Annotated in this window: 56 protein-coding genes and 1 riboswitch (2 of these 57 cut by a window edge); of the genes, 30 read left to right on the top strand and 26 right to left on the bottom strand. The window is 67.5% G+C overall.

Annotation, left to right across the window (positions count from 1 at the left end):
• The 8 genes from AC3B6A_RS22745 to AC3B6A_RS22710 all read left to right on the top strand — a co-directional run.
• On the top strand, positions 1-433 hold the 3' portion of the coding sequence (locus AC3B6A_RS22745) for a YceI family protein (RefSeq protein ID WP_488399373.1). It extends 143 nt beyond the left edge of the window; the window shows 433 of its 576 coding nt (coding positions 144-576); the start codon falls outside the window, past its left edge; the stop codon is at positions 431-433.
• Positions 430-1,587 carry a phospholipase D-like domain-containing protein gene (locus AC3B6A_RS22740; RefSeq protein ID WP_488399372.1) on the top strand — a complete coding sequence of 386 codons (1,158 nt, stop codon included), beginning with the start codon at positions 430-432 and terminating at the stop codon, positions 1,585-1,587. The genes AC3B6A_RS22745 and AC3B6A_RS22740 overlap by 4 nt, the downstream gene beginning before the upstream one ends.
• Before the next feature lie 43 nt (positions 1,588-1,630).
• On the top strand, positions 1,631-2,920 hold the full coding sequence (locus tag AC3B6A_RS22735) for an acyltransferase family protein (RefSeq protein WP_488399371.1): 1,290 nt from the start codon (positions 1,631-1,633) through the stop codon (positions 2,918-2,920).
• Positions 2,921-3,225: 305 nt separating this feature from the next.
• Positions 3,226-3,819 (top strand): GNAT family N-acetyltransferase, encoded by a 594-nt coding sequence (locus tag AC3B6A_RS22730; RefSeq protein WP_488399370.1) that lies wholly within the window; start codon positions 3,226-3,228, stop codon positions 3,817-3,819.
• Positions 3,819-4,709 carry a carbon-nitrogen hydrolase family protein gene (locus AC3B6A_RS22725; protein WP_488399369.1) on the top strand — a complete coding sequence of 297 codons (891 nt, stop codon included), beginning with the start codon at positions 3,819-3,821 and terminating at the stop codon, positions 4,707-4,709. Before AC3B6A_RS22730 ends, AC3B6A_RS22725 begins: the two co-directional genes overlap by 1 nt.
• 118 nt (positions 4,710-4,827) lie before the next feature.
• Positions 4,828-5,406 carry a DUF2846 domain-containing protein gene (locus AC3B6A_RS22720; RefSeq protein WP_488399368.1) on the top strand — a complete coding sequence of 193 codons (579 nt, stop codon included), beginning with the start codon at positions 4,828-4,830 and terminating at the stop codon, positions 5,404-5,406.
• A 114-nt stretch (positions 5,407-5,520) separates the two neighbouring features.
• Entirely contained in the window at positions 5,521-6,102 is a 582-nt protein-coding gene (locus AC3B6A_RS22715) for a DJ-1/PfpI family protein (RefSeq protein ID WP_488399367.1), read from the top strand.
• A 33-nt stretch (positions 6,103-6,135) separates the two neighbouring features.
• Entirely contained in the window at positions 6,136-6,438 is a 303-nt protein-coding gene (locus AC3B6A_RS22710; protein ID WP_488399366.1) for a ribbon-helix-helix domain-containing protein, read from the top strand.
• 616 nt (positions 6,439-7,054) lie between these two features.
• Here the strand turns inward: AC3B6A_RS22710 and AC3B6A_RS22705 are convergent.
• Together AC3B6A_RS22705 and AC3B6A_RS22700 are read right to left on the bottom strand one after the other, a co-directional pair.
• Positions 7,055-8,944 carry an acyltransferase family protein gene (locus AC3B6A_RS22705; RefSeq protein ID WP_488399365.1) on the bottom strand — a complete coding sequence of 630 codons (1,890 nt, stop codon included), beginning with the start codon at positions 8,942-8,944 and terminating at the stop codon, positions 7,055-7,057.
• A 125-nt stretch (positions 8,945-9,069) separates the two neighbouring features.
• Positions 9,070-10,593, bottom strand: a complete 1,524-nt coding sequence (locus tag AC3B6A_RS22700) for a fumarate hydratase (RefSeq protein WP_488399364.1) — start codon at positions 10,591-10,593, stop codon at positions 9,070-9,072.
• A 255-nt stretch (positions 10,594-10,848) separates the two neighbouring features.
• Between AC3B6A_RS22700 and AC3B6A_RS22695 the strand changes: the two genes are divergently transcribed.
• The 3 genes from AC3B6A_RS22695 to AC3B6A_RS22685 are packed head-to-tail and all read left to right on the top strand — an operon-like array spanning position 10,849 to position 13,714.
• The gene (locus tag AC3B6A_RS22695) at positions 10,849-11,967 is read left to right on the top strand and encodes a GGDEF domain-containing protein (RefSeq protein ID WP_488399363.1); all 1,119 of its coding nucleotides are present in this window, start codon (positions 10,849-10,851) and stop codon (positions 11,965-11,967) included.
• Positions 11,960-12,898 (top strand): iron-sulfur-binding ferredoxin reductase, encoded by a 939-nt coding sequence (locus tag AC3B6A_RS22690; RefSeq protein WP_488399362.1) that lies wholly within the window; start codon positions 11,960-11,962, stop codon positions 12,896-12,898. Before AC3B6A_RS22695 ends, AC3B6A_RS22690 begins: the two co-directional genes overlap by 8 nt.
• A 42-nt stretch (positions 12,899-12,940) precedes the next feature.
• Positions 12,941-13,714 (top strand): enoyl-CoA hydratase-related protein, encoded by a 774-nt coding sequence (locus tag AC3B6A_RS22685; RefSeq protein ID WP_488399361.1) that lies wholly within the window; start codon positions 12,941-12,943, stop codon positions 13,712-13,714.
• 527 nt (positions 13,715-14,241) lie between these two features.
• Here the strand turns inward: AC3B6A_RS22685 and pyk are convergent.
• From pyk to AC3B6A_RS22670, 3 genes are all read right to left on the bottom strand, one after another.
• Positions 14,242-15,693 (bottom strand): pyruvate kinase, encoded by a 1,452-nt coding sequence (gene pyk / locus AC3B6A_RS22680; RefSeq protein ID WP_488399360.1) that lies wholly within the window; start codon positions 15,691-15,693, stop codon positions 14,242-14,244.
• An 83-nt stretch (positions 15,694-15,776) separates the two neighbouring features.
• Complete coding sequence (locus AC3B6A_RS22675; protein WP_488399359.1) at positions 15,777-16,685, bottom strand: universal stress protein; 909 nt, start codon at positions 16,683-16,685, stop codon at positions 15,777-15,779.
• 91 nt (positions 16,686-16,776) lie between these two features.
• Complete coding sequence (locus AC3B6A_RS22670; RefSeq protein ID WP_488399358.1) at positions 16,777-17,589, bottom strand: outer membrane protein assembly factor BamD; 813 nt, start codon at positions 17,587-17,589, stop codon at positions 16,777-16,779.
• Between the two features lie 100 nt (positions 17,590-17,689).
• Here AC3B6A_RS22670 and AC3B6A_RS22665 point away from each other — a divergent pair, with 100 nt between their 5' ends.
• From AC3B6A_RS22665 to AC3B6A_RS22655, 3 genes are all read left to right on the top strand, one after another.
• The gene (locus AC3B6A_RS22665; RefSeq protein ID WP_488399357.1) at positions 17,690-18,061 is read left to right on the top strand and encodes a tetratricopeptide repeat protein; all 372 of its coding nucleotides are present in this window, start codon (positions 17,690-17,692) and stop codon (positions 18,059-18,061) included.
• 76 nt (positions 18,062-18,137) lie between these two features.
• Entirely contained in the window at positions 18,138-18,560 is a 423-nt protein-coding gene (locus AC3B6A_RS22660) for a DUF4124 domain-containing protein (protein ID WP_488399356.1), read from the top strand.
• A gap of 60 nt (positions 18,561-18,620) precedes the next feature.
• The gene (locus AC3B6A_RS22655) at positions 18,621-18,980 is read left to right on the top strand and encodes a PilZ domain-containing protein (protein WP_488399355.1); all 360 of its coding nucleotides are present in this window, start codon (positions 18,621-18,623) and stop codon (positions 18,978-18,980) included.
• A 71-nt stretch (positions 18,981-19,051) separates the two neighbouring features.
• Here AC3B6A_RS22655 and AC3B6A_RS22650 read toward each other — a convergent pair whose 3' ends face one another.
• The 7 genes from AC3B6A_RS22650 to AC3B6A_RS22620 form a co-directional block, all read right to left on the bottom strand.
• Positions 19,052-20,383: a DUF58 domain-containing protein gene (locus tag AC3B6A_RS22650; RefSeq protein ID WP_488399354.1), complete on the bottom strand. Its 1,332-nt coding sequence runs from the start codon at positions 20,381-20,383 to the stop codon at positions 19,052-19,054.
• Complete coding sequence (locus AC3B6A_RS22645) at positions 20,380-21,387, bottom strand: AAA family ATPase (protein WP_488399353.1); 1,008 nt, start codon at positions 21,385-21,387, stop codon at positions 20,380-20,382. The genes AC3B6A_RS22650 and AC3B6A_RS22645 overlap by 4 nt, the downstream gene beginning before the upstream one ends.
• Positions 21,384-22,640: a DUF4350 domain-containing protein gene (locus AC3B6A_RS22640; RefSeq protein WP_488399352.1), complete on the bottom strand. Its 1,257-nt coding sequence runs from the start codon at positions 22,638-22,640 to the stop codon at positions 21,384-21,386. The genes AC3B6A_RS22645 and AC3B6A_RS22640 overlap by 4 nt, the downstream gene beginning before the upstream one ends.
• Positions 22,637-24,214: a DUF4129 domain-containing protein gene (locus AC3B6A_RS22635; protein ID WP_488399351.1), complete on the bottom strand. Its 1,578-nt coding sequence runs from the start codon at positions 24,212-24,214 to the stop codon at positions 22,637-22,639. Before AC3B6A_RS22635 ends, AC3B6A_RS22640 begins: the two co-directional genes overlap by 4 nt.
• On the bottom strand, positions 24,201-25,187 hold the full coding sequence (locus AC3B6A_RS22630; RefSeq protein WP_488399350.1) for a stage II sporulation protein M: 987 nt from the start codon (positions 25,185-25,187) through the stop codon (positions 24,201-24,203). The genes AC3B6A_RS22635 and AC3B6A_RS22630 overlap by 14 nt, the downstream gene beginning before the upstream one ends.
• A complete protein-coding gene (locus AC3B6A_RS22625) occupies positions 25,184-25,924 on the bottom strand; it encodes an RDD family protein (protein ID WP_488399349.1) in 741 nt (246 codons plus the stop codon). The genes AC3B6A_RS22630 and AC3B6A_RS22625 overlap by 4 nt, the downstream gene beginning before the upstream one ends.
• 87 nt (positions 25,925-26,011) lie before the next feature.
• Entirely contained in the window at positions 26,012-26,782 is a 771-nt protein-coding gene (locus AC3B6A_RS22620; RefSeq protein ID WP_488399348.1) for a hypothetical protein, read from the bottom strand.
• A gap of 329 nt (positions 26,783-27,111) precedes the next feature.
• On the opposite strand from AC3B6A_RS22620, the gene sbcB reads away from it, so the two are divergent.
• The gene (gene sbcB / locus AC3B6A_RS22615; RefSeq protein WP_488399347.1) at positions 27,112-28,542 is read left to right on the top strand and encodes an exodeoxyribonuclease I; all 1,431 of its coding nucleotides are present in this window, start codon (positions 27,112-27,114) and stop codon (positions 28,540-28,542) included.
• Between the two features lie 59 nt (positions 28,543-28,601).
• Here the strand turns inward: sbcB and mvaT are convergent, their stop codons facing one another.
• The gene (gene mvaT / locus AC3B6A_RS22610; protein ID WP_488399346.1) at positions 28,602-28,976 is read right to left on the bottom strand and encodes a histone-like nucleoid-structuring protein MvaT; all 375 of its coding nucleotides are present in this window, start codon (positions 28,974-28,976) and stop codon (positions 28,602-28,604) included.
• Positions 28,977-29,236: 260 nt separating this feature from the next.
• Between mvaT and purU the strand changes: the two genes are divergently transcribed.
• Both purU and AC3B6A_RS22600 read left to right on the top strand, forming a co-directional pair.
• Positions 29,237-30,088: a formyltetrahydrofolate deformylase gene (gene purU / locus AC3B6A_RS22605; protein ID WP_488399345.1), complete on the top strand. Its 852-nt coding sequence runs from the start codon at positions 29,237-29,239 to the stop codon at positions 30,086-30,088.
• Between the two features lie 90 nt (positions 30,089-30,178).
• Entirely contained in the window at positions 30,179-30,364 is a 186-nt protein-coding gene (locus AC3B6A_RS22600; RefSeq protein ID WP_488399344.1) for a hypothetical protein, read from the top strand.
• 3 nt (positions 30,365-30,367) lie between these two features.
• Here the strand turns inward: AC3B6A_RS22600 and gpgF are convergent, their stop codons facing one another.
• From gpgF to upp, 3 genes are all read right to left on the bottom strand, one after another.
• Entirely contained in the window at positions 30,368-31,366 is a 999-nt protein-coding gene (gpgF, locus tag AC3B6A_RS22595) for a glucosaminyl phosphatidylglycerol flippase (protein WP_488399343.1), read from the bottom strand.
• A 160-nt stretch (positions 31,367-31,526) separates the two neighbouring features.
• The gene (locus tag AC3B6A_RS22590; RefSeq protein WP_488399342.1) at positions 31,527-32,816 is read right to left on the bottom strand and encodes a uracil-xanthine permease family protein; all 1,290 of its coding nucleotides are present in this window, start codon (positions 32,814-32,816) and stop codon (positions 31,527-31,529) included.
• 3 nt (positions 32,817-32,819) lie between these two features.
• Positions 32,820-33,458: a uracil phosphoribosyltransferase gene (upp, locus tag AC3B6A_RS22585; protein WP_488399341.1), complete on the bottom strand. Its 639-nt coding sequence runs from the start codon at positions 33,456-33,458 to the stop codon at positions 32,820-32,822.
• Between the two features lie 153 nt (positions 33,459-33,611).
• On the opposite strand from upp, the gene AC3B6A_RS22580 reads away from it, so the two are divergent.
• From AC3B6A_RS22580 to AC3B6A_RS22570, 3 genes are all read left to right on the top strand, one after another.
• Positions 33,612-34,169: a hypoxanthine-guanine phosphoribosyltransferase gene (locus AC3B6A_RS22580; RefSeq protein ID WP_488399340.1), complete on the top strand. Its 558-nt coding sequence runs from the start codon at positions 33,612-33,614 to the stop codon at positions 34,167-34,169.
• A gap of 2 nt (positions 34,170-34,171) precedes the next feature.
• A complete protein-coding gene (locus AC3B6A_RS22575) occupies positions 34,172-34,648 on the top strand; it encodes a WbuC family cupin fold metalloprotein (protein WP_488399339.1) in 477 nt (158 codons plus the stop codon).
• Between the two features lie 240 nt (positions 34,649-34,888).
• Positions 34,889-36,313, top strand: a complete 1,425-nt coding sequence (locus tag AC3B6A_RS22570) for an aldehyde dehydrogenase family protein (RefSeq protein WP_488399338.1) — start codon at positions 34,889-34,891, stop codon at positions 36,311-36,313.
• Here AC3B6A_RS22570 and AC3B6A_RS22565 read toward each other — a convergent pair.
• Positions 36,297-37,214, bottom strand: a complete 918-nt coding sequence (locus tag AC3B6A_RS22565) for a LysR family transcriptional regulator (RefSeq protein ID WP_488399337.1) — start codon at positions 37,212-37,214, stop codon at positions 36,297-36,299. The genes AC3B6A_RS22570 and AC3B6A_RS22565 overlap by 17 nt on opposite strands.
• Before the next feature lie 127 nt (positions 37,215-37,341).
• Here AC3B6A_RS22565 and AC3B6A_RS22560 point away from each other — a divergent pair, with 127 nt between their 5' ends.
• The 3 genes from AC3B6A_RS22560 (at position 37,342) to AC3B6A_RS22550 (ending at position 39,114) form a co-directional block, all read left to right on the top strand.
• On the top strand, positions 37,342-37,824 hold the full coding sequence (locus tag AC3B6A_RS22560; protein ID WP_488399336.1) for a hypothetical protein: 483 nt from the start codon (positions 37,342-37,344) through the stop codon (positions 37,822-37,824).
• A gap of 99 nt (positions 37,825-37,923) precedes the next feature.
• Positions 37,924-38,211 (top strand): PA4642 family protein, encoded by a 288-nt coding sequence (locus AC3B6A_RS22555; RefSeq protein WP_488399335.1) that lies wholly within the window; start codon positions 37,924-37,926, stop codon positions 38,209-38,211.
• A gap of 501 nt (positions 38,212-38,712) precedes the next feature.
• Entirely contained in the window at positions 38,713-39,114 is a 402-nt protein-coding gene (locus AC3B6A_RS22550) for a VOC family protein (protein WP_488399334.1), read from the top strand.
• A gap of 56 nt (positions 39,115-39,170) precedes the next feature.
• On the opposite strand, the gene mqo is transcribed toward AC3B6A_RS22550, so the two are convergent.
• Complete coding sequence (gene mqo, locus AC3B6A_RS22545) at positions 39,171-40,664, bottom strand: malate dehydrogenase (quinone) (RefSeq protein WP_488399333.1); 1,494 nt, start codon at positions 40,662-40,664, stop codon at positions 39,171-39,173.
• An 807-nt stretch (positions 40,665-41,471) separates the two neighbouring features.
• Here mqo and AC3B6A_RS22540 point away from each other — a divergent pair.
• Positions 41,472-42,059, top strand: a complete 588-nt coding sequence (locus AC3B6A_RS22540) for a YajG family lipoprotein (protein ID WP_488399332.1) — start codon at positions 41,472-41,474, stop codon at positions 42,057-42,059.
• A 64-nt stretch (positions 42,060-42,123) separates the two neighbouring features.
• Here AC3B6A_RS22540 and AC3B6A_RS22535 read toward each other — a convergent pair whose 3' ends face one another.
• On the bottom strand, positions 42,124-42,330 hold the full coding sequence (locus AC3B6A_RS22535; protein WP_488399331.1) for a hypothetical protein: 207 nt from the start codon (positions 42,328-42,330) through the stop codon (positions 42,124-42,126).
• A 264-nt stretch (positions 42,331-42,594) separates the two neighbouring features.
• Here AC3B6A_RS22535 and AC3B6A_RS22530 point away from each other — a divergent pair, with 264 nt between their 5' ends.
• A complete protein-coding gene (locus tag AC3B6A_RS22530; protein WP_488399330.1) occupies positions 42,595-42,873 on the top strand; it encodes a hypothetical protein in 279 nt (92 codons plus the stop codon).
• A 39-nt stretch (positions 42,874-42,912) separates the two neighbouring features.
• Here the strand turns inward: AC3B6A_RS22530 and AC3B6A_RS22525 are convergent, their stop codons facing one another.
• Positions 42,913-44,070, bottom strand: a complete 1,158-nt coding sequence (locus AC3B6A_RS22525; RefSeq protein ID WP_488399329.1) for a 1-acyl-sn-glycerol-3-phosphate acyltransferase — start codon at positions 44,068-44,070, stop codon at positions 42,913-42,915.
• Positions 44,071-44,210: 140 nt separating this feature from the next.
• Here AC3B6A_RS22525 and AC3B6A_RS22520 point away from each other — a divergent pair, with 140 nt between their 5' ends.
• The 3 genes from AC3B6A_RS22520 to AC3B6A_RS22510 are packed head-to-tail and all read left to right on the top strand — an operon-like array spanning position 44,211 to position 45,307.
• Positions 44,211-44,393, top strand: coding sequence for a CPXCG motif-containing cysteine-rich protein (locus AC3B6A_RS22520; protein WP_488399328.1), 183 nt, complete (start codon positions 44,211-44,213; stop codon positions 44,391-44,393).
• Complete coding sequence (locus AC3B6A_RS22515) at positions 44,393-44,659, top strand: putative signal transducing protein (RefSeq protein ID WP_488399327.1); 267 nt, start codon at positions 44,393-44,395, stop codon at positions 44,657-44,659. Before AC3B6A_RS22520 ends, AC3B6A_RS22515 begins: the two co-directional genes overlap by 1 nt.
• 36 nt (positions 44,660-44,695) lie before the next feature.
• Positions 44,696-45,307, top strand: a complete 612-nt coding sequence (locus AC3B6A_RS22510; RefSeq protein ID WP_488399325.1) for an SOS response-associated peptidase — start codon at positions 44,696-44,698, stop codon at positions 45,305-45,307.
• Between the two features lie 261 nt (positions 45,308-45,568).
• Here AC3B6A_RS22510 and AC3B6A_RS22505 read toward each other — a convergent pair whose 3' ends face one another.
• Entirely contained in the window at positions 45,569-47,704 is a 2,136-nt protein-coding gene (locus tag AC3B6A_RS22505) for a methyl-accepting chemotaxis protein (RefSeq protein WP_488399324.1), read from the bottom strand.
• A 192-nt stretch (positions 47,705-47,896) separates the two neighbouring features.
• On the opposite strand from AC3B6A_RS22505, the gene AC3B6A_RS22500 reads away from it, so the two are divergent.
• Positions 47,897-48,715, top strand: a complete 819-nt coding sequence (locus AC3B6A_RS22500) for a M48 family metallopeptidase (RefSeq protein ID WP_488399323.1) — start codon at positions 47,897-47,899, stop codon at positions 48,713-48,715.
• A gap of 35 nt (positions 48,716-48,750) precedes the next feature.
• Complete coding sequence (locus AC3B6A_RS22495; RefSeq protein ID WP_488399322.1) at positions 48,751-49,758, top strand: NAD-dependent epimerase/dehydratase family protein; 1,008 nt, start codon at positions 48,751-48,753, stop codon at positions 49,756-49,758.
• Between the two features lie 160 nt (positions 49,759-49,918).
• Here the strand turns inward: AC3B6A_RS22495 and AC3B6A_RS22490 are convergent, their stop codons facing one another.
• The 5 genes from AC3B6A_RS22490 to AC3B6A_RS22470 all read right to left on the bottom strand — a co-directional run.
• The gene (locus AC3B6A_RS22490) at positions 49,919-50,362 is read right to left on the bottom strand and encodes a ketosteroid isomerase-related protein (protein WP_488399321.1); all 444 of its coding nucleotides are present in this window, start codon (positions 50,360-50,362) and stop codon (positions 49,919-49,921) included.
• Between the two features lie 95 nt (positions 50,363-50,457).
• Positions 50,458-51,039 carry a TMEM165/GDT1 family protein gene (locus tag AC3B6A_RS22485; RefSeq protein WP_488399320.1) on the bottom strand — a complete coding sequence of 194 codons (582 nt, stop codon included), beginning with the start codon at positions 51,037-51,039 and terminating at the stop codon, positions 50,458-50,460.
• Positions 51,040-51,128: 89 nt separating this feature from the next.
• A riboswitch (yybP-ykoY riboswitch) is annotated at positions 51,129-51,248 on the bottom strand.
• Between the two features lie 44 nt (positions 51,249-51,292).
• A complete protein-coding gene (locus AC3B6A_RS22480; protein ID WP_488403674.1) occupies positions 51,293-52,750 on the bottom strand; it encodes an amino acid permease in 1,458 nt (485 codons plus the stop codon).
• A gap of 105 nt (positions 52,751-52,855) precedes the next feature.
• On the bottom strand, positions 52,856-53,860 hold the full coding sequence (locus tag AC3B6A_RS22475) for a methyltransferase (protein ID WP_488399319.1): 1,005 nt from the start codon (positions 53,858-53,860) through the stop codon (positions 52,856-52,858).
• Positions 53,861-53,912: 52 nt separating this feature from the next.
• Positions 53,913-53,932 carry the 3' portion of a DUF1835 domain-containing protein gene (locus tag AC3B6A_RS22470; RefSeq protein WP_488399318.1) on the bottom strand. 745 nt of this gene lie beyond the right edge of the window, so the window shows 20 of its 765 coding nt (coding positions 746-765); the start codon falls outside the window, past its right edge — the gene reads right to left on this strand; its stop codon occupies positions 53,913-53,915.

Below are 53,932 nucleotides of genomic sequence, written 5' to 3'. Positions count from 1 at the left end.
GATGCACGGCACGGTCGACGCGCAGGGGCAGGCGGAGCTGCGCGTCGAGCTGGATTCGGTGAACACCGGCATTCCGCTGCGCGACGAGCGGCTGCGCGAGACGCTGTTCGATACCGAGAAGTACCCGGAGGCGCGGATCACCGCGCGGCTGGACCTGCGGCCGATCAGCGACCTCGCCAGCGGCGTGCAGCTGGAGATGCGCCTGCCGCTGCGCCTGGAGCTGCACGGCCAGGCGAAGGACTACCGCAGCGATGTGCTGGTCACGCGCCTGGACGATCACCGTTTCCAGGTGGTGACCCTGGCGCCGCTGGTGATCGATGCCGCTGATTTCGGCCTGGCGCCGGGCGTGGCGCAGCTGCGCAAGCTGGCCGGGCTGAAGAGCATCGGCCTGTCGGTGCCGGTAGGCGCCGTGCTGATCTTCGTGTCGCGATGAGCGGACCGGTCTTTCCCTGGCGCAGCGGCAACCGCTTTGCCCTGTTCTGCGACGGCGAGCAGTTCTTTCCGCGCATGCTCGAAGCCATCGACGGCGCCCAGCACCAGGTCGAGCTGGAGCTCTACCTGGTGGAAAGCGGCAGCTGCGCCGAGGCCCTGCTGGACTGCCTGCTGGCCGCCCGCGCGCGCGGCGTGCGGGTGCGTTGCCTGTTCGATGCCTTCGGCAGCCTGAAGCTCTCCACCGCCTGGCGGCGCCAGCTGCTGGAGGCGGGCGGCGAGCTGCGCCATTACAACCCGCTGAGCTGGAAGGCCGGGCTGCGCAACCTGTACCGCGACCACCGCAAGCTGCTGCTGGTGGACGGACGCATCGCCTATGTCGGCGGCACGGGCGCCACCGACGAGTTCTGGTCGGCGCGGGACAACCGCAGCGACTGGCACGAGGTGATGGTGGAAATGACCGGCGGCATCGTCGCCGACTGGCTGCGACTGTTCGAGCGCCAGTGGCAGGCGACCTTCGGCGGCCGCGCCTGGAAGCCCCGCGAGGAGGTGCTGCTCAGCCGCCTGCCGCCGCGCCCCAGCGCCGGCCAGGGCATGGCGCGGGTGGCCTACGCCGACGCCAGCCAGCACCGCGACATCCTGCAGTCGCTGGTCCGCTCGCTGCTCGGCGCGCGCCAGCGCATCTGGCTGGCCACGCCGTATTTCCTGCCGAGCTGGAAGGTTCGCCGGGCGCTGCGCAAGGCCGCCCTGCGCGGCGTCGACGTGCGCCTGCTGCTCACCGGCCGGCTCACCGACCACGCGCCGGTGCGCTACGCCGGCCAGCGCTACTACCCGCGCCTGTTGCGCGCCGGCGTGCGGGTCTTCGAGTACCAGCCACGCTTCCTTCACCTGAAGATGGTACTGGTCGACGATTGGACCAGTGTCGGCTCCTGCAACTTCGATCATTGGAACCTTCGCTTCAATCTGGAGGCCAATGTAGAAGCGTTCGATCCGCAGTTCACTGCGGCGGTCGCCGAGTGTTTCGCCGCGGACTTCCAGCAGAGCCGCGAGATAGACCTCGGCAGCTGGCATGCCCGGCCCTGGTGGAAGCGCCTGCGCGAACGGCTGTGGGGCTCCCTGGACCGGCTGGTGGTGAACTTCCTCGACCGCCGGCGCTGACCGGTGGAACGCCCGAACCGATTTTTCGAATAGGAGAGCGGCGTTGAGTACGATTCAGAAGGAACGCTTCATCGGCCTGGAGTGGCTGCGCTTCCTGCTGGGCCTTTACGTGGTGGTCTACCACACCCTGCACAGCTACCCGGCGCAGCAGAAGTTCGCCGGCCTGGACGAGCTGACCAGCCTGGGCTTCTTCGCCACCAGCAGCTTCTTCGTGCTGTCGGGTTTCCTGCTCTGCCACGTCTACGTCAGCGACGGGCAACTGCGCGAAAGCCCGCGCAGCTTCTTCACCAAGCGGCTGTCCAACCTCTACCCGTTGCACATCTTCTCGATCCTGCTGACCATCGGCGTGCTGCTGGTGGTCAGCGGCCTGGGGATAGGCCCGGACATCGAGCAGGCCACGCCGCGCTTCGTCATCTACGACACCAACGAGGCGATCGGACGGCTCCAGCCGCAGCTGTTCCACCACTGGATGAGCGACCGCGAGCTGCTGTTCAACAGCATCCTGCAGCTCACCATGATGCAGGCGTGGAACCCGTACTACCTGACCTTCAACGCGCCGCTCTGGTCGCTGTCGACGCTGTTCTTCTTCTACCTCTGCTTCCCCTACGTCGCGCCACGGCTGGCGCGGGTGCAGCACAAGTGGCGCTGGCTGCTCATCCTCTGGCTGCTGTACCTGGTGCCGCCGCTGCTGGTGGTGGCCAGCCAGCAGTACGGCATGCCCTGGACCGGCCTGCTGCACCGCAACCCGCTGCTGCGCCTGCCGGAGTTCCTCGGCGGCATCCTCGCCTACGGCCTGTTCCGCCGGTACAAGGACGCCGGCCAGACGCCGGGCCGCTGGCTGGCGCTGGCCATGGGGGCGTTCGTGCTGGTGAATTTCCTGGTGGCGGACTACCTCTACACCCACGGCGCCAAGTTCTGGTACTTCCTGCTGCACAACGGCCTGCTGCTGCCGGCGCAGTTGCTGCTGGTGTACCTGAGCGCGCTGCCGCGCGACCCGCGCAGCAGCCTGGTCCGCCGCTGGTCGCCGCGCCTGGGGGCGGCGTCGCTGTCGCTGTTCGCCCTGCACGTGCCGCTGTTCACCCTGTTCTCGCGGACCGAGAAGCTGATCCGCGCGCCGGGCGATTGCCTGGCCGACTGGGACTTCTGCGTCGACGCCGCGACCCGCCAGCCGCTGTCGCTGTGGCTGTACCCGCTGTTCCTGTTGTTCATGGTGACGAGCTGCGTGCTGGTACAGGAGCGCTGCGTGGTGCCGGTGCGCAGATGGCTGGTGCGCCATTTGCTGCCGGCGCCGCCCTCGCCGCCGACGCGGCGGCGGGTGGCGACGCAGTCCTGAGCCATTGCAGCGCCGGCCTTGCCGGCGGATCGCGGACAAGGTCCGCTCCTACGGTACGGGCTGCGCTTGTGTAGGAGCGGATCTTGTCCGCGAATGGCGCCGTGCCGGGATACCGCGGACGAAGTCCGCGCCTACGGTGCGGGCTGCTCTCGTAGGAGCGGATTCATCCGCGATCGATGCCGCCGCGGAATATCGCGCAGAGCCCCGGCTCGGCCCAACTACGCTTGTCAGTCGTTGAGGTTGTAGTAAGTTGCCCCGTCGGCCATCACTTTGCCGTTAGCGGCATCCAGCGGACGAAAACGACCATGCCCACGGACATCCGCCTGCTCAGCGGCGAAGCCATCCGCCCCTTCATCGATGACCTGGCGCGCCTGCGGATCACCGTGTTGCGCGAATTTCCCTACCTCTACGATGGCAGCCCGGAGTACGAGGAGAGCTACCTCGACACCTATCTGCGCTCGGCCTGGAGCCTGTGTGTGCTGGTGCTCGACGGGGGCCGGGTGGTCGGCGCCGCCACCGGCCTGCCGTTGCAGGACGAGAGCGAGGCGTTCCAGCGGCCCTTCCTCGAACAGGGCTGGAACCCCGAGCGCATCTTCTACTTCGGCGAGTCGGTGCTGCTGCCGGCCTACCGCAACGCCGGCCTCGGCCTGCGCTTCTTCGAGGAACGCGAGCGCTTTGCGCGCGGGCTGCAGCGTTTCGACTGGTGCGCCTTCTGCGCGGTGCAGCGCCCGCCGGACCACCCGGCGCGTCCCGCCGGCTACCGGACGCTGGACGCATTCTGGCTGCACCGGGGCTTCAGTCCCTGCCCGCAACTGCATGCCCAATACCACTGGCGCGACGTCGGCGAACCGTTCGACAGCGCCAAGCCCATGTCCTTCTGGCTCAAGGAGCTGACCTGATGATCCGCATTGCCGCCTGCCAGTACGCCATCGAACTGCACGAAAGCTGGGACGCCTACGCGCGGCATCTCGAAGACCTCTGCGCCGGGGCGGCGGAGCAGGGCGCGCGCCTGCTGGTGCTGCCCGAATACGCCGGGCTGGTGCTCAGCGGCCTGTTGCCGGCGCAGCAGCGGGGCGACCTGCACGGCTCCATCGCCGGCCTGCAACCCTGGCTGCCGAAGTGGCTGGCGCTGTGCGGCTCCATCGCGCGGCGGATGAACCTCTACTTCGTTCCCGGCTCGGTGCCGATGCGCGACGCGGACGGCCTCTACCGCAACCGCGCCTGGCTGTTCGGCCCCAACGGCCTGCTCGGCACCCAGGACAAGCTGCTGATGACGCGCTTCGAGCGCGAGCAGTGGAACCTCGCCGGCGGCGAGGGCCTGCGCGTGTTCGACACCGAGTTCGGCCGGCTGGGCATCCTGATCTGCTACGACAACGAACTCCCGCTGCTGGCGCGCACCCTCGCCGAGCAGGAGGTGGACCTGATCCTCGCACCCAGCTGCACCGACACCGAGGCGGGCTATCACCGCGTGCGCATCGGCGCCCAGGCCCGCGCGCTGGAGAACCAGATCGCCGTGCTGCACGCGCCCACCGCGGGCCGCGCGCCCTGGTCGCCGGCGCTGGACCAGAACGTCGGCCGCGCCGGCCTCTACGTCCCGCCGGACTACGGCATGCCCGCCAACGGCGTGCTGGCGCTGAGCGAGGAACTGACGCCTGCGGAAAGCCGCTGGCTGGTGCATGACCTGGACCTGGAGAAAGTTCGCCGGGTCCGCCGCGAGGGGCAGGTGTTCACCCGCCGCGACTGGCCGGAGCAGTTCACCCCGGGACGGCTCAGGGTGCTGAGTCAGTAGCCGGCCCGGGCGGGGGCGATCTGCGCCCGACGGCGAACGCATCGACCCGGACTTTCGACGGGTGGCAAGGCGGGGCGCCGTGGTTATGCTCCGGGCATGACCACAAGAGGGACATTCCATGCTCCGACTGGCCCTGTGCGCCTTTCTCCTGCTGCTGGCCGGCTGCAGTTCGCCCGGCGCCTTCTTCGGTGCGCTGGACGGGCCGATGTTCAGCGCGCAGCCGGGCGATCCGCAGCATGCGACGGTGTACATCTACCGGCCGCAGAACCAGTGGTCCGACGAGGAGCTGGAAGCGCCGGGGCTGTTCCTCGATGGCGAGCTGATCGGCAGCCTGCCGAGCAACGGCTATTTCGCCATGGTCTTCGAGCCGGGCAGCTACCCGTTGCAGATGCGCCGGCCGCTGCTGGGCAGCTTCTGGACCTTCTTCGCCGGCGGCACCCTGGACTTCACCCTGATCTCCGGTTTCGCCCTGGAGGCGAAGGCCGGCGAGGTCTACTACCTGCGCTACGACGAAACCCACACGCCGCCCAGGTTCCAGCACAACGCCGGGGAGGGCGCCGGGCCGCTGAACCTGGTGGGCAACGAGCTCGGCTCGCGGGAGATTCCCGCCACCCGCCGGGTGCAGGAGCCGGTGAGGATCGCCGCCGGTGGCCGCAAAGCGCCCGAGCCCGGCCTCTTCGAGCGCATCGGCCTGTAGCCGGAGCTCGACGGCAGGACGTAGTAGCGGCCTATTACCCGCCGGTCGAGCGACTGGCTAAGCTCTCCCGCATGCCCGGCCACAATGGCCGGGACCTGCCGGGAGGGTTTGCAGATGGCCGCGAAGAAGATCCTGATGCTGGTCGGCGACTACGCCGAAGATTACGAAACCATGGTGCCGTTCCAGGCGCTGTCGATGGTCGGGCACAGCGTCCACGCCGTCTGCCCGGACAAGAAGGCCGGCCAGAGCGTGCGCACCGCCATCCACGATTTCGAGGGCGACCAGACCTACAGCGAGAAGCCTGGGCACAACTTCGCCCTCAACGCCGACTTCGCCAGCGTGCGCGCCGAGGATTACGACGCGCTGCTGATCCCCGGCGGCCGCGCCCCGGAATACCTGCGCCTGAACGCCAGGGTGATCGAGCTGGTGAAAGCCTTCGACGCGGCGCAGAAGCCCATCGCCGCCGTCTGCCACGGCGCCCAGCTGCTGGCCGCCGCCGGCGTGCTCAAGGGCCGCGCCTGCAGCGCCTACCCGGCCTGCGGCCCGGAGGTGACGCTGGCCGGCGGCGAGTACGTGGACATCCCGGTGGACGCCGCCCATGTCGACGGCAACCTGGTCACCGCCCCGGCGTGGCCGGCGCATCCGGCCTGGCTGGCGAAGTTCCTCGAAGTGCTGGGCACGAAGATCAGCCTGTAGACTGGCCGGTCATCGAAGCTGGAGAAACCGTCCATGTGCGAACTCTATGTGAAGGCCGACCCGATCCTCTACGAGTCGCGCTCCCGCTCGCTGCGCATCCGCGGCGTGGTCACCACGCTGCGCCTGGAGAACCAGTTCTGGGACATCCTGCGGGAGATCGCCGAGGTGGACGGCATGACCACCAACCAGCTGATCGCCAAGCTCTACGACGAGGTGATGGACTACCGCGGCGAGGTGGTGAACTTCGCCTCCTTCCTGCGGGTGAGCTGCACGCGCTTCCTCGCCCAGCGGCGGGACAGGGTGGCGGAGCTGAGCCTGGTGTCGCGCAGCGCCTGATCGGCTGGGCGGGCGATGCCCGCCTTCGCGGACAAGGTCCGCTCCTGCGGTCGGGGCCGGGGAGCTCGTCGTAGGATAGGTGGAGCCTGCGATACCCATCAGCGATGTTGCCGGCGGCATCGATGGGTATCGCTTCGCTCCACACCATCCTACGAACAGACTCTCCAGAAGGGTTCGGGTTGCCCGCTCCTGCCGCGCGTGGAGTGGAAACTGCTTTTCGTTTCCATGGCTGGTGTTATACCGGGCTCCGCTGGTGGAGCGGTGAAGCGTGATCCACCCTACACAGTGCTCCGTCCGTAGCCCGGATGAAATCCGGAAAGCCTTTACGGGGCGTGGAGATACCCAAGGCGAGGAGTGCTTCTTGACCAGAAGGCCTGTTCGACCCAGTCGTTCAGGTTGTAGCAGTTGGTCGCTCGGGCGATTTTTCTACAGTAGAAGTGGAAGAACACCGGCCACCAACCAGTGACTGGTTTTTAGACTCGATCTGGCCGAAGTGCGCCAGGTACGCGCCGAGGGGTAGGTGTTCACCTGGCGCGACTGGTGGAAGCAGGTTGGGCAGGTACCGTTGCTGGCGAACTGAGGCTCCTGCGTTCCGGGCATTCCTGGCCCAGCAGAGTCAAAAGTCCTTGAAGTAACCGGCCGCGATCTCACCGTAGCGACGTGCCCCGATTTCGTTCAGGTGATGGTTGTCGTGGTAGATCAGGGTGTTGTCGACGAAGGGGGCGGAGGCGAACAGCGGCTCTCCGGAAAGGTCGAGGAACCGTGCGGACGGATGGCGGGCGACGATGTCTGCGATGGTGCGGTTGGCTGCCTGCCATTGACTGTTGAGCTTACGGCTGACAGGCAGGTGTAGTTGCTCGAAGCGGTTCATGCGCAGCATGTCCGAGTCGAACATCGGCAGTTGAGCCATCACCAGCACCTTCTGCCCCTTGGCATCGGTGTCTTCGAGGAACCGCTCGAAGGCTTTCAGGAAGGCCGGGCTCTGGACCTGGTACTGCCACATGGCTGCGATCACGATCTTGTGCGCATCGCGGATAAAGGGCTTTGCGGCGGCGATCTGCGCCGTGCACTGGGGGCGGGCCCATTCGGGCAGGCGTTCGACGTCGAACCCTGGGATGGTCACGCAGCTGCTGCCAGTGATGATTCGGGCGGAAGAGTGGTTGGCCATGCCTACCTGATCGAAGAACAGATTCAATTGCGCGGCATGGCTGTCACCGAGGACCAGCAGCGTTTCGGTGCCGGTCCGGTCACCGTGGATGCAGTCGCCGACTATCTTGCCGTGGCAGATATCCGCATTCACGGCATAGCGGGTCTGTTCGATGGGAAGCGGCGCAACGATGGAGCGATTGAGCTTGCTGGAGGTGGCGATCAACGGAACTGCCACGATACCTAGTGCAAGGAACCGCACCAGAGTTGCGCGAAGGTTGCGAGTCGAACGGAACGGTCGCTCGATCCAGCGATAGGACAGGTAGGACAGGCCGAAGGTGAGCAGGGCGAACGCCAGGAGCTCGGCAGGCTCCAGCTCGTACCTGCCGGTGTAGTAGCGAATGCCCGCGAGGACCGGCCAGTGCCAGAGATAGAGCGAGTAGGAGAGGCCACCGATCCAGACCATAGGGCTGGTGGACAGGAAGCGGCTGACCGGACCGTGCCGCGAGGTGATCATCAGCGACGCGCCCAGGCAGGGCAGCAGCGCGATCCAGCCCGGGAAGGAGTGGGATTCGTCTATCCAGATCAGACTGCTGACCACGACTGCCAACCCGATCCAGGCCAGGAAGCTGGCCTGGCGTGACGAGACGATGGCGCTGGGCCTGAGCACCGCCAGACTTGAACCGACGAGAAACTCGGGGATGCGGGCCAGCAGGGAAAAGTAGGTCGCCTGGCGGTTGCCGGACTCGGCAAGGCGGTAACTTACATAGGCGGTCACCAACACCACCAGAGCAGGCATTAGCCACTTGTACAGGCGCGTCGGTAACAGGGCCAGGAACAGTGGCAGTATCAGATAGAACTGCATCTCCACGGCCAGGGACCAGGTGTGCAGCAGGGGAAGCTCATGGGCGCTGGGGGCGAAATAGTCGCCGAACCCGGCGAAATAATGATTGCTGTTGAAGTACAGCGCCGCGTTGAGGCTTTCCTTGAAGAAATTGAAATCGGTTGGGGTCAGTAGTGCCGACATCACGGCCGCCACCACCAGGAGCAGCACCAGATAGGCTGGGGCGATGCGCCTAAATCGGCCCAGGTAGAAGTCCTTGAAGCTGAAGCGCCCCTGTTCCCGTTGGCGCAGGATGATGGAAGTAATCAGGAAGCCGGAAATCACCAGGAAGATATCGACACCGATGAATCCGCCCGGGAGCCAGGCCTTGTTCGCATGGAAGATCATTACCGCCAGCACGGCTATGGCACGTAACCCCTGGATGTCACTGCGCATCGAGAGATCGGAAAGTGCCGATCGCGGGGCGCTCGCAAAGGCGGCGTCCTGGCGCACGGAAGGACCGACATGGGTGTTCATGCTGGGCAGATCATCCTCGGGCAGCGGGTACCTCAATGTATCTGGCGGTTTCAATGGGAATGTGGAACCGCCCGGCAAACGAAATGCCCGGCATTGTGCCGGGCATTTCTTCTTGCGTCAGCGGCTTACTGCACTTCCACCGCCAGGCTTTCGGCGATCTTCTTCTGCCAGATGGCCGGGCCGGTGATGTGCACCGACTCGCCCTGGGTGTCGACCGCAACGGTCACCGGCATGTCCTTCACGTCGAACTCGTAGATCGCTTCCATGCCCAGTTCGGCGAAGGCCAGGACCTTGGACTTCTTGATCGCCTGGGCGACCAGGTAGGCGGCGCCGCCCACGGCCATCAGGTACACGGCCTTGTTGTCCTTGATCGCGTCGATGGCGATCGGGCCGCGCTCGGACTTGCCGATCATGCCGAGCAGGCCAGTCTGCTCGAGGATCTGGCTGGTGAACTTGTCCATCCGGGTCGCGGTGGTCGGGCCGGCCGGGCCAACCACTTCGTCACGTACCGGATCGACCGGGCCGACGTAGTAGATGAAGCGGCCCTTGAGGTCCACCGGCAGTGCTTCGCCCTTGTTCAGCATGTCGACCATGCGCTTGTGCGCGGCGTCGCGGCCGGTGAGCATCTTGCCGTTGAGCAGGATGGTCTCGCCCGGCTTCCAGCTCTGCACTTCTTCCGGGGTGATCGTGTCCAGGTCGACGCGGCGCGCGCTCGGGCCGGCTTCCCAGACGATTTCCGGGTAGGCGTCCAGCGACGGCGCTTCCAGTTCGGCCGGGCCCGAGCCGTCGAGCACGAAGTGGGCGTGACGGGTGGCTGCGCAGTTGGGGATCATGCACACCGGCAGCGAGGCGGCGTGGGTCGGGTAGTCCATGATCTTGACGTCGAGCACGGTGGTCAGGCCGCCCAGGCCCTGGGCGCCGATGCCCAGCTGGTTGACCTTCTCGAACAGCTCCAGGCGCAGTTCCTCGATGCGGTTCTGCGGGCCGCGGGCCTTCAGCTCGTGGATGTCGATCTCGTCCATCAGGACTTCCTTCGCCATCACCGCGGCCTTCTCGGCGGTGCCGCCGATGCCGATGCCGAGCATGCCCGGCGGGCACCAGCCGGCGCCCATTTCCGGAACGGTCTTGAGCACCCAGTCGACGATGGAGTCGGACGGGTTGAGCATGGCCATCTTCGACTTGTTCTCGGAGCCGCCGCCCTTGGCCGCGACGTCGACCTCGACCTTGTCGCCGGGGACGATGGAGTAGTGGATCACCGCCGGGGTGTTGTCCTTGGTGTTCTTACGCGCGCCGGCCGGGTCGGCCAGGATGGAGGCGCGCAGGACGTTCTCCGGCAGGTTGTAGGCGCGACGCACGCCTTCGTTGATCATGTCGTCGACGCTCATGGTGGCGCCGTCCCAGCGCACGTCCATGCCGACGCGGACGAACACGGTGACGATGCCGGTGTCCTGGCAGATCGGGCGATGGCCGGTGGCGCACATGCGCGAGTTGATCAGGATCTGCGCCATCGAGTCCCGGGCGGCCGGCGACTCTTCACGCAGGTAGGCCTCATGCATGGCCTGGATGAAATCAACCGGGTGGTAGTAGGAGATGAACTGCAGGGCATCGGCGACGCTCTGGATCAGGTCGTCTTGCTTGATCACGGCCATGGAGCACGGTCCTCTTCAGGCAGGTAAGACAGGTCACGCGGGAATACAGGCGCCAGGCCTGCTGCATCGGGATTTCGCCGTCACGGCGGCGGCGAAAAAAGGCGCCGTAGTATAGCGCTGCGGCCGGTTGCCGCGCACGCGCCAGTGATCCGACCTTGGTCACAGAGGCCCTGACCGCCAGCATTCCGGTCGGCTAGGCACCCGGACGCTTTGGGAGTACAGTGGAGGCGAAGTGCCATTACGGGATGGAGCCCCATGAGCACACTGCTGAAGCAGCGCGCCTTACAAAAACTATTCATCAGGCGATTCGGCATGGCCGTCGGGACTTATGCACTGGCGCTGCTGTTGCTGTGGATGGCGGTATTTGGTGATTTCTTCCGTGGCACGCTCACCTTCGCCCTCGGCGCCACGCTCCTGGTCGCGGCGAGCCAGCTGGTGTTCTTCTGGCTGTTCCTCACCGGGCGCAACCAGCGCTTCGCCGACCCCAGCCTGACCGAGCCGCAGGTGCTGGTCGGGATCGCCTGGCACACCCTGTTCCTCGCCAACGTCGATACCGCACGGGGCACCCTGCTGGTGTTCTACGTGCTGATCCTGCTGTTTGCCGTGTTCGAGTTGCAGCCCAGGGTCTTCGCGCGTTGCGCGGCGCTGGCGTTCATCGCCTTCGCCGGGCTGAACCTGTGGGAAGCCTTCCAGCACCGCCTCGAGCTGCCCGCCCAGGCGGTCCTGCAACTGCTGGTGCTGTTCATCGTGCTGGGCTGGCTCAGCCTGTTCGCCGGCTACGTCCAGGCGCTGCGCCAGCGCATGCGCCAGCGCCGCTACGCGCTGCAGGCCCACCAGGACACGCTGCGCGGGATGATGCGCCAGCTGGAGGACCTGGTGGCCACCGACGAGCTGACCGGCCTGTTCAACCGCCGTCACTTCCTGCGCCTGGCCGGCCGCGCGCTGGAGAGCATGCATGAGCGCCAGCGCCACGGCCTGGCGCTGATCGATCTGGACCACTTCAAGCGCATCAACGATATCCACGGCCACGCCGCCGGCGACCGCGTGCTGCAGACCTTCGCCGCGGTGGCGCGGGCCTGCCTGCGCGAGGGCGACATCCTGGCGCGCTACGGCGGCGAGGAATTCGTCCTGCTGCTGCCCAATGCCGACGCCGACCGCCTGACCAGCTGCTGCGAACGCCTGCGCATGGCCTACGGCGATGCCGAACCGGTGGGCGTGAACATCGAAGCGCTGAGCCTGTCGGCGGGGATGACCCTGCTGGAGCCCGGCGACAACCTCGACGAAGCCTTGCAACGGGCCGACCAGGCGCTCTACCGTGCGAAACGCAGCGGACGTAACCGCTGCGATGCCGCATGGGAGTGGACGCGTGCCTGAGATACGGGCCGGAGCGCAACGCTGGACGGTGCCACCCGGAACCAACCTGCTCGATGCCCTGCGCGGGGCCGGCATCGCCGTGCCCTACAGTTGCCGCGCCGGCAGCTGCCACGCCTGCCTGGTGCGTTGCACCCGCGGCGAGGTGCTCGACGCGCAACCCGAGGCGCTGGACGCCGCGCGCCGTGACGAAGGCTGGCGGCTGTCGTGCCAGTGCCGGGTGATCGAAGACCTGGCGGTGGAAACCTTCGACCCGCAGCGCGACGGCCTGCCCGCCAGCGTCGCCGAACTGGACTGGCCGGCGGCGGACGTCCTGCGCCTGCGCCTGACCCCGCAACGCCCGCTGCGCTACCGCGCCGGGCAACACCTGATCCTCTGGAGCGCCGAAGGCGTGGCGCGGCCGTACTCCCTGGCCAGCGTGCCGGGCGTCGATCCCTGGCTGGAGTTCCACATCGACTGCCGCCTGCCCGGCGCCTTCAGCGACTTCGCCCGCCAACTGAAAGTGGGCGATAGCGTCCGCCTGGGTGAGCTGCGCGGCGGCGCCCTGCACTATGACCCCGAATGGCACGAGCGGCCGCTGCTGCTGATGGCCTCCGGCACCGGCCTGGCGCCGCTCTGGGGCGTGCTGCGCGAAGCGCTGCGGCAGCGGCATGCCGGGCCGATCCGCGTCATCCACCAGGCCCATGACCGCGCCGGCCACTACCTGGCCGAACCGCTGCGCGCGCTGGCCGCGGCGCATCCGGAGCTGGAGGTGACGCTGGTGAGCGCGGCCGAGTCGGCCGAGGTTTTGGCGCAACTCCGGCTTGTTTCGCGGCGGACCATCGCCTTACTCTGCGGCCATCCCGGCAGCGTCGACGTCTTCGCCCGCCGCCTCTACCTCTGCGGCGTGCCGCGCGGCCAGACCCTGGCCGACCCGTTCCTGCCCCACGCCTGACGCTGGCGCGCGGCGCCAACGTCCAATAAGAAAGGATTTGCCATGAGCGAACAGCTTCTCGTCGAGCGCGAACAGGGCCTGCTGACCCTGCGCCTGAACCGTCCGGACAAGATGAACGCGCTGACCCGCGCCATGTATTCCGCCCTGGCCGAGGGCCTGGAGGCGGCGGAGGCGGACCGTTCCGTGCGCGCGGTGCTGATCACCGGCGGCGCCGAATGCTTCACCAGTGGCAACGACATCGGCGACTTCCTGCAGGAACCGCCGAGCGGGCCGGACAGCCCGGTGTTCCGCTTCATGCGCGCGCTGATGGAGTGCAGCAAGCCGGTGGTCGCGGCGGTGGCCGGCCCGGCGGTGGGCATCGGCACCACCCTGCTGCTGCATTGCGACCAGGTCTTCGTCGCCCGGGGCAGCAAGCTGAAGATGCCCTTCGTCAACCTCGGCCTGTCCCCGGAGTTCGGCTCCAGCTTCCTGGTGCCGCGCCTGGTCGGCCCGGTGAAGGCCGCCAGCCTGCTGATGCGCGGCGAAGGTTTCAGCGGCGAGCAGGCGGTGGCCTTCGGCATCGCCAACGAAGCGCTGGCCGACGGCGCCGCCGCCATCGAGCGCGCCCGCGAGGTCTGCCGGTCCTTCCTGCAACTGCCGCCGGCGGCGGTGGCGCTGAGCAAGCGCCTGCTCAAGGCGCCCTACATCGAGGAACTGCGCCGGGTGGTGGCGGAGGAGGGACAACTCTTCGTCGAGCGCCTGCACTCGCCGGAGGCCCACGAGGCGCTGAGCGCCTTCACCCAGCGGCGCCAGCCGGATTTCTCGAAGTTCCTGTAAACGCCTGGCCCCGGTGAGGCTTTTGTAGGAGCGAGCATGCTCGCGAACCGCCTGGCACCTGCGCTGCCGGGGAATCTGTTCGCGAGCAAGCTCGCTCCTACAGGTTCCGGTTAGCGTCGGGCGGCTTTTTGCAGGGGGGTATCCGCGATTTCCAGCTTGCGGATCGCGGATGAATCCGCTCCTGACAAGAGCCCACTCCGGCGAACGATGGTGGGCTGGGTGAAGAGAGAAGACAGTCGCTTGGAGGTTGCCCACACAATCTGTGGAGTGCGCTGTGGATAAGCTCTGGGGCAACCCGGTGAACCCACGGCAGCCGTGGCCTGCAGGGGATTGGACGGTATTTGAGCGACACCCGGCAGGTTGCCCACAGTAGATGTGGAAGGCGTTGTGGATAAGCTTGGGGCCAAGGTGCCGAACCCGCACGGCGCCTGGCGTTCAACGCATTGGTTGCCCTTTGAGCAACCCGAAATGAAAAGGCCGCCCCGAGGGGCGGCCTTTCTCGCTCATAAAGAGCGTCTATTGCAGGATCAGACCAGCAGGTCGCCCACGTGCAGCACCTTCATGGTGTTGGTACCGCCCTGGGTGGTGTAGCTGTCGCCCTTGGTCAGGATCACCCAGTCGCCCTTGGTCACCACGCCACGCTGCAGCAGCGCGTCGACGGCTTCCTGGCTGACCCGCTCCGGCGGCAGCGCGGCCGGGTCGAAGGGGATGGTCTCCACGCCACGGAACAGCGCCACGCGGGCCTGGGTCTCGCGGTGCGGGGAGTAGGCGAAGATCGGCACCGAGGAGCGGATGCGCGACATGATCAGCGGGGTGAAGCCACTCTCGGTCAGGCAGATGATCGCCTTGATGCCCGGGAAGTGGTTGGCGGTGTACATGGCCGCCAGGGCGATGCTCTCGTCGCAGCGCTCGAAGGTCTGGCCCAGGCGGTGGCTGGACTTCTTGGTGGTCGGGTGCTTCTCGGCGCCGGTGCAGATGCGCGCCATGGCCTTGACCGCTTCCACCGGGTATTCGCCGGCGGCGGACTCGGCCGAGAGCATCACGGCGTCGGTGTAGTCGAGCACGGCGTTGGCCACGTCGGAGACTTCCGCGCGGGTCGGCATCGGGTTGTGGATCATCGACTCCATCATCTGGGTCGCGGTGATCACCGCTTTGTTGTAGCGGCGCGCGTGCTGGATGATCTTCTTCTGGATGCCCACCAGCTCGGCGTCGCCGATTTCCACGCCGAGGTCGCCACGGGCCACCATCACCGCGTCGCTGGCGCGGATCAGGCCGTCGAGGGCTTCGTCATCGGCCACGGCTTCGGCGCGTTCGATCTTGGCCACCAGCCAGGCGCTGCCGCCGGCTTCGGTGAGCAGGCTGCGGGCGTATTCCATGTCCTTGGCGTCACGCGGGAAGGACACGGCGACGTAGTCCAGGTCCATGCTCGCGGCGAGCTTGATGTCGGCCTTGTCCTTGTCGGTCAGGGCCGGCGCGGTGAGGCCGCCGCCACGGCGGTTGATGCCCTTGTGGTCGGACAGCGGGCCGCCGATCAGCACTTCGCAGACCAGTTCGTCGGCCTTCACTTCCTTCACCGCCATGACCACGCGGCCGTCGTCCAGCAGCAGTTCGTCGCCTACGCCGCAGTCCTTGACCAGGTCCGGGTAGTCGATGCCCACGACGTCCTGGGTGCCGACGTCACGCGGGTGGCTGGTGGAGAAGCGGAAGGTGTCGCCGACCGCCAGTTCGATGCGCTTGTTGGCGAATTTGGCGATGCGGATCTTCGGCCCTTGCAGGTCGCCGAGCAGCGCGACGAAGCGGCCGTGCTTGGCGGCCAGCTCGCGGACCAGCTTGGCGCGGGCGCGGTGTTCGTCGGGAGTACCGTGGGAGAAGTTCAGGCGGGCGACGTCGATCCCGGCGAGGATCAGCTGTTCCAGGACTTCGGGGGAATTGCTGGCTGGGCCGAGGGTGGCGACGATCTTGGTGCGGCGAAGGGACATGCGGGACTCCTAGGGGAAAGCAAGCAGCGGTCAGGCCGCCCGAAGTGGGTTGCGGGGCAGCCAGGACGCCATCTTACGCTGTTTCAGGTGACAGGTCTGATCACCAGCAGATCGCATTCCACTTCTTCGAGCACGCGCTCGGCGGTCTGGCCGATCAGCGCGTTGTCGAACTGCCCGCGGGCGACCGCGCCCATCAGCAGCAGATCGATGCCGTTGTCGCGCACATAGGCGGGGATCACCTCCTCGGCGAAGCCCTGGTCGAGCCGGGTGCGCGTGCGGTCGATGTCCGGGTACTGCGCCAGCAGGGCATCGAAGGCTTCGCGGTGGTGGGTTTCGGTGCGCTTCACATAGTTGTCGTAGTCGGCCAGCAGTTCGGCGTTGAACGCCAGGGTGTGCGGCACCGCGACGTAGGCGTGCAGGTAGTGCGCCTGCAGCTTCAGGCGTTGTTCGAATTCGCGCGCCACGCCGATCAGGCGGTGGTCCAGCGCCGCCGGCTTGTCGCTGGCGTGCAGCGGGTCGAGCGCCGCGCACAGGCGCTCGCCGCGCCACTGGCCGTGCTGCACCAGCCACAGCGGCTGCGGGCAATGGCGGATCAGCTGCCAGTCGTTGTTGGTCAGCACCAGGCGCTTGAGCAGGCTGTGGTGGTGGGCGGACTTGAGCACCAGGTCGGGCTGGCCCTGCTCGCAGTGCAGGACGATCTGCCGGTGCTGCGATTTGCCCCAGCAGACCTCGCACTTCACCTCGATGCCGGCCTGGCGCAGGGGCGCGGCGAGTTTCTCCAGCCACACCAGGCGCTCGTCGAGCAGGTTCTGCCGGCCCCGCTCGAGGTCGGCCGGGTCCAGCAGCAGGGCGTTGTCCAGCGCCGGGTTGAATTCGCAGACCAGCAGTTCCAGGCGGGCGCCGCTGCGTTCGGCGATCCACTGGGCGCGGGTGAGCGCGGGCTGGTCTTCGCGGGTGGGGTCGATGACGACGAGCAGGTGTTGGAGTTTCATGTCGGCTTCCTCGCGCGGGCTGCGGCCATTGCAGACCAAGCCTGAAGCGTAGCGCTTGACCTGGGTCAGCGCCGCACGCGGACAGCCGATCTCAGTTGCGCGGGGTGTTCTGGTTCAGCGCCTGGTCGAGGTGCCGCGCCGCCTTGTCGGCGAGGTCGCCGTCGGGGAACTCGGCCAGTTGCCGGCGCAGGTAGGCGATGGCCTGGTCGCGGTCGGGGTGCGGGTTGTCCGGCGCCATGTACATCAGGCCGAGCTGGTAGAGCGCCTTTTCGCGGATGTCCGGCGGGATGGCCGGGTCGTTGGCGCCCAGCAGGTAGAGCTGCGCGGCCTCGCCGACGCGGTCCTTGAGCACCGCGCGGCGCGACAGCAGGGTCATGTCCGGGTCGAGGCCGGGCTTGTCCAGGTCGAGGTTGTACTGCGGTTTCCAGTCCGCCAGCAGTTCGCGGGCGCTCTTCTGCACCGGCTCCCTGGCGCGCTGGCGGATCACCAGGATGCGCGCGTCGGCGTGGGCGGCGGCCTGGGTGCCGGGGAACTCGCGGTCGATGCGCTCGAAGTACTGCAGCGCCTTCGCATCGTCGCGCTGGTCGTTGAAGCGGCTCATGTAGATCAGGCCGATCTGGTACAGCGCGATGGCGCGCACTTCCGGGCTGTAGCGGGTGTTGCCGTAGCCGCTCAGGTAGAGCTGCTCGGCCTGCGCGCTCTGGTTGTCGCGGATCGCCTGGGCGCTGTAGGTCAGCAGGTCGCCTTCCTCTTCCACCGCAGCGGTCATGCGCTTGTTCTTCAGCTGCTTGTATTCGGCGACCTCGCCGGTGGTGACCTGGGCGACGAACAGCGGCGTGGTGGGGGCGCAGGCGGCGAGCAGCGGCAGGAGCAGCGCGAAGGGCAGGGCGAACGATGAGCGCATGGCATCTCCTTGGCGCCGGGGGCGTGATCCGCGCCAGTCTAGTGGCGGGCTACAGTCCGGCCAAGACGGGCCGATACACTTCCCAACGGAGGATATGCCCATGCGAACCCTGACCACCGCGCTGCTGCTTCTGAGCCTTGCCGGATGCACCAGCTGGTCGATGAACCGCCACCTGAACAACGCCTATCGCGCGTACGACAACGGCGATTGCGGGCAGGTCATGCTCGAACTGTCGAAAACCGAGCGCAAGAGCCGCGCGCGGCCCTGGCTGCAGCCGGAGATCTCGATGCTGCGCGGGCTGTGCCTGGAGCGGCAGGCGTATTTCGTCGACGCCGCCCAGACCTACCAGTTCATCATCGCCCGCTACCCGGCCAGCGAGTATGCTTTCCGCGCCAGGGCCCGCCTGGAGACGCTGCGCGTCAATGGCCGGGTGCCCGGCGAGGGCGCGCGCAGCCCTGCGCTCACGCCCTGACCGCCGGTCGGTGGCGAACTTGAGCGCTTGCGTTGGCTGGCTAATCTCATGGAGTGACTTCACGGAGGAGGTTGGAATGCGTGCCTTGTGGCTCTGCGTCTGGTGTTTCCCCCTGTTGGCGAGTGCCGACATCTATCGCTGGACCGACGCGCAGGGCAAGGTGCATTTCAGCGAAACCCCTCCACCGGGGGCGCAGCGCATCGAAGTGAAGCCCCAGGTCGTCGAGCGTGACGCGGCGACCCGCGAGCGGGAGGAGCGCGCCCGCCGGTTCTACGACGCCCGCCGTGACGAACAGGCCGCCGCGCAGACCCAGGCGGCCCGGCAACAGGCCGAGCTGAGTGCCCAGTGCGCGCAGTGGCAGCACGACCTGAGCGCGCTCAGCCTGGGCGGTCGCTACTTCACGCAGGGCAGCGACGGTGAACGAACCTACTACAGCGATGCACAGATTGACGCCGCCCGTCGCGAGCTGGAAGCGCGACTGGCGGAAGGTTGTCGTTAGGACTGGCCCCCAGTGGGCGGCATCGTCATACTGGACGACATCTCATAGCGAAACGCCATTATGCGCCATCAACGACATATCGAGCGCCATCAGCTGCCCTACTACCTGAAGGTGTTCAACAGCATCACCGACAAACCCATGGGCTATCTGGGCAACGTCTCGCTGGACGGGATGCTGCTGATCAGCCAGCTGCCGATGCTGGTGGGCGGCCGTTTCGACATGCGCCTGAAGATTCCCGGGCACGACGGCAAGCTGCAGCTGATCGAGTTCTCCGCGACCTGCCAGTGGTGCCGCGAGGACGTCAATCCGGGCAACTTCGACTCCGGTTTCAGCCTGGTGGCGCCGCCGGTGGAATATGTCGAACTGGTCGATGCGCTACGCCGTTATTTCAGTTTTCGCCGGCAGGTGGAGTCGGTCTGAAGCGCAGGACGCGCTGACCGACCTGACCGGTTCGGACGCCAGGGAACGGGTGTCCGCAACAGGGCGCGCGGTTACAGCGCGCCAGCCTTCTTCCAGCCCAGGTAGCGGCTGACCAGCTCCGGCCCGAGCTGGCTGGGCCGGGCGTCCAGCACCGGGACGCCGTGGGCCATCAGTTTCTCGTGCAGCCCGGCGCGGGCGTTCAGGTAGTCCACCGTGCCGCAGTAGGCCAGCGCCTCCTCGTAGCTCTCCACGGGCGCCTGCCGCAGGCGGTCGAGCACTTCCTCGCGCAGGCTGGCCACCAGCACCCGGTGTTGCCGGCCCAGGCGCTTCACCGCGGCCACCAGTTCCTCGTCGTCCTCGTCGCGCAGGTTGGTGATGATCACCACCAGGGCGCGGCGCCGCTGGCGGGTGAGCACTGCCTGCACCGCCGCCGGGAAGTCCGCCGCCCGCTGGCTGCTGTCGAGGTCGTAGACGCCGTTGAGCAGCGTGCTCAGCTGCGCGCTGCCCTTGGCCGGCGGCAGGTGGCGCGGCTGGTCGCCGGCGAAGGTCATCAGGCCCACCGCGTCGCCCTGGCGCAGCGCGACGTAGGCCAGCAGCAGGGCGGAATTGAGCGCATGGTCGAAGTGCGAGAGGTCGCCGTCGTGGCTGCGCATGCGCCGTCCGCAGTCGAGCAGGAAGAGAATCTGCTGGTCGCGTTCGTCCTGGTATTCGCGGGCGATCGGCGTGCGCTTGCGCGCGGTGGCTTTCCAGTCGATCTGCCGCAGGGTGTCGCCGTCGCGGAATTCGCGCAGCTGGTGGAACTCCAGGCCCAGGCCGCGGCGCTGCCCGGCGCGCACGCCGATGCGGTTCAGCCAGTGGTCCACGGCCATCAGTTCGGCGCCGTAGATGCGCGCGAAGTCGGGGTAGACGCGGGTTTCGCTGCGCTCTTCCAGGTAGCGCCGGCCCTTCCACAGGCGCAGCGGGCTGGACAGTTCCACCTCGCAGCGCGGGAAGACGAAGTGCCCGCGCGACAGCGGCCGCACGCGATAGCCCAGCTCGGTCTGCTCGCCCGGGTGCAGCTCGACCACCTGCGGCAGGTGCTCGAAGTCCATGGCGGCGGGCAGGTGATCGAACACCGTCACCCGCTGCACCTGCGCGTAGCGATGGTGCAGTTGCAGGCGCACCTCGCTCCAGCGGCCCAGCGGCAGGTTGCCGCTCATCTGCCGCTCCAGGCGCGGCGACGGCAGGCGGCGCAGCCACAGGGCGTCGGCCAGCGCGAGCAGCGCCAGGGCGCACAGCGCGCCCCACCAGAGGCGGCCGAGCAGCGCCGGCGGCGGGGCATCCAGGGCCGCCGCCGCGCCCAGCGCGATGGCCGTGGCCAGCAGCGCGCCGAGCAGCGCGAGAAGGGCGCGCGATGGCTTCATAGGCGCGGCGCCGGTACCTGGTCGAGCAGTTGTTGCAGCACCTGGTCCACCGACAGCCCCTCGATGTCCAGCTCCGGCGACAGCCGCACGCGGTGGCGCAGCACCGCCAGGGCGCTGCCCTTGACGTCGTCCGGCAGCACGAAGTCGCCGCCGCGCAGCAGCGCCCGCGCCCGTGCGCAGCGCACCAGCGCGATGGACGCGCGCGGCCCGGCGCCCAGCGCCAGGCCCGGCCAGTTGCGGGTGGTGCGGGCGATGCGCACGGCGTAGTCCAGCACCTGGTCGTCGATCGGCAGGTCGGCGGCGATCTTCTGCAGCGCCATCACGTCCTTTTCCTTGAGCAGCGCGCGGATCGGCGCGACGTCGAGCATGTCGCTGCGCGCCGAGCGGCTCACCTGGCGCACCAGGGTCTGTTCCTCGGCTTCCTGCGGGTAGTCGATGCGCAGCTTGAGCATGAAGCGGTCCAGCTCCGCCTCGGGCAGCGGGTAGGTGCCTTCCTGCTCGATGGGGTTCTGCGTGGCCAGCACCATGAACGGCTGCGGCACCGGCAGCGCGCGGCCTTCGAGGGTGACCTGGCGCTCCTGCATCACTTCCAGCAGCGCCGCCTGGGTCTTGGCCGGCGCGCGGTTGATCTCGTCGGCCAGCAGCAGGTGGGTGAACACCGGGCCCTTGCGCAGCTTGAACTGCTCGGTGGCGAGGTCGTACACGGCGTGGCCGGTGACGTCGCTGGGCATCAGGTCGGGGGTGAACTGGATGCGCGCGAAGCCGCCGTCGAAGCAGCGGGCGAGGGCGCGCACCAGCAGGGTCTTGCCCAGGCCGGGCACGCCTTCGATGAGCACGTGGCCGCCGGCGAGCAGGGCGGTCAGCACGTCGTCGATCACGCCCTGCTGGCCGATCAGCGCCTTCTGCAGCTCATGGCGCAGCGCCTGGGCCAGCTGGCTGGCGCGCTGGCGCTGGGCGATCGGATTGGAGGTGGGGCTGGCGGGTTCAGGTGTCTGTTCGCTCATAGGGCATTCCTGAGGCTTTGCAGGTGGGCGACCTGGCGGGTGAATTCGGCGATGGCCATGCGTTGCTGCGGATAGGGGCGCATGGCCTGGCTGATGGCGCTGACCGGCAGCCGCGTCATGCGGCCCAGGGTCTGCCATTGTTCGGCGATCGGCAGGCGTTCGAAGCCCGGCTGGCGCTGCCGCGCGCGGCGCAGGATGTCGCGCTGCAGCCCCTGCAGCAGGGCGATCTGGCCGCGCTGGCGGAGGATGAAGTCGGCGCCGGCGCGCAGGTGTTCTTCCAGTTGCCGGCGGCCGAGGGCCGGGCCCGGCTGCAGCGGACCCTGGCGCAGGCCCTGGCGCCACAGGGCGAACGCCAGCAGCAGGGCGCAGGCGATCAGCGCCTGCGGGAAGTAGCGCGCCAGCAGGCTGAAGAGGCTGGCGCCGTCGGCGCGATAGACCAGGGTCACGTCGCTGTCCTGGGTCAGGTACCAGAGCAGCCAGGCGTTGTCGTAGCTGCTCAGCTGGCCGTTCTGCCAGATCCAGTTGTCGGTCAGCACCGTGACCAGGCCCTTGCCCTGTTGCAGTTGCAGCAGGTGGGTGGCCTTCGCGCTGTTGGCCCAGGCGTAGGCGAGGTTCTTCGAGTCGAATAGGTGGTAGTCGGTGTCGAAGTCGATGTAGGCCGGCGCCTTTTCGTTTTCCAGGTAGAGCTTGGTCAGCCGGGGGTAGGGATCTTCTTCCTCGGCCGGGACGGCGGGGTCGGCGTCGTCGACCGCGGGGGCGGCCGGCTCCTGTGGAGCGCTTTGCTCCGCGTCGGACTTGTCCTGCGCTTGGGCGGCGCCCTTGTCCTTGTCGAGGTCCTCGGTGAGGAACTGCTGCACGCCCAGGCGATCGAGCAGCAGGTCGCCGCTCTTGCCCTGTTCCTCGTCCCACAGGCGTTCGGCGGTGACCACCAGATGGCCGCCGCGCGATGTCCAGTCGAGCAGGCGGCTGGTCTGGGTCGGCGTGAGGTTCTCGCGGCTGCCGAGCAGGATCAGCGTGTGGCCCGTGCTCGGTAGCTGGTCGAGCGCTTCCAGCCCCCTGGCCGTGGCGACCGTCAGGCCGCGTCCGCGCAGGTAGGTTTCGGCGGCCAGGTAGGGATTGGCGCGGGCCTCCGGCGCGGGGCCGTGCTCGATGGTTTCGGGGTAAGGCCGGAGGTGGGTGTAGAGGTAGTAGCCGGCGGCGCCCAGTACCAGCAGGGCAGCCAGGGCGAGCAGCAGGACGACGGGCCGCTTCATGGCCGCACCTCGTTGCCGAACAGGCTGCGCCATTGCTCGCACAGGCTCTGCTTGAGGCCGTCCCGGGGCGCGCGGTGGCCATAGGCGAGCGCCTGCCAGTGCAGGGTCAGGCTGCGGGCGAAGCTGTGCAGCGGCGGGTTGTCGAGGGTCTCGACCCGCGCCAGCAGCTCGCCTTCGGTGGTGGAGTCGCGCAGCGGCAGGCGGAAGTCATGCAGCAGGCGGCTGAGCAAGGCGCGGTAGAGCAGGCCCAGCGCGGCGCGCGGCTGTTCGTCCCAGAGGCGCTCGGCTTCGCTGGCGACGTCGTCGGGCAGGGTTTCCGGGGCCAGTTCCAGGCCGAACAGGACGCTCGGCACCTCCCGCCGCGGGCGCTGCGGCAGGCCGATGCGGCCGGCGAACAGGCGCAGCCACTCGCGGTAGCGCCAGACCAGCAGCACCACGACGCTGAGCAGCGCGCCCCACAGCAGCACTTCGATGACCTGGGCGATGGACTTGAACACCCGCCAGTGCTCCAGCGCCTCGAAGAACTGCTTCAGGCTCCGTTCCTGGCCGGTGGTGTCCGGCTTGTCCTTGTCCGGGTCGCCCAGCCGCCAGCGGGTCACCGTCTCGCTGTTGCGGAACGGCGGCGCCGCCAGGATGGCCTCGGCGGCATGCCGTGACTGCTCGCTGTTCAGCACCTGGTTCTGCAGGCGCTCGGCCTGGGGGCCGTTGGGGTTCTGGTCGGGCAGCGGGCAGCTGGAATGCGCTTCGTCGGCCGCCCAGGCGCTGGCGTCGGGCAGCGGCGCCAGGCAGGCGGCGGCCACCAGCAGCAGCGCGTAGGCGCTGCCGATTAGGCGCTGGCGCAGGCGGCGCAGCACCAGTTCGATGTCCCAGGCTTCCAGCTCGGTGCGCCGGTTCAGGTAGAGGGTGAAGCCGCAGGCCACGTAGACCGGCTCCCAGACCACCAGCAGCAGCGCATAGAGCAGGTTGCTCAGGTGCTCCAGCCAGCCCCATCCGCCCTCGGCGAGGCTGATCAGCGATTGCCATTTCCAGTCCGCGACCCACTGTTGCGGCAGCAGCAGGTAGAGCAGCGCGGACAGCCCGAGCCACAGCGCCAGCTCGAAGTGCATGCCGATCACCGTGAGCCAGGTGGCGCCTCCCGCGTTGCGCTGGCCGAGGACCGCCAGGCGCTGGCTGCGGGCCGGGCCCTTGAGTCCTTCGAGCTGCAGCACCGGCAGGTCGAAGCTGCGCGTCGGGCTTGCGCGGCGCCACAGCAGGCTGGGCAGCAACTGGTTCCTGAGCAGGCCGGGGAAGGCCCGCAGCGCCTGCCCGAGGGTCGGCGTGTCGCCGAACAGGGCGCGCGACAGGATGTACAGCGGCAGGCGATCGAAGGCCGGCTTGAGCCACCAGAACAGCAGGATCGCCCAGCCGGAATAATTCCACAGCAGCAGGCTGAGCAGGACGAACACCGGCAGGGTGACCAGCGCCCAGCTGGCCATCAGCAGGCCGGCGTGGCGGCGCGCCAGGAGCATCCCCAGGTCCAGGGCTTCCCAGGGGCTGCGCGGGCGGATGGCGACGCTGGCGTCAGTCAGGCGCATGACGGCTCCGTCCGGCAAACAGGAAATAGCCGCCGACCAGCAGCCAGAGGCAGGCGCCGACGATGTACTTCACGGTCGCCGGGAACTGCGTGATCGAGGACCAGTAACCCTCGATGAAGGCGGCGATCAGCAGCAGCAGGATCACCCCGCCCACCAGCCGCACGGCGCGGGCGGCCGCCTGGCGCAGCGCATCGATGCGGCTCAGGCGGCCGGGCGCCAGCAGCGCCCAGCCGAGCTTGAGGCCGGCGGCGCCGGCGAAGGTGATGGCGGTCAGCTCGAACGCGCCGTGGCCGATGACGAAGGACCAGAAGGTGTCGATGTAGCCGACCTGGGTCAGGTGGCCGGCCACCGCGCCGATCATCAGGCCGTTGAACAGCAGGAAGAACAGGCTGCCCAGGCCGAACAGCAGGCCGCTGGCGAAGGTCTGAAAGGCGATGCCGATGTTGTTCATGATGTAGAAGGCGAACATCTTCCAGTCATCGCCGGTGTCGCGCTCGCCCATCGGCCCGAGGCGCGCGGTATCCGGCGAGTACATGCTCTCCATGTCGGCCACGCGCTCGGGCGACATGACGCTGTAGACCAGGTCGGGGAAGTGGTAGGTCAGCAGCCCCATCAGCAGCAGGCAGCCGTAGAACAGCAGGCTGGCGGCGGCGATGCAGCGCCACTCCTCGCGCACCAGGCGGGGGAAACCGGCGGTGACGAAACCGAGGATGCGCGCGCCGAGATGGCTGCGGTGCCGGTAGAACTGCTGGTGGCCGCGCATGGCCAGTTGCTGCAGGTGATCGATCAGGTGGCTGCTGTAGCCGCGCTCCTGCGCCAGCGCCAGTTGCTGGCAGATGCGCCGGTAGTCCGCGGCGAACTCGTCGGGGCGCTCGGAGGCTTCCCGGCGCTTGCCGTTCTCCAGTTGCTCCAGGCGCTTGCCGAAACGCTTCCACGCGCCCTGGTGGCGTTGTTCGAAGAGGGCCTGCTTCATGGGTTCACCCGGCCGCTGCCGAGCAGGCCGCTGGCGATGGCGTTGAGGCGCGCTTCGGCATCCTCGGGCGCCACGCCGAGCGGTTCGGCGAGGATGCCGGCCAGCTCCTCGCGGCGCGCCGCGGACAACTGCCCGGCGCGCTCGGCGAAGCCCATCATGGCGCGCTGCTCCTCCAGGTTCAGCGGCCAGGGCGCCAGCTCCGGCGCAACCTCCGGCAGTTGCGGGCGGCCCGGCGGCGGGTCGCGGTAGATCACCAGCGTGCCGGCGGCCAGGTCGCCCAGGCGCTTGAACGCCGGGTTGGACAGGCAGCTGAGCAGGCCCAGGGTGTAGCCGAACGGCAGGATGTCGGCGAAACGCAGCAGGTTGCGCAGCAGCGAGGCGGACCAGCCGACCGGCGTGCCGTCATCGTGGACCACGCGCAGCCCCATCAGCTGCTTGCCGGGCGAGCGGCCCTGGTTGAGCACTTCGAACAGCACCATGTACCACCAGGTCATGACGAAGGTGAGCAGCAGGCCGAGACCGGTGCCGAGCTGGCCGAGGAAGGCCAGCGCCATGAACAGGGCGAACATCAGCAGGGCGCGGATGCCCAGGTCGACCAGGTAGGCCATCGCGCGCGGAATGACGCCGGCGGGACGCAGCAACAGGTCGATCCCTTCCGGCGTCTCCACGTGGTAACGGGTATCCAGCACCGGGCTGGGCGGACGGCTGTCCGGGCGTGGAGCTGCGGCTGCGGTCAAGGGGAATCGCTATCGATGGCTGAAAGGCAGATGCTAGCCAGCGCGTTGCGGCGAGGCAACCGCGCTGGCCGAGAAATGCGGGCCGTATCAGTTCGGCTGCGGCAGGACACCGAAGATGGTCCGGTAGAGCACGCCGATCGAGACGATCATCAGCGGCATGCTCCAGACCAGGCCGATGCCCAGCGGGAGCATGCTGACGGCCATGATCAGGCACAGCACGATGAGCAGCCCGAAGACCTTGAACCAGTGCTGGCTGATGGCCTTGCGCGAGGTTTCCAGGGCCTGCCAGGGGCTCAGCTTGCGCTCGACCACCAGCGGAATGGCCAGCGCGTAGGCGATGCTCAGGTAGATGCCCGGGATCACCAGCAGGAACAGGCCGAGATAGACCAGCAGGGTCATCACCAGGCCGGTGGCGAGCAGCGGAACGAACAGGCCGAAGTGACCGAACATCTCGTTGAACGAGACCGGCTGGTCGGCGGCGCGGCGAATGCCGAGCATGTTGATGCCGGCGAGGAACGGATAGCCGACGGCGGAGGCGAGTATCCCGACCACCACCTGCAGGAGCAGGGCGGCGAAGCCCTGATGGATCGATCCGGAAGCGGAGATGCCCAGGCCGAGGAACATGCGCAGCGCGAAGCTGATGACCTGGGTTACTGCCCCGTAGACGAGCATGCCGGCGACCACCGTGCCCTTGATGCCGTTGATGCGCTGCCAGGCTTCCTTGAGGACGCCCTCGATGGAGAAGTCATAGCCTCGGGCCAGGGCTTCTTCGATGCTGGGAACCGAACCCTGCTCGGCGTCGTCGTGCAGGGGGCTGGCCGGTGGTGCGAAAGGATTGAGGGAAGTGCCTGTGTTCATCGTCATGCTCCGGAGCTCTGGATGATGGAAGCGCAGGAGTTTGCCGAGAGGGCGGAGGCAAATAATTAGGATGATTCCCGAACAGGCAATGGAAAAGCCTGACTCATTGGCGTTCGCCATTGTAGGAATCGGCCAGGGAGGGCCTGCATGTTCAGCGCTCTCCCTGGCAGTCTTCGCAGGTGCGGCGATAAAGCACGCCGATGTGCACGACCATCCATGGCAGCCGCCAGATCAGCGCGAGGCATCCAGGGCCAGCGCCGCGGCTTGGAAGTGCGGCGGGGCGCACTGTTAGACTGCGGTGCAACCGAACGCAGGCAAGGACACGCGCCATGACCGCCAGCATCTTCTGGTACGACTACGAAACCACCGGCATCGACCCGCGCCGCGACCGGCCCCTGCAGGTCGCCGGCATCCGCACGGACGAAGCGCTCAACGAGATCGGCCAGCCGCTGAATCTCTACTGCCGTCCCAGCGACGACATCCTCCCGCATCCGGCGGCCTGCCTGGTCACCGGGATAGTCCCGCAGCGGCTGGAGGACCAGGGCCTGGGCGAAGCGGAGTTCATGACCCGCCTGCACGCCGAGCTGGCGCAGCCGGGCACCTGCGTCGCGGGCTACAACACCCTGCGCTTCGACGACGAAGTGACGCGCTACAGCCTCTACCGCAACTTCTTCGACCCCTATGCCCGCGAATGGCAGGGCGGCAACAGCCGCTGGGACCTGATCGACATGGTGCGCACCGCCTATGCGCTGCGCCCCGAAGGCATCGTCTGGCCTGAGCAGGACGGCGTCGTCACCCTGAAGCTGGAACGGCTCACCGCCGCCAACGGCATCGACCACGGGCAGGCCCACGACGCGCTCTCCGACGTGCGCGCGACCATCGCCCTGGCGCGGCTGATCCGCGACCGCCAGCCCAAGCTCTACGACTATCTCTACCGCCTGCGCAGCAAGCAGGGCGTGCTGGACCAGGTCCGCCTGCACGAGCCGCTGGTGCATGTGTCCGGACGCTTTTCCGGCGCGCGCCACTACCTGTCGGTGGTGCTGCCGCTGGGCTGGCACCCGCGCAACCGCAACGCCCTGATCGTCTGCGACCTGGCCGCCGACCCGGCGCCGCTGCTGGAACTGGACGCCGAGACCCTGCGCCAGCGCCTGTACACGCGGCGGGACGAACTGGCCGAGGGTGAGCTGCCGGTGCCGTTGAAGCTGCTGCACATCAACCGCTGCCCGGTGGTGGCGCCGCTGAACGTGCTCCGCCCGCAGGACCGTGAACGCATCGGCCTTGATCTGGATGCATGCCTCAAGACCGCCCAGGCGCTGGTGCAGGCGAAGACGACCTGGCAGGACAAACTGGCGCCGATCTATACCGAGGAAAGTTTCACCGGGTCGGAAGATCCGGAGCAGCAGTTGTATGACGGATTTATCGGAGACCGCGACCGCCGATTGTGCGAGCAGGTACGTCAGGCAGATCCTGTCCGATTGGCGAAAGAGCAATGGCCGTTCGATGATCCGCGACTTCCCGAACTTCTGTTCCGATACCGGGCGCGTAATTTTCCGAAAACTTTGTCTGCCATCGAACAGCAACAATGGCAGGACTTCTGCCGCCAACGCCTGAGCGCCCCGGAGTGGGGCGCACCGAATACTCTGGAGAACTTCGACAGGGCAATGGCCGAGCAGTTGGGAAATGCCGGCGCGGAAGACCGCGCGGTGCTCGAAGCCTGGGCCAAATATGCACTCGCCTTGCGCGGGCGCTATGGTCTCTAGCTTTCGCCGGGCAATAAAAAACGCCAGCGCAAGGCTGGCGTTCTTTATTGCCGAAGGGCTTAGCCCAGCAGGGTGGCCCAGCCCTCGACGGCCTCGGCGCCCCACTTGGCCTTCCATTCCTTGAGGGTCTTGTGGTTGCCGCCCTTGGTCTCGATGACTTCGCCGGTGTGCGGGTTCTTGTATTGCTTGACCTTGCGCGCGCGCTTGCTGGTGGTGCTCTTTGCCGTGCGCGGCGACTTGCTCAGTTTCGCGTCCGGGTCCAGCAGGGCGATGATATCGCGCAGGGACTTGCCGTAGCTGGCCATCAGCGCCCGGAGTTTCTCTTCGAACTCAAGCTCTTTCTTCAGCTTGTCGTCCTGTTCGAGGGATTTCAGGCGCTCTTGAAGTTCCTTGATGGCTTCTTCGGTGGCACGGTACTCGTTGATCAGCGACATGTTGGGTACCTTAATCTTGAGGTCCAGCGGTGGCGGATAGTTTGTAGCTACACATAATAGTCAGCGGAGTTGTTCAAGTAAACTCCGTAGAAAACTTTTGTGAGTAATTAGTGATGTATTTAAGTTATTAGCCCGGCAGATTTAACCGGAGCATTCGCGCCAGGCCTAATTGGCTCTCGTCGGCGACTCCCGCGCAGTGCTGAACTTTTCCCCTCCAGCCGCTAGAATGGCGGCCTTCGCGATGTATCTGGAGTACACCCATGCGCACTTTTCGACTGGTGATCGCCTGCCCGGACGGGGTCGGCATCGTCGCCAAGGTGAGTAATTTCCTGGCCACTTACAACGGCTGGATCACCGAGGCCAGTCACCATTCCGATAATGACAACGGCTGGTTCTTCATGCGGCACGAGATTCGCGCCGACTCCCTGCCGTTCGACATCGACGGCTTCCGCCAGGCCTTCGCGCCCATCGCCCGCGAGTTCTCGATGCAGTGGCGCATCACCGACTCTTCGGTGAAGAAGCGCGTCGTGCTGATGGCCAGCCGTGAGTCGCACTGCCTGGCCGACCTGCTGCACCGCTGGCACAGCGGCGAGCTGGACTGCGAGATTCCCTGCGTGATCGCCAACCACGATGACCTGCGCAGCATGGTGGAGTGGCACGGCATTCCGTACTTCCACGTGCCGGTGGACCCGAAGAACAAGCAGCCGGCCTTCGAGCAGGTGTCGCGCCTGATCGACGAGCACCAGGCCGACAACGTGGTGCTGGCGCGCTACATGCAGATCATCCCGCCGGACCTGTGCCAGAAGTACCGCCACCAGGTGATCAACATCCACCACAGCTTCCTGCCGTCGTTCATCGGCGCCAAGCCGTACCACCAGGCCTCGCTGCGCGGCGTGAAGCTGATCGGCGCGACCTGCCACTACGTCACCGAGGACCTGGACGCCGGCCCGATCATCGAGCAGGACGTGGTGCGCATCAGCCACCGCGACGACATCGAGGACCTGGTGCGCCTGGGCAAGGACGTGGAGAAGCTGGTGCTGGCCCGTGGCCTGCGCTACCACCTGGAAGACCGCGTGCTGGTGCACGACAACAAGACCGTGGTGTTCGACTGATCCGCGATAGCTCGTTCGCTACACTGGGTACTCCGCACGCGCCTGCCGTCGCCTGACGGCGGGCGCCGCGCCCGACCGGAGACCGCCGCGATGACCGATCCGAAGAACCCCGGCACCGCCACCCCGCCGCCCACCCTGGGCGAAGGCTGTACCCGCCGCTACGACCCCGAAGCCTTGAGCGAAGAGGATGGCACCGAGTTTCCCGGCGCCGCCGAGCTCTGGGATTCGCTCAAGCCGCAGACCCCGCCCGCAGACGACACGCCCTCGGGCGACTGAGCCTCAGTCTTTCTCCCGTAGCCCCACCAGCTTGCGCAGCAGCGGCCGCCCCGCCAGCAGGGCGAACACCGGCGCGCCCATCACCAGGTAGAAGTAGTAGGTCACCACGCGCCAGATGAGGATGGCCGCGGCTGCCGTGGACTTGCCCACCAGCGGCGCCAGCAGCGCGGCGGAGGTCAGCTCGGTGCCGCCGGCGCCGCCCGGCAGCAGCGTGGCGAGGCCGGCGGCCAGCGACAGCAGCTGGATCAGGAAGGTCCAGGCCCAGTGCAGTTCCACGCCCAGCGCGCGCAGCGTCAGGTAGAGCACCGAGAAGCGCAGGGTCCAGTGGCAGCTGGTGAGGAAGAAGATCAGCGCCAGGCGCCGTTTCGGCTGGCGCAGGCTGCTGACCAGGGTGTCGCGGAAGTGCAGGCATTTGCGCGCCCAGTGCAGGCGCCGGCGCGGCCTCATGCCCAGGCGCAGGAGCAGGCGCCCGTTGGCGCGGATCACCGGGCGCTGGAAGCGCGCCAGCAGCACGACCCCGAAGAGGATGCCGCCCAGCAGTACGCCGCTGGTGATCAGCGACGTCTCCAGGTCCGGGCTGACGCTGTAGGACAGGGTGGACACCAGCACCGCCGCCAGCGCGCAAAGGAAGAACAGCAGGTCGCTCAACTGGTCCACGGCGAAGATCGCGCTGCTCTGCGCCGGGCGCATGCCGTGGCGCGACAGCAGCATCATCAGCGTCAGCGGTGCGCCGGTGCCGCCCGGGGTGGCGTAGAAGGCGAATTCCGAGGCCATGATGATGCCCACCGAGCGGACCCGGCCGATCTCGCCGGCGCGGCCGTTGAGCAGCACCCGCAGCTTCTGGGCGTTGATCAGCCAGCACAGCAGGATCATGCCGAACATGATCAGCAGGCTGTCGAGGGGGAACGCCAGGATGTCGGCGAGCATCTCCTGGCCGCCCAGCACCAGGGGAACCAGCGAGGCGCCGACCAGGCCCAGCAGCAGCCACCAGGCGCGACTCACCGGCGCGCCTCCGGCAGGGGCGGCAGGGTGGCGGGAGCGGGGCAGGGCGGGGGAGCGTTCTGGCCGAGTCGTTGTTTCATGCGCAGTGGACCGTCAGCGGGAGCGTGCGTTCGCCGGACTTTCCGTGGGCAGGGCGCCGCCGGCTGGCGGCGCCCCTGACTCACTCGGCGGACTTCTCGCCGGCGCCTTCTTCCAGCGCCTTGTTCTCCCAGCCTTCCTCGCCCGGCAGGATCAGGTTTAGCAGGATCGCGACGATGGCGCACAGGGCGATGCCCTTCAGGCCGAAATCGTCCGGGCCGGTGCCGGTGCCGATCAGCACGCCGCCGATGCCGAACACCAGGGTCACCGAGACGATGCACAGGTTGCGCGCCTGGGACAGGTCGACCTTGTGGCGGATCAGGGTGTTCATGCCCACCGAGGCGATGGTGCCGAACAGCAGGCAGAGGATGCCGCCCATCACCGGCACCGGGATGCTCTGCAGGATGGCGCCGAACTTGCCGACGAAGGCCAGGCCGATGGCGAACGCCGCCGCCCAGGTCATGATCTTCGGGTTGTAGTTCTTGGTCAGCATCACCGCGCCGGTCACTTCCGCGTAGGTGGTGTTCGGCGGGCCGCCGAACAGGCCGGCGGCGGAGGTGGCGATGCCGTCGCCGAGCAGGGTGCGGTGCAGGCCCGGGGTCTTCAGGTAGTTCTTGCCGGTCACGCCGCCTATCGCGATCACGCCGCCGATGTGCTCGATGGCCGGGGCCAGCGCCACCGGGACGATGAACAGGATGGCCTGCCAGTTGAATTCCGGGGCGGTGAACTTCGGCAGCTCCAGCCAGGGGGCGGCGACGATCTTCGCCACGTCGACCACCCCGAAGGCGAAGGCCAGGCCGTAGCCCACCAGCACGCCGGCGATGATCGGCACCAGGCGCAGCATGCCCTTGCCGAACACCGCGACGATCAGGGTGGTGATCAGCGCCGGCATGGAGATCAGCATGGCGGTCTTGTACGGGATCAGCTCGCTGCCGTCGCCGGCCTTGCCCATCGCCATGTTGGCGGCGATCGGCGCCATGGCCAGGCCGATGGAGATGATCACCGGACCGATCACCACCGGCGGCAGCAGGCGGTCGATGAAGCCGGTGCCCTTGATCTTCACCGCCAGGCCCAGGAAGGTGTAGACGAAGCCCGCCGCCACCACGCCGCCCATGGTCGCGGCCAGGCCGAACTGGCCCTTGGCGAGGATGATCGGGGTGATGAAGGCGAAGCTCGAAGCCAGGAACACCGGCACCTGGCGGCCGGTGACGAGCTGGAACATGAGGGTGCCGAAGCCGGCGGTGAACAGCGCGACGTTCGGGTCCAGGCCGGTGATCAGCGGCATCAGCACCAGCGCGCCGAAGGCCACGAAGAGCATCTGCGCGCCGGAGATGACCTGGCGCCACAGCGGTTCGTTGAATTCATCGGCCATGAATCAGGTGTCCTTCTGCTTGGTGCCGAAGATCTTGTCACCGGCATCGCCCAGGCCCGGCATGATGTAGCCGTTCTCGTTCAGGCACTGGTCGATCGACGCGGTATAGATGAGCACGTCCGGATGCGCATCGTTGACCGCCTTGATCCCTTCCGGCGCCGCCACCAGCACCATGGCGCGGATGTCCTTGCTGCCGGCCCTCTTCAGCAGGTTGATGGTGGCGACCATGGAGCCGCCGGTGGCCAGCATCGGGTCGATGATCAGCGAGCGGCGCTCGGCGATGTCCGGTGCGAGCTTTTCCAGGTAGGTGTGCGCTTCCAGGGTTTCCTCGTTGCGCGCCACGCCCACGGCGCTGACCTTGGCGCCCGGAATCAGGCTGAGCACGCCGTCGAGCATGCCGATGCCGGCGCGCAGGATCGGCACCACGGTGATCTTCTTGCCGGCGATCTTCTCCACCTGCACCGGGCCGGCCCAGCCTTCGATCTCGTAGTTCTCCAGCGGCAGGTCCTTGGTCGCTTCGTAGGTCAGCAGGGCGCCTACTTCCTGGGCCAGCTCGCGGAAATTCTTGGTGCTGATGTCATGGCGGCGCATCAGACCGATCTTGTGTCGGATCAGGGGATGGCGGATCTCGAGTATGGGCATGGACGGGGTCTCCGGACGGGCTGGCAAAAAAATTGCGGTAGCGTAATGCATCCTAGCCACCTTGGGCCACGATTGTTGGCGAGTTTCGTCCGCTGCCCCTTGCCCCATGGCACGCCTATAGGTACCTTTCCGCACTTTTTCCGGAGAACCCCCATGTCCGTCGATCTCGCGCACATCCGCCAAGTCATGGCCGAAGCCGACTGCCTTTACACCAACGCCGAGGTCGAGGCCGCCATCGCCCGCGTGGCCGAGGCCATCAACGGCACCCTGGCCGAGACCAACCCGGTGGTGTTCTGCGTGATGAACGGCGGCCTGATCTTCTCCGGCAAGCTGCTGCCGCTGCTGAATTTCCCGCTGGAAGCGTCCTACCTGCATGCGACCCGTTACCGCAACGAGACCACCGGCGGCGAGCTGTTCTGGAAGGCCAAGCCGGAAGTCTCCTTCATCGACCGCGACGTGCTGATCGTCGACGACATCCTCGACGAAGGGCACACCCTCTCGGCGATCATCGACTTCTGCAAGCACGCCGGCGCCCGCCACGTGCACACCGCCGTGCTGATCGACAAGGACCACGACCGCAAGGCCCGCCCGGACCTGAAGGCCGACTACGTGGGGCTGTCCTGCATCGACCGCTACATCTTCGGCTACGGCATGGACTACAAGGGCTACTGGCGCAACGCCGCCGGCATCTTCGCGGTCAAGGGCCTGTGACGATGAGCGGGCCGCGTTTCCTCGACAGCGCGCTGTTCGACGAGCTCGCGGCCCGCGCCGCCGCCAGTCCCCGGCGCCGGCAGAACCACAACTTCCACGAGCAGGCCGAACCCTGCCACCGGCTGCTCAACGCGTTGCAGCCGGACAGCTACATCCCGCCGCATTGCCATCGCCACCCGGACAAGGCCGAGAGCCTGCTGGCGGTGAAGGGCGCGCTGGGCCTGCTGGTCTTCTCCGACTCCGGCGAGCTGCTCGCCACCCGCGAACTGCGCGCGGGCGGCGAATGCGTCGGCGCCGACCTGCCGCCGGGCACCTTCCACGCCATCGTCGCGCTGGAGCCGGACAGCGTGATGTTCGAAGCCAAGGCCGGCCCCTTCGTGCCGCTGGCCGAGGACGAGCGCGGCCAGTGGGCCCCGCGCGAGGGCGAGGCGGGCGCCGCCGAATACCTGGCCTGGATGCGGGCGCAGTTTCCGGCCTGACCCCTGCTGCGACCCTTGGCGCCGGTTGTTCCCGTAGGAGCGGACCTTGTCCGCGAAAAGCGCCTGTAAGGCACTCCGATGGGGCCGGGAGCCAGGATTTCGCGGACAAGGGCCAGGCGCCCCCGTCGCTCCTACTGAATGCATTGAATCCTGTCGATGCATGCATGGCGAAACACGCATTTTTGCCGATGCATGCCCCACCTATCCTGCGGCCCTCACGAAAAACCGCCCGAGGTTCGCATGTCCCGTCTTCTCTATATCGATGGCCAGTGGCAGGCCGCCGACAGCGGCGCCGTCCTGCGCCCGATCGATCCGTCCACCCGTGAAGCGCTGCCGGAAGTCGCCTGCGCCGCCGCCGCCGATATCGAGCGCGCCGTCACCGCGGCCCGGCGTGCCTTCGCCGACTGGCGCCAGACCCGTGCCGCCGAGCGTGCCGGCTACCTGCGCGGCTTCGCCGAACAGCTGGACGCCCGCCGCGAAGCGCTGATCGCCCTGCAGATGCAGGCCAGCGGCAAGCCGCGTCTGGAGGCCGAAATCGACATCGGCGACGCCATCGCCACCTTCGCCTACTACGCCGAGCTGGCCGACCAGCTGGACACCCGGCAGAACGCCGAAGTCGCCCTGCCGGACGCCGGCTTCCGCTCGCAGACCCGCTTCGAGCCCCTCGGCGTGGTCGGGCTGATCGTGCCGTGGAACTTCCCGCTGGTGACCAGCGCCTGGAAAGTCGCGCCGGCGCTGGCGGCGGGCTGCACCGTGGTGCTCAAGCCGTCCGAGATCACCCCGCTGATCGAACTGGTGCTGGGTGAAATCGCCGACGCCATCGGCCTGCCCGCCGGCGTGCTGAACCTGGTGCCCGGCCTGGCCGATGCCGGCGCCGCGCTGTGCGGCCATCCGGGCATCGCCAAGCTGTCCTTCACCGGCAGCAACGCCGTGGGCCGCAAGGTGATGGAAGCCGCCGCCGCGCGCACCCTGCCGGTGGGACTGGAGCTGGGCGGCAAGTCGCCGATCCTGGTGTTCGAGGACTGCGACCTGGACGAGGCGGTGCAGTGGATCATCGCCGGCGTCTACTGGAACGCCGGGCAGATGTGCTCCGCCACCTCGCGCCTGCTGGTGCAGGCGTCCATCGCCGATGCGCTGCTGGCCAAGCTGAAGGCCGCAGTGGAGGGGCTGCGCGTCGGCAACCCGCTGCTGGGCGAGACCGACATGGGCCCGATGACCAGCGAGGCGCAGTACCGCAAGGTGCTCGACTACTTCGCCGTCGCCCGCGACGAGGGCCTGAATTGCCTGACCGGCGGCGAAGCCGGCGAGGGCTGGTTCATCCGTCCGACCGTCTATGCCGAGGTGCCGGCGGACAGCCGCCTGTGGCGCGAGGAAATCTTCGGCCCGGTGCTCTGCGTGCGCCGCTTCGACGACGAGGCTGACGCCCTGCGCCAGGCCAACGACAGCGACTTCGCCCTGGCCGCCACCGTGTGCAGCGCCGACCTGGAACGCGCCCAGCGCGTGGCGGAGCGCCTGGAGGCCGGCCACGTCTGGCTGAACTCGCCGCAGGTGGTGTTCCCGCAGACCTCCTGGGGCGGCGGCAAGCGCAGCGGCATCGGCCGCGAGCTGGGCCCGTGGGGCCTGTCGGCGTTCCTCGACATCAAGCACATCACCGCGCCGCGCTGATTGATTCCACTCCGTGCTCCAGGCGCAGGTCCTCCACCAGCGCCTGCAGTGCTTCGTTGTGTCCCGGCTCGTCGCGCACCACCAGGCTGTGGGTGATGCCGTAGCCGAGGCGGTCCGGCAACAGGGCGCGCATCTCGCCCTGTTGCACCCAGCGCTCGGCGTAATGCGTCGGCAGGTAGCCCAGGTGCGTGCCGGCGCGTACCGCGAGGAGCACCGCTTCCATGTGCTGGGTGAAGGCCGTGCTGCGCTGCGCGTCGGCCGGCAGCTGCACGTCGGCCACCGCATAGCCGTGCTGGACCCAGTCGCAGCTTTCCAGCTCGGCGGCGTCCGTCACCTCCTTGTCGAACAGCGGATGTTCGCGCCCGCAGAACACCGCCACCCGCTCGTGGTACAGCGGCTCGTAGCGCAGGTTCGGCAGGCGCCGGCTGAAGCAGGCGATGGCCAGGTGCAGGCGGCTGTTGAGCACCAGGCGCTCCAGTTCGCTGGAGGATTCGATGAGGAAGTGCAGGCGCACGTCCTGGTCGCGGCGGTTGAAGCGCGCCAGGGTCTGGTGGATGCGCGCGCCGGGGAGGGTGGCGATGTTGTCGGCCAGGCCGATGTGCAGCTCGCCGACCAGCCGCCCGGCCAGCGACTGAACCTGGTCGCGGAACTCGCCCAGCGCGGCGAACAGGTTCTGCGCGTAGTCCAGCACCCGCTCGCCTTTCTCGGTCAGGCGGAAGCCGCCCTTGCCACGCTCGCACAGGCGATAGCCCAGGCGCGTCTCCAGGCTGGCGATGTGCGTGCTGATGGTCGACTGGCCCATGCCCAGTTCGCCCTGGGCGGCGGAGAAGCCGCCGCAGCGCACCACGCAGGCGAAGATGCGCAGCAGGCGCAGGTCGAGGTCGGAGACGTTGTGCAGCATGGTTTTTTCGATGTTTATGGATGGTTGCTTCGAAGGCTATCAATGTATCGGTGCGCTCGCCATGTGCGCCTGTCGTGCCGCTCCGGGCGCGTGCTAGAGTGCTGCGCCCTGTCCCGCGGAGGTGATGATGTCCGTTCGCATGCCGGGCGCCGTGCTGGCGCTGCTGTTCTGTCTCCCTCTTGTCGCCGCTGCCGCGCCGATGCACAGCCAGTTCCTGCCGCCGGATGATGCCGGCCTGCGCCAGGGCGAGCCGGAGCAGCAGCAACTGCTGCAGGTCACCGAATACAGCGTGGTGCTGGGCAACCAGCGCCAGTCCAGCCAGCAGCCGATCCCGATCACCACGCCGGCGCTGCTGCGCCTGAAAGGCAAGCCGATGAACAAGGGCGCGGAGATCAGCCAGGTGGTGATCAGCTTCGACGCCGAGGGCAAGAGCCTGAAGAAGCCGGTCTACGACGAGAAGACCCGCGTGCTCAGCCTCTATTACCCACAGGCGGCTTATCCACAGCTGCTCGACCTGCTGCGCAACGGCACCGTCTATGTGCAGTTCCTCAGCTATGCCAACGGCCATATCTGGGCCGACCTGCACACCGGCGCGGTGCGCGCGCGTTGAGCCACGCCCGCGCGCAGGGTTAAACTCGCCGTTCCGTGGCGCCCGGCCTGAACCGATGCGGGCCGCGATCCCCGAGTCAGTCGTAGAGAGAAGCGAGCGATGCGTAAAGACAAGAAGCAGGTGATTGGCGAAGAAATCGGCGATGACGCCATCAAGCTGTTCCTCAGCGTGGAGCCGGCCGACGACACCCCGCCCTCCCTGCACAAGCTGGTCAAGGCCTACCGTGGCCTGCGCATCGACGACTTCGAGCGCTTCGTCGGCTTCTTCGTCGAGGCTGGTTACGACCTGTCCGCCAAGGATGCCAAGGGCCAGGACTTCATCGCCCTGGTCCAGGACCAGCGCCAGGCCGAGCCCTATATCGAAGTGATCAAGGCTGCCCGCGGCTGATCGCTTCGACTCGTTGAAAAGCCCGCCTTGTGCGGGCTTTTTCGTTTCTGTTGCCCGGTGCTTCTCGAGGCCCGCTTTCGTAGGAGCGGACCTTGTCCGCGATGCTTTTTGTTTGGGTGTTTCTGCGCCGCTTCGGCGTGTGCTGAAAGATTTTGTTTCGCCCCCTCGGGCGACCTACTTTGGCAAACGACCCAAAGTAGGCAAAGGTCTGTGCCCCATCATCCGGGTCCCGCTTCGCGGGACTTCCCTCGTTCCATCGAAGTTTCAGGGGCCCGCGTTGACGGGCCATCCCTGGCCCGACAACGCTCTCGCGGCATCCATGCCGCTCGACCCCTGAAACTCCGATTCCACTCGGCCTCCTGAAGGGGCGCTCCGGCGCGCGCGGATATTCCTCTGGAAACCGCTTTTGCTTTTCGTAGGAGCGAGCTTGCTCGCGAACCCATCCCCGATTCCGCGCCTAGACTTCTCCTTACAACGATAACGACAGGCGAGGACGAAGCCGTGCAAGTACAGCCCTATCTGTTTTTCCATGGTCGCGCCGATGAGGCCATTGCCTTCTACCAACACGCCGTGGGCGCCGAACTCAACATGCTGATGCGCTACGAGGAAGCGCCCGGCCCGTCGCCGGTGCCGGACGGTTGGCTGGACAAGGTGATGCACGCCAGCCTGCGGATCGGCGATAGCGAGGTTCTGCTGTCCGATGGCCGTGGCGAGCACAACGCCGCCTTCAATGGTTTCTCCCTGCACCTGGCGCTGCGCAGCGTGGTGGCGGCGGAGCAGGCGTTCGCCGCGTTGGCGGAGGAGGGGCGGGTGGACATGCCGCTGGAGAAGACCTTCTGGGCCCAGCGCTTCGGCATGCTCACCGACCGCTTCGGCGTCGGCTGGATGGTCAGCTGTCACTGACCGCACCGGAAACGAAAAAGCCCGCCGGAAGGCGGGCTTTTTCATGGGCGCAAGGCTCAGGACGCGGCGATGATCTGCAGCCGGTCGGCGGTCATCAGGTTGACTTCGCGGTAAGTCGCGGCGTCGGTTTCCAGCTGCTTCTCGCGGGCCGGGAAGATTTCCTTGAGCTTGGCGGTCCACTCGGCCGACTTGTAGCGCTCGGGGAAGCAGCGCTCCAGCAGGCCCAGCATGATCGACACGGTGACCGACGCGCCCGGGGAGGCGCCGAGCAGGGCGGCGATTGTGCCGTCCTCGGCGGCCACCAGCTCGGTGCCGAACTGCAGGATGCCGCCTTTCTTGGCGTCCTTCTTGATGATCTGCACGCGCTGGCCGGCCGTTTCCAGGCGCCAGTCGGCCGGGTTCAGCTCGGGGTAGAACTTGCGCAGGGAGTCGATGCGCTGCTCCATGGACTGCATGACTTCCTTCACCAGGTAGCGGGTGAGGTCCATGTTGTCGCGGGCCACGGCGAGCATCGGCAGCAGGTTGCTGGTGCGCACCGAGAGCGGCAGGTCGAGGAAGGAACCATGGCGCAGGAACTTGGTGGAGAAGCCGGCGTAGGGTCCGAACAGCAGGGACTTCTTGCCGTCGACCACGCGGGTGTCCAGGTGCGGTACGGACATCGGCGGGGCGCCCACTTCGGCCTGGCTGTAGACCTTGGCCTGGTGGTGCTTGACCACTTCCGGGTTGTCGCAACGCAGCCACTGGCCGCTCACCGGGAAGCCGCCGAAGCCCTTGCTTTCCGGGATGCCGGACATCTGCAGCAGCGGCAGCGCGCCGCCGCCGGCGCCGAGGAAGACGAACTTCGCGTTGATCCTGCGCGCTTCGCCCGACTGGGTGTTCTTGATGTCCACCAGCCAGCCGTCGCCGTTGCGCTCCAGGCCCACCACCTTCTGGAAGTAGCGGACTGCGCTGCCTTCGCGGCTGGCCAGGTAGCTCAGCAGCTGGTTGGTCAGCGCGCCGAAGTTGACGTCGGTGCCGCTTTCCACGCGGGTGGCGGCGACCTGCTCGTCGGCCGGGCGGCCGGGCATGGTCAGCGGCGCCCATTCGCCGATCGTGGCGCGGTCCTCGGTGTACCGCATCGAGGCGAACGCGTGGTGCTGGCTGAGCAGCTCATGGCGCTTCTTCAGGAAGGGGATGTCCTTGCCGCGAACGAAGCTCATGTGCGGAACGGGGTTGATGAAGTTGCGCGGCGAGCCGAAGGCTTCCTTCCCGGCGAGGTAGGCCCAGAACTGCTTGGACACCTCGAACTGGGCGTTGATGTTCACCGCCTTCTTGATGTCGACCGAGCCGTCGGCGGCCTGCGGGGTGTAGTTCAGCTCGCAGAGACCGGCGTGGCCGGTACCGGCGTTGTTCCACGGGTTGGAACTCTCGATGGCTCCGGACTCCTGCAGTTCGACGATCTCGAGCTTGACGCCCGGATCGACCTCCTTGAGCAGGACAGCCAGGGTTGCGCTCATGATGCCGGCGCCTACCAGCAGCACGTCCATCGATTCGTAATCGTTCTGCGCCATTAACGCGTCTCCAGAAATCTATCAGCAGCCAGTTGTGACAGGGACTTCGCGCTGAACGCGGATAAGCCGCCTGTCCGAATTCTTCTCAGGTCAAAGGACCTTTCGCGAATGCGCCCAAGCCGGGATCGGAGGAGGGGGAAATGCGTTCCTTCTCGGCAGTCCACGGCGGACGTCGGGCATCCGCAAGTGCATCCGGGTGGGCGCTTATGCGCGGCTTCCGGTGCCGAAAAAGCGATTCAGTGCTGCGGTGTCAGACGTTAATGGTGCTGCTACCGACGCAAAACTATTCATTGCTCGCCACACTCTCGTGAAGTAGTGAAAAACCTTCAGATCACGCTCTTTTGGAGGCGTGAAACTCAAAGGGGGTCGTCGTTGCGGGCCGGTCCGGTCTCCGTACGGAGTGGGCGGCTGCATCCTTGCCAAGCGTTCTGCGCAACGAACGTAATGTGCGACGGCCAGTGACCGAGGCGAGTGGCGACTCTCTTTGAGGGGAGGCAGAGGCGAGACACGGTGTGTCGGCATCGTGCGGGGCCCGACCAGGAGGCGTCCTTATAATCGGGGGGCGATTATAGCGGCGAAAGAAAAAAAAAGCCCTGCACCTTAGACTTTTTTCCTAGTACATACCTCTTGATTTGCCTTTCCCGTCCCGAGGAGGTGCGCCCCGCACCTGGGCGGGTCGATACGGCGTCCGGCCGCGCCGGCCAGGGAACCCGGGAAGCGGATTCCGCGTCCAATGGCCAGGCGCTATCTGCCCGCGCTGACGGCCGGTATACTGCCGGCCATTGCCCACCCCATGGAGAGATGAGCATGCTGCAACGCTTGTTGCTCAGCTTTATCGCTGTTGCCAGCCTGGCCCTGAGCGGCTGTGCCCTCAGCCCGCAACAACTCAACCCGGACCCGGTGTTCAAGGGCCCCATCGCCCCCGTTGGCCAGGGCCAGCCGGTGGTGGTGAAGGTCGTCGACGGCCGTCCCAGCACCTCGCTGGGCACCCGTGGCGGCCTGTATTCCGAAACCAGCTCGATCACCGTGCGCAGCGAGGACGTGATTCCCAAGCTGCAGGCCCAGGCCGAAGCCGCCGTGCGCCTGCTGGGCTTCACCCCGTCGCCGAACGCCTACAACGCGCCGCAACTGACCCTGACCCTGGCCGAACTGAAGTACCAGTCGCCCAAGGAAGGCGTGTACGTCACCGAGGCCGACATCGGCGCCACCTTCCGCGTCGACGTGCAGAACAGCGTGCGTCGCTACAGCGGCCGCTACGGCGCATCGACCAACCAGCGTTTCGGCATGGCGCCCAACCAGGCGACCAACACCAAGCTGGTGAGCGAGGTGCTCAGCGATGCCCTGAACCGCGTGTTCAAGGACCCGACCATCGGCCAGACGCTGAACCAGCGCTGATCGATTCCGGCATGAAAAAGCCCGGCCTGAGCCGGGCTTTTTCATGGGCGGCCGAACGTGCGGGTCAGGCCGCCTGGCGGTACGGATCGACTTCGCAGAACGGTACGCGCTCGTGGGTTTCCGGCAGGTCCAGGTGTTCGTGGCCGCAGGCCTGGGTATAGACCAGCCAGTGGTCGTCCTGGACGTTGAAGGACAGTTCGGTGACCACTGCTTCGATTTCTTCCAGGTGTTCGATCAGGTAGGTGCTTTCGTGGGGGACGATCTCGAGCATGACGAATCTCCTAGCGAAGGACCGGATGGGCAGAATCGTTGAAGCCAATGGCGTGCCAGGTGGCAGAGGGGTCTTAGACCCTTTTCCGATAATTCTTACGCTCGTCGTAAATGAGCGTTGCGCGCTGGCTGAGGCGACTGGCCTGCGGATAAAATGCGCGACGAATATTTCTCATCCATGACGGGCGATGCCCGTTCATCCAGCAGACTCACCCCCGGCTTTCCTTCGCGATAACTGGCGTGCAGTCCCGAGGCGGAGGTTGTGATGTCGCTGCAGGCGCTCTGGAATCTGTTCCAGGCCCATCCCGGCCGGATCCTCAATGATCTGGCGCTGTTCTTCGCCCTTGCGGGCGCCTGGCTGTTGCTCGCCACCCGCCGCCGCGAACGCCTGGCCCTGGCGCGACTGGTCGCCGAAAGCGAGGTGCAGCCGCAACCGCTGGACAGCTTCGAGCCGACGGCCCGGCTGAACCGCTTCTTCTACCGTTTCGGCTTCGCCTGCATGGCGCTGGCGCTGGCGGTCAGCTGGTTCAGCACGCGGCTGTGATGCGACGGAATTGAAAAAGGCGCCCGAGGGCGCCTTTTTTCATGCCTGCCGGAGGCGGTACTGGTTCAGTACCGGGTTGGCGTATTGCAGGATCAGGTAGGCGCGCTGCTCGATGGGGCAGGCCGCCAGGCGACGCTCCCATTCGGTGCGGGCGCGGCGCAGTTCCTCGCCCTTGAACAGGCTCTCGGCGGTGGGCACCTGCAGGCCCGGGTCGCGCAGCTCGGAGGCCTCGTAGGCCAGGTAGTGCACCGGGAACAGCCGGTAGTTGCCGAGGATCTGCCGGTCCAGCTCGGCGGCCAGCTGCTTGGCGTCGCCGAACTCGCCGGTGACTTCCTCGCCGAAGTTGATGTGCACGCGGCCCTTGTAGCCGGTGATGCCCTGGACGATGCTGCGGTCGTCCTCGCCCGGCGCCTTCTTATATTCGCCGGTGCTGGCGCGGGTGAACATCTCGCAGGCCTTGGCGGCGTCGCAGGGGTCGTATTCGTAGCTGATCGACACCGGGATCAGGTGCAGCTCGCGGACCACCTGGGCGAACGGCTCGTCCTTGCGGCTCATGTGGAACATCTTGAGGATCGCCGAGTCGGTGCGGTCGTCACCGTCCTTGGCGCGGCCCTCGGCCTGGGCGATCCAGATCGACTGGCCGTCCTTGCAGATCGAGTGATTGATGTAGGCCGAGAGGTTCTGGTACGCCGCCAGCTTCTCGCGCCGGCCGCTGATCGAGCGGTGCACGATGAAGCTCTTGTTCAGGCGCATCAGGTCGCTGACGAAGGGCTTCTGCAGCAGGTTGTCGCCGATGGCGATGCGCGGCGTCGGCAGCTTGGCGTGGTAGATCGCATAGTTGCAGAAGGCCGGATCCATCACGATGTCGCGGTGGTTGGCGATGAACAGGTAGGCGCGGCCGGGCTTCAGGCGCTCGACGCCGGAGTAGGTGACCCCGTCGGTGGCATGCTCGATGGTGCGGTCGACATAGGGCTCGAACTTGTCCTGCAGCGCGACGATGCTGCGGATGCCGGTGACTTCGCGGGCCAGCCGATGGGCTATAAGTGGTCTGAGCAGCCAGCCGAGCGGGCCGGACAGACGGGGAAAGCGGTAACGCGCCAGCGCGCCGAGGAAGGCGTCATCGCTCAGCAGGCGTTGCAGGACGGCCGGGACTTCGGCGTCGTCGTAAGGTCGGATGGCTTCGAACTCGCCCATCATGCTCTCTATGAATTTTTTTGGGATATCACGGGCCGGGCCGCGAAGTAGACGACTCGGAGGGCTCCCGGGGGACCGCCTGGTCAGGCCGGGCGCCCTGAAAGACCGCGCGATTATAAACGGAAGTCACAGGGGAACCAGCGATGCTCGAACGTCAGGCCTATACCTGCCCCTATTGCGGCGAGCCGGCGGAGGCGCTGCTCGACCTCTCCGGCGGCGACCAGCGTTACTATGAAGACTGCCCGGTGTGTTGCCGGCCGATCCTGTTCCAGCTCTGCACCGACGGCGTGGACTGGACTCTGGAAGTGCAGCGGGAGGACGACTGATGCAGCGAATCTACGAACCCGCCGACCTGATCGAGGCCGAGTTGCTGGCCGGGATGCTGGCCAACGAGGGCATTTCGTCGCACCTGGGCGGGCGCCACCTGCTCGGCGGTATCGGCGAGCTGCCGGGCATGGGCCTGCTGCACCTGTGGGTCGAGGACGAGCACGCCGAGCGCGCGAGGGAACTGATCGCCGCGTACAATGCCGCGCAACCCCTGCCGGGGCCCGCCGACGACAACGACGCCGGCCCTGGCGTCCTGCTCTGCTGATGGTTCCTCCCCCGTCCTCATGAATCCTTTCCTCCCATGACCAGCCGCTACGCCCTGTTCCGCTGGAATCGCGAGCTCGCCGACAGCGCCGGGTTCCCCGCAGAGTTGCAGCCGCAGTGGAACCTCGCCCCCGGCGCGCGCGTGCTGATGCTGCGCGAGGAGGGCGGTGCGCGCCGCGCCGACTTGGCGCGCTGGGGCCTGACGCCGGCCTGGCTGAAGGACCTGTCGCGCACGCCGGCCCACGCCCGCGCCGAAACCATCGCCGAGCAGCCGATGTTCCGCGACGCCTTCGCCCAGCGCCGCTGCCTGCTGCCGGCCAACGGCTTCTACGAGTGGCGCGGCGTGCGCAAGCGGCCGCACTGGCTTTCCGGCGGCGGGCTGATCTGTTTCGCGGCGGTGTGGGAGGCCTATCCGGTGGCGGGCCACACCTATTACAGCGTGGCGATGGTCACCCAGGCGGCGGGCGACATGCGCCGGCCGCTGATCCTCGACGCGGCCGAGCAGGCGCAGTGGCTGTCGAACGACACCGATACGGCGCGGCTGCTGGAGCTGCTGCAACTGCCCCAGGCGCGCCTGCGCGAGCAGGTGCTGGCGAATTTCGTCAACGACCCCGCCTGCAACGGGCCGGAGTGCCTGACCCCGGCCTGAGGGGCGGATTCCCTGTAGAAGAGAGGGGGCGCCCAGCCCTTGTCCGCGAAGGCCTCGGGGCACTCCTGTGTCGAGGGCATGAACACCCGTAGGAGCGAGCTTGCTCGCGAACGGGGCCTGAGCGGCGCGCTGCGGTGATTTCCCGTGGGGACGGATTCCGCCTCGCGGGATTTCGCGGACAAGGTCCGCTCCTACGAGATCAAGAGCCGCAACCATGCAGCGCTGGCGCCCTGTAGAAGCGGATCCATGTCCGCGATCACGCTACACCTTGAACTGATTCACCAGCCGCCGCTGCTGCTCGGCCAGCCGGGTCAGCTCGGCGCTGGCCTGGGAGGCCTCGTCGGCGCCGCCGGCCACCTGGTTGGCGACCAGGCCGATGTTGCTGACGTTGCGGTTGATGTCCTCGGCCACCGCGCTCTGTTCCTCGGCGGCGCTGGCGATCTGGGTGTTCATGTCGTTGATCACCGACACCGCCTGGGTGATCGATTCCAGCGCCTGGGCCGCCTCGCCGGCGTGGCGCACGCTGTCGTCGGTCTTCTCCTGGCTGTGCTGCATCACCTGCACCACTTCGCGGGTGCCGTTCTGCAGCTGCTGGATCATCGACTGGATTTCCTCGGTGGCCTGCTGGGTCTTCTGCGCCAGGTTGCGCACCTCGTCGGCGACCACCGCGAAGCCGCGCCCCTGTTCGCCGGCGCGTGCCGCTTCGATGGCGGCGTTGAGGGCCAGCAGGTTGGTCTGCTCGGCGATGCCGCGGATGGCCACCAGGATCGCGTTGATGTTCTCGCTGTCGCGGGCCAGGGCCTGCACCACGTTCACCGCGCGGCCGATCTCGCCGGCCAGCGCCTGGATCGCCGCCGAGCTGCTCTCGACGATGCGCTTGCCCTGGTGCGCGGCCTGGTCGGCGTGGTTGGCCGCTTCCGCCGCGTGGGTGGCGTTGCGCGCCACGTCCTGGGCGGTGGCGGTCATCTCGTGGACGGCGGTGGCCACCAGCTCGATTTCCGCCAGTTGCTGCTGCACGCCCTGGTTGGTGCGGATGGCGATGTCGGCGGTGTGCTCGGAGGAATCGCTGACGTGCTGCACCGAGGTCACCACCTGGCCGATCATGCCCTGCAGCTTGCCGAGGAAGGTGTTGAAGCCCCTGGCGATCGAGCCCAGTTCGTCGGCGCGGTCGCTGGTCAGGCGGCGGGTCAGGTCGCCTTCGCCCTGGGCGATGTCGTCGAGCATGCCGACCAGCTGGCGCAGCGGGCGGGCGATGCCGTGGCCGACCAGCCAGATCACCGCCAGGCCGATGGCGGCGACGAGCAGGCCGACCAGGGTCATGCCGAGGGTGTCGCCGTCGCGCTGGGATTTCAGGTCGCTCTGCAGTTTGTTCAGCTCGCCCAGCACCGCGTCCTGCGGCAATTGCAGCACCAGCGTCCAGCGCGCGCCGGTGTCGGCGATGGAGAAGGGCAGGAACAGCTCGATCTGGCCGTGCTGCGCGTCGAGCGTCGACAGCGGCTGGTCCAGCGTGAGCCCGGGCAGCTTGGCGACGGCATCGGCGTCCAGCACGCTGGCGGCCGGCTCGCCGAGCTTGCCGGCGTCCTTGGTGTAGGCGACCAGGCGGCCGTTGCTGGAGATCAGCGCCATCTCGCCGGCGCCGTCGTAGAGGTGGCTGTCGGCGTTCTTCAGCAGGGTCTGGATGAAGTCCAGCGACAGGTCGACGCCCACCGAACCCTTGAACTGGCCGTTGACCAGGATCGGCGCGTTGAAGGAGGACATCAGCACCATCTTGCCGCCCATCTCGTAGGGCGCCGGGTCGATGATGCAGGGCTGGCGCTTCTCCTTCGGGCACAGGTAGTACTCGCCCTCGCGCACGCCGGTGGGCTGGATCTTCTGGCTTTCCAGGGTGTCGCCCATGGCCTCGACGGTCAGGCTGCCGTCGGCCTTGCGGTACCACCAGGGCATGAAGCGGCCGCTGGCGTCGTAGCCCGCGCGGCCGGCGTAGTCGCTGTCGTTGCCGGCGAAGGCGTTGGGTTCCCAGCCGGCGAAGGCATCGAGCAGCTTGGGATTCTGCTCCACGGTCTGGCGCAGCAGGCCGGACATCTGCTCGCGGCCGATGCCCAGCCGCGCGGCGCCGCTGGCGTCGGTCTGGTCGATCAGGGCGTTGGTGTTGGCCAGGTCCCTGGCGACGGTCAGCGGGTATTCCAGCTCGCGCTGGATCTGGCTGACCTGGCCGCGCGCCATGGCCACCAGGCGCTCGTTGATCACCTGTTCGAGCAGGCGCTGGGTGCGCTCCTGCACCATGGCCTCCGTCCGCGCCCCGGCGAACAGGGCGTACAGCACCAGTGCAGCGACCACCGCCAGGACGCTGGCGCCGGCCAGCACCACCACGGAAAACTGGATCGACTTGAATTTCATACCGGGTACCCGACTGTCCCTGAGCCTGCGTGTCCTTCCTTATCGGCACGGCCGGGAGGATTCCTTAGGCGGCGGTTGTAATGGGTTGTAACGAGGTCGGGCGCCGCCCGTTGCGGGGTGGTTGCCGGCCACCGGGGGGCGGCCTACCATGCGCGCTGTCTTTGGCAGATTGCGCAGTTTCAGGAGAGCAGCATGCCCCGTATTTTCCGTGTCGCCGGCCTGGCCGCAGCCCTGCTGCTGAGCGCTTGCCAGCAGGTGAACACCACCAGTGGCGGCGTTGTCGGCGTCAACCGCCAGCAGAACATGTTCAGCATGCTGTCCAGCGAGCAGGTCGATCAGATGTACGCCCAGTCCTACCAGCAGACCCTCGGCGAGGCGTCGAAGGCCGGCAAGCTGGACGCCAGCAGCGGCGATGCCAGGCGCGTGAACGCCATCGCCCGCCGGCTGATTGCGCAGACCGGCACCTTCCGCCCGGACGCGCCGTCCTGGAAGTGGGAAGTCAACGTGATCAAGAGCGACGAGCTCAACGCCAACTGCGGCCCCGGCGGCAAGATCATCGTCTACACCGGGCTGATCGATCAGCTCAAGCTGAGCGACGACGAACTCGCCGCGGTGATGGGCCACGAGATCGCCCACGCCCTGCGCGAGCACGGCCGCGAAGCCATGTCCGAGGCCTATGCCCAACAGATGGGCCTGGGCATCGGCGGCGCCCTGCTGGGCCTGGGCCAGAGCAGCGTCGACCTGGCGCAGCAGGTCGTCGAATACAGCCTGACCCTGCCCAACAGCCGGCAGAACGAGAACGAAGCCGACCTGATCGGCCTGGAACTGGCCGCCCGCGCCGGCTATAACCCCAACGCCGCGACGACGCTGTGGCAGAAGATGGGGCAGGCCGGTGGCGAGGCGCCGCCGGAAATCCTCAGCACCCACCCGTCCGACAGTACCCGGATGGCCAACCTGCAGGCCGCTATTCCCAAGGTGATGCCGCTGTACGAGCAAGCCAAGGGCCAGTGAATGGCCCGCCAGGAGCGGCGCGCGGTAGCGCCGCCTTGCAACCTGAACAGGGAGCGCCCGTGAAAATCGCCGTACTCGGAGCCACAGGGCTCCTCGGCCACCATGCCGCCCGCGCCATCAAGGCCGCGGGACACCAGCTGGTGCTGATCCATCGGCCGTCGTCGCAGATCCAGCGCCTGGCCTACCTCGAACCGGAATGCCGGGCCGCCGAACTCTTCGACCACCAGGGCATGGCGCGCGCGCTGAGCGGGCTGGACGCGGTGATCTTCAGCGCCGGCTACTACCCGGTGCGGCCGCGCCGCTGGCAGGAGGAGGTGGCCAGCGCCCTGGACCAGACCAACCATTTCTACGCCGCCTGCCTGCAGGCGAAGGTGCCGCACATCCTCTACGTCGGCTCGGCCTTCGCCATGCCGCAGCACCCGCAGGGGCTGCCGGGGCACGAAGGGCTGTTCTACGAGGGCCTGCCCACTGGCAAGAGCGCCTACGTCATGTGCAAGTGGGCGCTCGACGAGCAGGCCCGCGAGCAGGCCCGTGGCGGCTTGCCGGTGGTGATCGGGATTCCCGGCATGGTGCTGGGCGAACTCGACATCGGCCCGACCACCGGCCGCCTGATCACCGCCATCGCCCATGACGAGATGCTTCACTACGTGCCGGGCCGGCGCAACGTCATCGACGCCGCCGAGGCCGGCCGCGGCCTGCTGCTGGCGCTGGAGCGCGGCCGGGTCGGCGAGCGCTACCTGCTCACCGGGCACAACATCGAGATGGGCGAGCTGACCGCCACCATCGCCCGCCTGCTCGGCAAGCCGGCGCCCACGCCGATGCCGCTGCACCGCGCGCGCGCCCTGGCGACCCTGGGCCGCTGGCGCTACCGGCTGACCGGCAAGATGCCGCTGCTGGACGATACGGCGATCGAGGTGATGGCCGGGGGGCAGTTCCTCGACGGACGCAAGGCGCGCGAGGAGCTGTGCTTCGAGTCCCAGGTGCCGCTGGAGGAAACGCTGGAGCGGGCGATCGCCTGGTTCCGCGCCAACGATTACCTCTGATTCGTGCGCGCGGTGGACTGCTCTTGTAGGAGCGGATCTCATCCGCGATGACCGCGACAGCGGTGCCGTTCTCGACTACCGGCCTGCCGGCCGGATCGCGGATGAGATCCGCTCCTACGAAGAGCACGAAAAAGCCCGGCGGGTGCCGGGCTTTGTCATGTCAGGGCAGCGCCTTCTCGGCGAAGGGCCGGTTCTGCAGGCCCATCTGCGCGCGGAAGCTCTCCATGTCGAACATGGTGCACAGTTCGAGGACTTCCCCGGTGCTGCTGAACACCCAGAAGCCCATGGCGGACAGGCTGAGGATCTTCTTGCTGGCCGGATAGCCGAAGGCGGGGCGGGAGATGCTGCCCAGCAGGGTGCTCCAGGTGAACACCTTGTTGCCTTCGCGGATGCATTCCTCCACCACCACCTCCAGGTCCGGCATGGCCGAGCGGATCTGCTCCACCAGCTTGCGGTAGCCGGCGTTGTTCAGCGGCTGCGCGGTGAAGGCGCTCTTGTAGATGAAGTCCGGGCTGTGCAGCTGCTCGGCCAGCGCCAGGTGACCCTTGTTCCAGGTGAGGTCGATGTGCTGGCGGGCGAGCTTCTTGAGATCCTTCTCCGGCATGGCGCCTCCTGAGGGCTGGGACGATGGCGCATCACTGTGTCGCGGATGCGCGGCACAGGCATTGGCCGGCGCGCCAGCCCCCAGGCGCTCAGGCGTCAGAACACCCCGCCGACCTTCAGCGCGTGCCACGCGGCGGCCAGGCCGAGGACCGCGAAGGCGGCGGCGGCGAGGCGGCGGATCAGGTTGAGCGGCAGGCGCTCGGCGGCGAAGTTGCCCGCCAGCACCACCGGCACGTTGGCGATCAGCATGCCCAGGGTGGTGCCCATCACCACCAGCAGGAAATGCGGGTACTGCGCGGCCAGCATCACCGTGGCGACCTGGGTCTTGTCGCCCATCTCGGCGAGGAAGAAGGCGATCAGGGTGGTGAGGAAGGGGCCGAACTTCTTCAGCGCGCCTTCTTCGTCGTCATCCAGCTTGTCCGGAATCAGGGTCCAGGCGGCCACGGCCAGGAAGCAGGCGGCCAGCACCCAGCTCAGCACGGTTTCCGAGAAGAACGAGGCGACCCAGCTGCCGATGGCGCCGGCGGCGAAGTGGTTGGCCAGGGTGGCGGCGATGATCCCGGCGATGATCGGCCAGGGCTTGCGGAAACGCGCGGCGAGGACGAGCGCGAGCAGTTGCGTCTTGTCGCCGATTTCGGCCAGGGCAACGATCAGGGTTGGGACGAACAGGGATTCCATCAGGCTTCCTAAGGGGCGGGTCGACTCGGCACCATGACACGCGCCACCTGCCCGCCCCGGGTCAGGTCGCTCGTGTCATAGGTCTTGTCAAACCCGGGCCTGGACGATGCAGGCGTGGGTCGCACGCGCCATGGTCTGCGGACCAAGTGTGTTGACGCGTGCCGGGCGAGCTGGGCGCTCGCGGGAGACTACTCCCCTAGGACGGCGCGCATTCTGCCCAAGTCGCCGGACTTGGGCAAGCCTGCGCGTCGGATCAGTCGCGGCCGGGGCGCACGTCCATGTCCTCGTAGCGGACGAAGCGGGTGCCGTTCTTCACGCGGTAGCCCAGCCAGATCGCCAGGAACAGCGGCAGGGTGATGTAGGTGGCGATCAGCCCGGCCCAGTCCACCTGCTCGCCGACGAACGCCTGGTAGTTCTGCCCCAGGGTGATGACCAGGCAGAGGACGAAGGCGAACAGCGGGCCGAAGGGGAACCACTTGGCGCGGTAGGGTAGGCTGCTCAGGTCGCCGCCCTGCAGGACGAAGGCCTTGCGGAAGCGGTAGTGCGACACGGCGATGCCCAGCCAGACGATGAAACCGCACATGCCCGAGGCGTTGAGCAGCCAGGTGTAGACGGTCTTGTCGCCGATGAAGCTGGTGAGGAAGCACAGCGCGCCGATGACCGTGGTGGCGTACAGGGCGTAGCGCGGCACGCCGCTCTCGGACACCTGGCTGAACAGGCGCGGCGCCTTGCCCTGGGTGGCCATGGTGTAGAGCATCCGGGTCGAGGCGTACATGCCCGAGTTGCCGGCGGAGAGGATCGCCGAGAGGATCACCGCGTTCATCACCCCCGCCGCGGCGGCCAGGCCGGCGCGCTGGAACAGCAGGCTGAAGGGCGAGGTGCTGATGTCGCTGCTGTCGGTCTTGAGCAGGTTCGGATCGGTGTAGGGGATCAGCATGCCGATCACGAAGATCGACAGGATGTAGAACATCAGGATTCGCCAGAACACCTGGCGGATGGCGACGGGAATGGACTTCTGCGGGTTTTCCGACTCGCCGGCGGCCACGCCGATCAGCTCGGTGCCCTGGAAGGAGAAGCCGGCGATCATCGCCACCCCGATCATCGCCTGCAGGCCGCCGGCGAAGGGCGCATCGCCGGCGGTGAAGTTGCTCAGGCCGGGGCTGTCGATGCCGTGCATGATGCCGATGATGCTGGCCAGGCCGATGCCGATGAAGATCACCACGGCGACCACCTTGATCAGCGCGAACCAGAACTCGCTCTCGCCGAAGCCTTTCACCGAGAAGAAGTTGAGCAGGAACATGATGCCCAGGAACACCACGCTCCAGTAGATGCCGGGCACGTCGGGGAACCAGAACTTCATCACCAGCTGCGCGGCGACCAGCTCCGCGGCGATGGTCACCGCCCAGTTGTACCAGTAGTTCCAGCCCATGGCGAAACCGAAGCCATCGTCGATGAAACGGCTGCCATAGGTGCAGAACGAGCCGGAATCGGGGATGTACGCCGCCAGTTCGCCCAGGCTGCTCATCAGGAAGAACACCATCAGGCCGATCAGCGCGTAGGCCATCAGCGCGCCGCCGGGGCCCGCGGTGGCGATGGTGCTGCCGGAGGCGACGAACAGCCCGGTGCCGATGGAGCCGCCGATGGCGATCATGTTCAGGTGGCGCGGCTTGAGGGAGCGCTTGAGGTGATGCGGCTTTTCCTTCGGCCCCATGGCGAAAGTCAGCTCGACATCGTTGGTTCTTCGGTTCACGGGTGTCCTCGATGGTCTGGGCATGCCGCGGCGCGCCGCTCCGGCGGCTCGCGGCGGTGTCTCGGGTCAGCGGCGCCGGGCGCTGTAGATGCGGAAGCCGTCGGCTTCGGCCAGGGTCTGGCAGGGGCCGAGGTGCTGCTCGATCAGCGGCGGGTATTTCAGGAAGCTGTTGGCCACCAGGCGCAGTTCGCCGCCGGCCGCCAGGTGGCGAGCGGACTGGCGCAGCAGGTGCTCGGTGGCGGCGTAGCTGGTGTGCACGCCCTGGTGGAAGGGCGGGTTGCTGACGATGGCGGCCAGGTTTTCCGGCGCGGCATCGATGCCGTCGCCGGCGATCACCTCGCCGTCCAGGCCGTTGGCGGCCAGGGTCAGGCGGCTGCTCTCGACGGCGAAGGCATCGACGTCCAGCAGGGTCAGGCGGCTCTGTGGATAACGCCGCTTGAGGGTGGCGCCGATGACGCCCGCGCCGCAGCCGAAGTCCAGCAGATGGCCGCTCGGCAGGCCGTCCAGATGCTCCAGCAGCAGCGCGCTGCCGCGATCCAGGCGGCCGTGGCTGAACACGCCGGGCAGGGTGACCACCTGCAGCGGGCCGTCGCTCAGCGGCAGTTCGTAGCGTTGCGCCAGGGCGTGCAGCTCGGGCGCCGCCGGCGCGCCGTCGACGTGCGCGTGCCACAGCTGGCAGTGGCGGGCGCTGTCCAGCTTGCTGGCGCGGCCGAATGCGCCGAGCTGCTTGCTGGCGCGCTCGACGCCGGCGCGCTTCTCGCCGACCAGGTACAGCTCGCCGTCCGCCACGCGGCTGGCCAGGGCGGCGAGCAGGTAATCGGTGAGTTCGCGGGATTTGGGCAGGAACAGCACGGCGGCGTCGAAGCGGCCTTGCGGCGCCGTCGCGCCGAAGTGGCAGCGGCCCGGGTGGCGCGCCTCGAGCTGCGGGTGTTCGCCGGCGTGCCAGCTCCAGCCCTGGGCCTGCGGCAGGTCGCCGAGCAGGGCGTCGGCGGGCAGGCCGGCCAGCAGGACGCGGCCCTGGAAGCGCTCGATCTGGCGCAGCAGCACTTCGCTGGTGGGGGCGTTGGACATGCGGCCTCCTCGAAAAAAGGGCGCGAGTTTAGCAGGGCTGCGGCGGCCGAGCCTAGGCGAGCCGCACTTCGC

The organism is Pseudomonas sp. B12(2026) (assembly GCF_057767015.1).
The sequence above is the reverse complement of the archived record's forward strand: the minus strand, read 5'-3'. Positions and strand labels throughout refer to the sequence as shown.

What these genes read in the sequence shown, in the direction of transcription:
- AC3B6A_RS22740 (WP_488399372.1), top strand. Translation starts at nt 430, where the DNA reads ATGAGCGGACCGGTCTTTCCCTGGCGCAGCGGCAACCGCTTTGCCCTG.
- AC3B6A_RS22730 (WP_488399370.1), top strand. Translation starts at nt 3,226, where the DNA reads ATGCCCACGGACATCCGCCTGCTCAGCGGCGAAGCCATCCGCCCCTTC.
- AC3B6A_RS22725 (WP_488399369.1), top strand. Translation starts at nt 3,819, where the DNA reads ATGATCCGCATTGCCGCCTGCCAGTACGCCATCGAACTGCACGAAAGC.
- AC3B6A_RS22720 (WP_488399368.1), top strand. Translation starts at nt 4,828, where the DNA reads ATGCTCCGACTGGCCCTGTGCGCCTTTCTCCTGCTGCTGGCCGGCTGC.
- AC3B6A_RS22715 (WP_488399367.1), top strand. Translation starts at nt 5,521, where the DNA reads ATGGCCGCGAAGAAGATCCTGATGCTGGTCGGCGACTACGCCGAAGAT.
- AC3B6A_RS22710 (WP_488399366.1), top strand. Translation starts at nt 6,136, where the DNA reads ATGTGCGAACTCTATGTGAAGGCCGACCCGATCCTCTACGAGTCGCGC.
- AC3B6A_RS22705 (WP_488399365.1), bottom strand. Translation starts at nt 8,944, where the DNA reads ATGAACACCCATGTCGGTCCTTCCGTGCGCCAGGACGCCGCCTTTGCG.
- AC3B6A_RS22700 (WP_488399364.1), bottom strand. Translation starts at nt 10,593, where the DNA reads ATGGCCGTGATCAAGCAAGACGACCTGATCCAGAGCGTCGCCGATGCC.
- AC3B6A_RS22695 (WP_488399363.1), top strand. Translation starts at nt 10,849, where the DNA reads ATGAGCACACTGCTGAAGCAGCGCGCCTTACAAAAACTATTCATCAGG.
- AC3B6A_RS22685 (WP_488399361.1), top strand. Translation starts at nt 12,941, where the DNA reads ATGAGCGAACAGCTTCTCGTCGAGCGCGAACAGGGCCTGCTGACCCTG.
- pyk (WP_488399360.1), bottom strand. Translation starts at nt 15,693, where the DNA reads ATGTCCCTTCGCCGCACCAAGATCGTCGCCACCCTCGGCCCAGCCAGC.
- AC3B6A_RS22675 (WP_488399359.1), bottom strand. Translation starts at nt 16,685, where the DNA reads ATGAAACTCCAACACCTGCTCGTCGTCATCGACCCCACCCGCGAAGAC.
- AC3B6A_RS22670 (WP_488399358.1), bottom strand. Translation starts at nt 17,589, where the DNA reads ATGCGCTCATCGTTCGCCCTGCCCTTCGCGCTGCTCCTGCCGCTGCTC.
- AC3B6A_RS22665 (WP_488399357.1), top strand. Translation starts at nt 17,690, where the DNA reads ATGCGAACCCTGACCACCGCGCTGCTGCTTCTGAGCCTTGCCGGATGC.
- AC3B6A_RS22660 (WP_488399356.1), top strand. Translation starts at nt 18,138, where the DNA reads ATGCGTGCCTTGTGGCTCTGCGTCTGGTGTTTCCCCCTGTTGGCGAGT.
- AC3B6A_RS22655 (WP_488399355.1), top strand. Translation starts at nt 18,621, where the DNA reads ATGCGCCATCAACGACATATCGAGCGCCATCAGCTGCCCTACTACCTG.
- AC3B6A_RS22650 (WP_488399354.1), bottom strand. Translation starts at nt 20,383, where the DNA reads ATGAAGCCATCGCGCGCCCTTCTCGCGCTGCTCGGCGCGCTGCTGGCC.
- AC3B6A_RS22645 (WP_488399353.1), bottom strand. Translation starts at nt 21,387, where the DNA reads ATGAGCGAACAGACACCTGAACCCGCCAGCCCCACCTCCAATCCGATC.
- AC3B6A_RS22640 (WP_488399352.1), bottom strand. Translation starts at nt 22,640, where the DNA reads ATGAAGCGGCCCGTCGTCCTGCTGCTCGCCCTGGCTGCCCTGCTGGTA.
- AC3B6A_RS22635 (WP_488399351.1), bottom strand. Translation starts at nt 24,214, where the DNA reads ATGCGCCTGACTGACGCCAGCGTCGCCATCCGCCCGCGCAGCCCCTGG.
- AC3B6A_RS22630 (WP_488399350.1), bottom strand. Translation starts at nt 25,187, where the DNA reads ATGAAGCAGGCCCTCTTCGAACAACGCCACCAGGGCGCGTGGAAGCGT.
- AC3B6A_RS22620 (WP_488399348.1), bottom strand. Translation starts at nt 26,782, where the DNA reads ATGAACACAGGCACTTCCCTCAATCCTTTCGCACCACCGGCCAGCCCC.
- sbcB (WP_488399347.1), top strand. Translation starts at nt 27,112, where the DNA reads ATGACCGCCAGCATCTTCTGGTACGACTACGAAACCACCGGCATCGAC.
- mvaT (WP_488399346.1), bottom strand. Translation starts at nt 28,976, where the DNA reads ATGTCGCTGATCAACGAGTACCGTGCCACCGAAGAAGCCATCAAGGAA.
- purU (WP_488399345.1), top strand. Translation starts at nt 29,237, where the DNA reads ATGCGCACTTTTCGACTGGTGATCGCCTGCCCGGACGGGGTCGGCATC.
- AC3B6A_RS22600 (WP_488399344.1), top strand. Translation starts at nt 30,179, where the DNA reads ATGACCGATCCGAAGAACCCCGGCACCGCCACCCCGCCGCCCACCCTG.
- AC3B6A_RS22590 (WP_488399342.1), bottom strand. Translation starts at nt 32,816, where the DNA reads ATGGCCGATGAATTCAACGAACCGCTGTGGCGCCAGGTCATCTCCGGC.
- upp (WP_488399341.1), bottom strand. Translation starts at nt 33,458, where the DNA reads ATGCCCATACTCGAGATCCGCCATCCCCTGATCCGACACAAGATCGGT.
- AC3B6A_RS22580 (WP_488399340.1), top strand. Translation starts at nt 33,612, where the DNA reads ATGTCCGTCGATCTCGCGCACATCCGCCAAGTCATGGCCGAAGCCGAC.
- AC3B6A_RS22575 (WP_488399339.1), top strand. Translation starts at nt 34,172, where the DNA reads ATGAGCGGGCCGCGTTTCCTCGACAGCGCGCTGTTCGACGAGCTCGCG.
- AC3B6A_RS22570 (WP_488399338.1), top strand. Translation starts at nt 34,889, where the DNA reads ATGTCCCGTCTTCTCTATATCGATGGCCAGTGGCAGGCCGCCGACAGC.
- AC3B6A_RS22565 (WP_488399337.1), bottom strand. Translation starts at nt 37,214, where the DNA reads ATGCTGCACAACGTCTCCGACCTCGACCTGCGCCTGCTGCGCATCTTC.
- AC3B6A_RS22560 (WP_488399336.1), top strand. Translation starts at nt 37,342, where the DNA reads ATGTCCGTTCGCATGCCGGGCGCCGTGCTGGCGCTGCTGTTCTGTCTC.
- AC3B6A_RS22555 (WP_488399335.1), top strand. Translation starts at nt 37,924, where the DNA reads ATGCGTAAAGACAAGAAGCAGGTGATTGGCGAAGAAATCGGCGATGAC.
- mqo (WP_488399333.1), bottom strand. Translation starts at nt 40,664, where the DNA reads ATGGCGCAGAACGATTACGAATCGATGGACGTGCTGCTGGTAGGCGCC.
- AC3B6A_RS22540 (WP_488399332.1), top strand. Translation starts at nt 41,472, where the DNA reads ATGCTGCAACGCTTGTTGCTCAGCTTTATCGCTGTTGCCAGCCTGGCC.
- AC3B6A_RS22535 (WP_488399331.1), bottom strand. Translation starts at nt 42,330, where the DNA reads ATGCTCGAGATCGTCCCCCACGAAAGCACCTACCTGATCGAACACCTG.
- AC3B6A_RS22530 (WP_488399330.1), top strand. Translation starts at nt 42,595, where the DNA reads ATGTCGCTGCAGGCGCTCTGGAATCTGTTCCAGGCCCATCCCGGCCGG.
- AC3B6A_RS22525 (WP_488399329.1), bottom strand. Translation starts at nt 44,070, where the DNA reads ATGATGGGCGAGTTCGAAGCCATCCGACCTTACGACGACGCCGAAGTC.
- AC3B6A_RS22520 (WP_488399328.1), top strand. Translation starts at nt 44,211, where the DNA reads ATGCTCGAACGTCAGGCCTATACCTGCCCCTATTGCGGCGAGCCGGCG.
- AC3B6A_RS22515 (WP_488399327.1), top strand. Translation starts at nt 44,393, where the DNA reads ATGCAGCGAATCTACGAACCCGCCGACCTGATCGAGGCCGAGTTGCTG.
- AC3B6A_RS22510 (WP_488399325.1), top strand. Translation starts at nt 44,696, where the DNA reads ATGACCAGCCGCTACGCCCTGTTCCGCTGGAATCGCGAGCTCGCCGAC.
- AC3B6A_RS22505 (WP_488399324.1), bottom strand. Translation starts at nt 47,704, where the DNA reads ATGAAATTCAAGTCGATCCAGTTTTCCGTGGTGGTGCTGGCCGGCGCC.
- AC3B6A_RS22500 (WP_488399323.1), top strand. Translation starts at nt 47,897, where the DNA reads ATGCCCCGTATTTTCCGTGTCGCCGGCCTGGCCGCAGCCCTGCTGCTG.
- AC3B6A_RS22490 (WP_488399321.1), bottom strand. Translation starts at nt 50,362, where the DNA reads ATGCCGGAGAAGGATCTCAAGAAGCTCGCCCGCCAGCACATCGACCTC.
- AC3B6A_RS22485 (WP_488399320.1), bottom strand. Translation starts at nt 51,039, where the DNA reads ATGGAATCCCTGTTCGTCCCAACCCTGATCGTTGCCCTGGCCGAAATC.
- AC3B6A_RS22480 (WP_488403674.1), bottom strand. Translation starts at nt 52,750, where the DNA reads ATGGGGCCGAAGGAAAAGCCGCATCACCTCAAGCGCTCCCTCAAGCCG.
- AC3B6A_RS22475 (WP_488399319.1), bottom strand. Translation starts at nt 53,860, where the DNA reads ATGTCCAACGCCCCCACCAGCGAAGTGCTGCTGCGCCAGATCGAGCGC.